Genomic DNA, 55244 nt, shown 5'->3' with positions numbered 1-55244 from the left:
TCGGCAGCATCTTCCTCAGGGTTGTCCGCAAAAATCAGGTCATCATCCGAGGTGAACCCTGGATCTGCCGGAGCATCCTGCTGTTCCGGTGCGGACGGGCCGCTCTTTGGGCTGGATATGCCTGAAGCGCCCTCGTTTATCCGGTGTTCGACGGCATTGAACACCGCCATGCAGTTGCCGCAACGCACTTTTCCGCTGGCTACGCTCAGCTGTGCGTCGGTGACCCGGAACCGGGTTTCACATTTTGGGCATCGTGTCTGCAGGCTGCTCTGGGTCATGCTTCTTTCCTGTAGGCGGCATCGCTACGAGTCACGGAGTTTAGTTGGTTCGGCAGAATTCGTCACCTGTCGTTGCGCCGTCCTGTGAGCCGTATCCACTCCTCGCGTTGTTCCGGCTCGTCCATGATGAACCAGGGCTCGTAGGCCTCCATGACCTCCCGGGCCTGGTTGGACAGTATGCCGGATAACACAATATCACCGCCTGGTTTTACCTTTGCTGCCAATCTGGGTGCCAGGCCAATCAATGGCTGGGCCAGTATGTTGGCCAGCATGATGTCCGCCATGGTATCGGGTTCATCCCCGGGCAGGAACAGGTCTAGCCGGTCTTCTTCGACCTTGTTGCGGCGAGCATTTTCCCGGCTGGCTTCCAGTGCCTGGGGGTCTGTGTCGACTCCGATAACGTGGTCAGTGCCCAGTAATAGGGCTGCAAGACCCAGTATGCCGGAGCCGCAACCATAGTCGATCACTTGCCGTGAGGTCACGTCCTGACCATCAAGCCATTCCAGGCATAGAGCCGTGGTGGGGTGGGTTCCGGTGCCAAAGGCCAGGCCGGGATCCAGCAGCAGGTTGGCGGCGTGGGGATCTGGAGCGTCGTGCCAGCTGGGCACGATCCATAGCCGGTCACCGAAGCGCAGTGGCTTGAAGTCATCCATCCATTCGCGTTCCCAGTCCTTGTCTTCCACCAGGGTAACGTCGATGTCGGGTAATGATTGTTGTGTCTGCTGGTGCCAGGCATCCTTAACGGCGGCGCAGAGCTCTTCAATATCGCGATCGGACCCGAACAGGCCGGTGACACTGGTCTGGTGCCAGAGCGGCGTTGTACCCGGGTCGGGCTCGTACAGGGGCTGGTCTGCGGCATCTTCCATGGAGACGGCTTCTGCGCCCATCTCCATGAGCAGATCCTCAAGCTGGTCCGCGTTATCCGGATCAGCTGGGATCTGTAGTTGTATCCAGGGCATGTGGGTGTCCTGTTTGGTAGACGAATCGACTGATCGGGTCAGTCCCGAATCAGTTTTTCCAGATAATGGATGGTGAAGTCTACCTGTTTAAAGCCGCCATCGCGTACCAGTTTTCTGTGCAGTGCCTGGTTCGTCTTGATGCCCTCGACCACCAGTTCATCCAGCGCATTCTTCATGCGGCGGCGGGCAATTTCCCGATCGTCTCCCCAGGTGATCAGCTTGGCGACCATGGAGTCGTAGAATGGAGGTACGGTGTAGCCGCTGTACAGGTGAGAGTCTACCCGTACACCGTTACCGCCAGGCGCATGGAAGTGCTTGACCTTGCCCGGGCTGGGTACAAAGGTTTGCGGGTCTTCGGCGTTGATACGGCATTCCAGCGCGTGGCCGGAAATCTTGATCTCGTCCTGGGTGTATTGCAGGGGCAGGCCACTGGCAATGCGCAGCTGCTCGCGAACGATATCGACACCGGTCACCATCTCTGACACCGGATGCTCCACCTGTACCCGCGTGTTCATCTCGATAAAGTAGAAGGCGCCGTCCTGGTACAGGAACTCGAACGTACCTGCACCCACGTAGCCAATCTCCTTGCAGGCGTCGACACAGGCTTTCAGGGTCTTCTCACGCGCTTCCGGATCGATATTCGGCGCTGGGGCTTCTTCGATGACTTTCTGGTGCCTGCGTTGCATGGAGCAGTCACGGTCGCCAAGGTGGATGACGTTGCCGTGGGTGTCCGCCAGTACCTGCACTTCGACGTGGCGGGGGCGTTCCAGATATTTTTCGAGATAAACCGTAGCATCCCCGAAAGAGTTCTTGGCTTCCGACTGTGTGACCTGCACGCTCTTCAGCAGGGCCGCTTCGGAATGCACCACCTGCATGCCGCGGCCACCACCGCCAGAGGCGGCTTTGATAATGACCGGATAGCCAATTCTACGGGCAACTTCCAGGGTGCGATTGTCGTCGTCCGTCAACGGGCCATCGGAGCCGGGCACGGTAGGGACGCCCGCTGCAATCATTGAGTTGATGGCGGAGACTTTGTTGCCCATCAGGCGAATGGTATCGGCTCTGGGGCCGATAAAGCGGAAGCCGCTTTTCTCAACCTGTTCAGCGAAATCCGCGTTTTCGGCGAGGAAGCCGTAACCGGGATGGATGCCGACGGAATCTGTCACTTCAGCCGCACTGATAATAGTCGGGATGTTCAGGTAACTGTCCGCAGCACTGTTGGGGCCGATACAGACCGACTCGTCCGCCAGGCGAACATGCATGAGGTCGCGGTCGATCTGGGAGTGGACAGCCACGGTTTTGATGCCCAGCTCCTTGCAGGCGCGCAGGATGCGCAGGGCAATTTCGCCGCGATTTGCGATCAGGACTTTTTCTAACATAGCCATGAGAGTATCACCGGGTTCAGGAAATGATGATCATCGGCTGGTCGAACTCGACCGGCTGACCGTTCTCCACCAGGATCTCGGCGATGGTGCCGCTCTTGTCTGCCTCGATCTGGTTCATCATCTTCATGGCTTCGACGATGCACACCACGTCGCCGGCTTTCACTGATTGCCCGACTTCCACAAACGCTTTCGCGGTGGGTGAGGGCGAGCGGTAGAAGGTGCCGACCATTGGCGACTTCACCGCATGGCCGGAAGGCTCTGCCGGCTTTGCGGGCTCGTCGGCGGCTGGCGCGGACGGCTGCGGTGAGGCGGGCTGGGGTGCTGGTGACGGATAGTGTGCCATATACTGTGGCGCAGCCAGTTGTTCACGACGCCGGGAGATGCGAACAGAATCATCACCCTCGTGAATCTCCAGCTCCTCGACGTCGGATTCCTCCAGCAGTTCGATAAGTTTCTTGATCTTGCGAATGTCCATAGTCAGTCCGATCCCGTTTTAATCAGTTCTATCGATGAATTCGTTGCAGGGCGGCTTCGAGTGCAAGGTCGTACCCCAGGCTGCCCAGCCCGCAGATAACGCCATCGGCGATATCAGAAAAGTATGAGTGATGACGGAATGCTTCCCGCGCATGCACGTTGGAAAGATGGACCTCAATAAACGGTATGCCCGAGGCCAACATGGCGTCCCGCAGTGCAACACTGGTGTGGGTGAACGCCGCCGGGTTGAAGATGATGAAATCAACCCCTTCTGATCTGGCTTCATGTATCCGCTCAATCAGTTCATATTCCGCGTTTGACTGTAAATGTAGCAGGTGATGGCCATCTTCGGCGGCTTTCCGGTGCAAACGGTCGTCAATGTCCGCCAACGACTCGTGGCCATACACCTCCGGCTCGCGGGTTCCCAGCATGTTCAGGTTGGGGCCATGAAGTACGAGTATGGTCGACATGATTTCGTCTGCCTTGCTGACTTTTTTACAGGATCGCCGAATTTAGCGACATTTTCCCACAATGGTGCGTTCTTGAAGTCTTCAGATCAACACTTTTTGACAATCGGGTGTGTGTCGAAAAGTATCTTATCTCTGTGTCGAAAAGAATCTTACCCACGCACAAGCAATCTTTGTCGTTTGCACGGTCATTGTCGTGAAGGGGGATCAGGAGTTCTATAAGACGTTGGTTTCATAGAACGGCCCCGAGAGCGGGGCGGGGCCGTTGCTGGGGAGAGCCCGCCAGTGGCGTTTGGGCTCAGTCGCCGGCGGCGGTCACGCAGTTGCGGCCCTGGGCCTTGGACCGGTAAAGAGCCTTGTCCGCCCGTTCGCAGAGAGCCTGGGAGGTATCACCCTTCCAGGCGGCAACGCCGCAACTGAAGGTGACATTAAACTCCCGGTCGCCAGCCGGTTGCAGCAGCTCCGAGAAACGCTCGCGGATTTCGTTCAGCACATTGCGGGCATCGCTCTCGCGGGTGTCCGGCAGAATAATGGCAAATTCCTCGCCACCGTATCGGCCAATGTGGTCGGTCTTGCGCAAGCGCTGTTTCAGGAACATGGACAAACTTCGCAGCACGCGGTCGCCAATGGGATGGCCAAACGTGTCATTCACCTTCTTGAAGTAGTCGATGTCGATCATTGCAAAGCACAGTTGCTGGTCTTTCTGCCGCGCCCGCACGATCTCCTGATCGAGCAGGTGCAGGGTATGAGTGTGATTGAATAGGCCGGTGAGGCTGTCGCGGATCATCAGCGCCAGCAGTGACCGGGCGCGGCGGCCCCGATTGTGTATGGTGGAGATCAGGTGTTTCGGGTCAATCGGCTTGGTCAGGAAGTCATCGCCCCCCAGGCTCATGGCATGCAGCTGTTTGGAAACGTCTTCTTCGGCGGATAGGTAGATGATAGGCACGCTATGAAAACGGTCCTGCTGGCGGATTACTCGCGCGATTTCCATGCCGGTGCAGCCAGGCATGTACATGTCCAGAATGATGATCTCCGGCGAGAACGACTCCAGCGCATGAATGATTTCCATCGGATCGGTGATGATGTGGGCATTCATGCCCGCTTTTTTCAGAACCGTTTCCATGAACTTGGCCTGAGCGCGGGAGTCATCCAGCACCAGCACTTTGTAGGGCTCAACGGTATTGCCGTGGGTGTAGGTCTCGATCTTCTCGATCAGCTGGCCGGGATCAACCGCCGGGTAGAAGAATTCCTCGCCACCGCAGCGGGACGCCCGCAGGCGGGTTTGGATGGTGCCATCTTCGTCGCTCATGAAGATGATGGGGATGGGTGTGTCGTGTCGCTCCTGAAGCCGCTCGATGGTGGCAATTCCGCTCAGCGGCTCGCCGCCGTAGTTAACGTCCATCAGGATGGTTTCGGGTTTGTGAAGTGCGCAGGCTTCGATCAGCTTGTCGGCGGTGTTGAACGCTGACGCACGGAAGCCGAAGAACTCAAGCTGGCGGATCAGGCGGCTGGCCATCTCTTCACTGGCCAGAGCAATATAGACGGGCGTGCGTCGATACTGTTGGGGAGCCTCGCTGGCTTCCTGGTCGGTCCGTCTCAACGTGCATTGGGACAGCTGCTCTATGGCGTCCTGGAGCTTGCGATCCAGGCTTTCGGGAAGCGCGGTGCCTTCCGGCCACTCGCCGATCAGGTCAAAAACCTGGCGCCCGGAATCGGCATGGCTTTCCATGTCGAAGCGCTTTGCGTAGCGAACCAGCTTGTCGGCTGCCCTGGCAAAATCGCCCCTGAAGGCGGCAGACTGGCCGGTGTCTTCGTGGATCTTTTGCCATGTATCCAGGACGACGCGCGCCTGGGTGGTGACACGGCGAGCGAAGTGCTGCCTGAGTTTGTCTTTCTGGCTATCGTCGTTCATTGTGCTCCGGCCTGTGTTTTTCTCGTTCTGAGCCGCCCGTTTCCGGTACAAGCGGATATTTTCAACATTAGTCTTTTTGCAGAGTCTATAGTGTTTAATGTTGTCGGCGTAGGTGACGCTGTGTAAATGTTTGTCAACTCTGCGGGGCAGGTCACACCAGATAGCCGACAATCGTTGTTTCAGACTAGGGGCTGCCAGTGATGGCACGGACGCAAAACGACCGACAGATCTCTCGCCAGCAAGGTGTTATTACCTTGCGCAGTCTGCTGTTGCTGTTTACCGGTGGCATGTTGCTGCTTGTGCTGGTGGCGGCGGCCAGCGTCAGTTTTGACCGGTTCCGGGACTACATGTCGGGTCAGCTCCAGGGCCATGCCCGGGATGGTGCCACGGCCATTGGCCTGTCCCTGTCCAATGCCATTGACGGTCGCGATCCAGTGGCCTCGTCTTCATTGATCGATGCCGTTTTCGACAGTGGTCGTTATCTCTCGGTGGTCTACGTCAATAATCAGGGTGAGGAGGTGGCCGGGCGGGAAACCTCCCTGCGTGAGGTGGATGTGCCGGGCTGGTTTGTGGCGCTGGCGGATCTGCCACTGCCGGTGGGTGAAGCGGAAGTGGTGCGCGGCTGGAGTCGACTGGGTAAGGTGCGGGTCGTAAGCCACCCTGGCCGGGCCTACGAAGACCTGTGGGTGGTGACGGTTAGAATCGTGGCCGGCTCTGCCCTGATTGGTGGCCTTGGGTTGATCGGCCTGTTTTGGATGATGACACGCCTGATGCGTCCGCTCAGGGCTGTTGAGAAACAGGCCAGGGCCTTGGGTAAACGGGACTTCAGGCGTCGGGTCGACATTACCTCCACGCGGGAATTGAACCAGGTCACCCACGCGATGAACCAGATGGCGGATGACCTCGGGCGACTTTTTGAAGGGCAGGCCAAACTGATCCAGCACCTGCGCAAGGTGAACAACGAAGACAGCCTGACCGGGCTTGCGAGCCGGCAGGCGTTCGAGCAACGCTTGAAGGTTGAAGTGGAATCGGAAGAGCGGTCCGCCCCCGGGGTGCTGTTCCTGATCCAGTTGGAAGAGTTCGCCCAGTATAACCAGAGTTATGGCCGCGACGAGGCCGACCGCTTGCTGGTTCGCATTGCGGGGGCGCTGAATACGTTTGTCCATGCGCACAGCGATTCGTTCGCCGGCCGCATGACGGGTGCCGGGTTTGCTGTCTTCCTGCCTGGTGTTTCACGTGCCGATGGGGTGATCTGGTGTCGCCAACTGGTCGAAGAGCTGGATGGCATCTATTCCGACCTCTCCGCTCCCATGGATGTGTCTGTTCATGCAGGCATTGCCCAGGCTGCTGAAACCCGCAAAGCGGGCGAGCTTATGTCAGCGGCCGACGAAGCGCTTCGGCAGGCACAGATGGAGGAGGGATCTGCCTGTCATGCCGCTGATCGCGACCGGCCTGAGCACCATGACAGTGAAAAGTGGCGGATCATGATTGGCGAAGCGATCACCCAGGGACAGATGTCGCTGTGGATGCAGCCCATGATCAGCAATGGCGATAACGGGGTGCTGTTCCATCAGGTCTTTTCCCGGATGAGAACGGAGGAAGGCTGGATCAAGGCTGGTATTTTCGTGCCCATGGCGGAACGCTTTGGCATGATCCCCGACATTGATCGCTGGGTCCTTGAGCGTTCCCTGGCGCTTCTGCATACGGAACCAGACACTCGCCTGGCGTTAAGCGTGGGCATGGTTTCGGTGGCCAGTGAGGCATTCCGCAAAGAACTTCTGGAGCAGCTGTCCGCTGCCGGCAAGGAGCGCTGGCGATTGCAGATTGGTATTTCCGAGCAGGCTGTTCACCACCACCGGACGGCGGTAGGACTCCTGGTGCGTGGGCTGAACCGGCTCAAGGTGCCGGTGATTGTCGACCGCTTCGGTGTAGGCGGGGTGCCCTTCAGCTACCTGAGGAATCTGAGGTTCCAGGCACTGCGTATTGATAACAGCTTCGTTCATGATATCGACAGCCACGACGACAACCGCTTCTACCTCGAATCCGTGACGACCATCGCCCACAGCCGCGGCGTGCGGGTCTACGTCACAGGTGTTGAAACAGCCGGTGAATATGCGGCACTGCAGGGTGTCGGTATCGATGGCGCAATGGGGTACCATTTGGGCCGGCCATTTGAGGTGGGACATTAGTGTGTGATCGCGGTTACAGTGCCGAAAAACGCCGCAAATTGCATAAACGTTGCCGTTGCTTCATGGTATTCGCAGTGCGCGAACGGATAGCGTCCGGGATAAAACGACAAACAGGGGAACTGAAAACCGATGCCAGGAAAAATCAGACAGTATTTCAGTGATCGCAAAGACGACGTTCAGGACTACACCGGCGGAGGGGTTGTCGGCAAATTTATACTGGCCGTTGTGGTTGTGTACCTGCTTGTTGCCCTGGTGCTAGGCATGATCTGGAGCAGCGAGCCAGACGTTTTCTCGGTACGCGAACACACACGCGCCGTGGCCAATGAGATGCAGCGTGAACCGGTGGCCGGTTTCGCAACAACGGCAACCATGATCCGGGTGGCGGAGACTCTTCTCGATAAGCCTGGCGGTTACGTTTCGAACGACATATTCCCCCCGGGGCTTTGGCTCGACAACATGCCTAACTGGGAATACGGGGTGCTCGTTCAGCTTCGCGACCTGTCCCGTGCCATGCGCAAGGACATCAGTCGTTCCCAGAGTCAGTCCGCTGAGGACCCTGACCTGACAATTGCTGAGCCTCAGTTCCACTTCGACAGCGGTAGCTGGGCCATTCCCTCCACCGAGGCGGAGTATCGTCGTGGCATCCAGGCCCTGTATAGCTACCTGGACCGCTTATCACGCCCCGATCAACCCAACGCCCAGTTTTTCGCCAGGGCTGACAACCTGGCCAACTGGCTGGCGGACCTGGAAACCCGCCTGGGCAGTCTATCCCGAACGCTTGGTGAGAGTGTTGGCAAAGCGTCGGTGTCCGACGCCGTGTCCAACGTCAATCCCGGCGACCCGCTGTCGGAAGATGTCATGGGCGAGGAGGTCAAGACCTCCTGGACGAAGATAGACGACGTGTTCTATGAGGCGCGCGGCAGTGCCTGGGCTCTGTTGCATATCTTCCGCGCCATTGAAGTGGACTTCCGCAAGGTGCTTAACGACAAGAACGCCCTGGCCAGCGCCAAACAGATCATTATCGAACTGGAAGGTGCGCAGGGTGAAATGTGGAGCCCCGTGATTCTGAACGGCAGCGGCTTCGGTGTGCTGGCCAATCACTCATTGACCATGGCGGCGTACCTGTCCCGCGCCAGCGCTGCGATCAGTGACATGCGTGACCTGCTGACCCGAGGCTGATGCCGGTACAGCATCGCCGCATAAAAAAAACCGGGCCACGCAGCCCGGTTTTTTTGTCATCGACTGAAAGCGTCGCCGATCAGCCTTTGTAGGCCTTCACGGACGCTTCGATGGCCTTCTTGGCTTCGGCGGCGTTGGCCCAGCCCTGAACCTTAACCCACTTGCCCGGCTCCAGCGTCTTGTAGTTCTCGAAGAAGTGCTGGATCTGGTCGCGGAGCAGTTGCGGAAGATCTTCCACATCTTTCACGTCGGTGTAGCTCTTGGTGAGCTTGTCGTGGGGTACGGCAACCAGTTTGGCGTCGCCACCGGCTTCGTCTTCCATGTTCAGCACGCCAACCGGGCGGCAGCGAATCACGGAACCGGCCTGAACCGGATACGGGGTCACCACCAGCACGTCAATCGGGTCACCGTCGTCAGCCAGGGTGTGGGGAATGAAGCCGTAGTTGGCCGGGTAGAACATTGGCGTAGCCATGAAGCGGTCTACCAGCAGGGCGCCCATGTCCTTATCCAGCTCATACTTCACCGGGGAGCTGTTGGACGGGATTTCGATGGCCACGTAGATGTCTTCCGGCGGGTTCTTGCCAGCAGGGATATGGTCGAAGTTCATGGTCGATCCTTTCTGAAGTGCGTTTAACTGCGTTTAAAAAGTGGGCGCAATTATACGGGACAATGGTGTGGATCGAAACTAAACGTTGGTATCGCCTTACCGCTACAACCGCATCTGCTTGGCGATCAGTTCCTTCATGATCTCATCGGTACCGCCGCCAATCGACAGGATCTTGCCATCCCGGTAAAGCCGCTCTACGACGGATTCACGCATGTACCCCATGCCGCCGTGAATCTGAACGGCCTCGCGGGTGACTTTCTCGCACACCTCCACCGCAAAGTTCTTCGCCATGGCAACCTGCTTAATCGGGTTCTTGCCCGCCTGCATCAGCGCGGCACAGCGATAGGTATACTCCCGCGCCACGTCCACTTGGGTGGCCATGTCGACCAGCTTGTGACGGGTGACCTGGAATTTGTTCACCGGCCGGCCAAAAGCCTCCCGTTGGCCGGCCCAGGCTATCGAGGCTTCAAGGGCGATTTCGGCTGTCATGTAGGCCATGATGGATAAGCTGAGGCGTTCAAACAGAAAATTGCTCATGATCGCGATAAAGCCCGCATTCTCGGCACCGATCAGGCGGTTGGCAGGCACCCGGCAGTCCTCGAAAAACAGCTCCGCCGTATCGCTGGCCCACCAGCCCATTTTCTTGAGCTTCTTGCCGGTGGAAAAGCCGGGCATATCGCGGTCAATCAACAACAGACTGATGCCACCATGGCCCTCGCCACCGGTGCGTACCGCAACGGTGTAATGATCGGCACGCATGCCGCTGGTGATAAAGGTTTTGCTGCCGTTGACGATGTAGTCATCGCCGTCCCTGACGGCCCGGGTTTTGATATTGGCAACGTCGGACCCGCCGCCGGGCTCGGTAACTGCCAGCGCGGCAATCTTCTCGCCTCGCAGCACCGGGGGCACAATCGCTGCTTTTACGTCCTGCTGCGCCCACTTCGCCACCGGAGGCAGGCCGATATCCAGCGACCCCAGCCCAGCCACCAGGCCGCCGGAGGTGGATCGCATCAGCTCTTCGGAGACGGCGACTTTCATGAAAATATCGCCTTCACCAATGCCGCCAAGACTTTCCGGAAAACCGACCCCAAGCAGCCCGGCCTCCCCAGCGGTCTTATAGAGCTCCCTGGGGAACTCGCCAGCTTCCTCCCAGTCGTCTATATAGGGCAATACATGAGTGGCAACGAACTTGCGGGCACTCTGGCGAACCTGTTCATGGGTATCGTTGAAATAATCAGACACGGAAAGCCTCCCTGTGATCAAAAATCATGGAAGCAGTCTCACTCAATTTCAGAAACCAAGCAAGCGCTTGGTTTTCAGAAGGCCCGAAAAGAGTCCAGGCCGTGGAGAGGCAGGGACATCAGGGGACGTCAAAAACAAGGATGTTTTTGTCGAGCGTACACGGACGTATTAACAGCGTGCCCCTGATGTCCCTGTCTCTTCACGGTCTCCTCCGTAGTCAGTCGTCCTGTCGAGAGAAACTCTTTACCCCGTCTTCGGTACCCAGCAACAACAAGTCCGCAGGACGCCGAGCAAACAGGCCATTGGTCACAATGCCCACAATGTTGTTCAACTGCTCTTCCACCTGAAGCGGGCGGGAAATATCCAGATTGTGGATGTCCAGGATGATATTGCCGTTGTCGGTGGTGAAACCCTCGCGATAAACCGGGTCGCCGCCGAGCTTGACGATTTCGCGGCCAACGTGGCTGCGAGCCATGGGTACCACTTCCACCGGAAGCGGAAACGCGCCCAGAATATCCACCTTCTTGGACCCATCGGCAATGCAGATAAACGTCTTGGCCACCGCCGCTACGATCTTCTCTCGGGTCAGGGCGCCGCCGCCCCCCTTGATCAACTCCAGGCGTTCATTGGTCTCATCGGCACCATCGATATAGAACTCCAGGGGGCCGGCACTGTTGAGGTCGTAAACCGGAATACCATGGCTCTTCAGGCGCTCAGCCGTGGCGTCGGAACTGGCGACGGCGCCATCGAAATCGGTGCGGATATCCGCCAGCAGATCGATGAAACAGTTGGCCGTACTGCCGGTACCCACGCCGATAACGCTCTCCTGATCCAGGTGCGGCCTGATATGGTCCAGTGCGGCCTTGGCGACGGCTTTCTTCAGTTCGTCCTGATTCATCGATCGACTCCGGTTTTGCAGGAAAGTGTGGTTAAAGCCGCCATTATAGCTCTTCTGTGGGGCGAGCTTATAGACGGAACCCCGGCAAAGTTTCTACACTGTCCGTTTTCCCAACGACAATCCAACTCCGGACGGACCCATGCCGCAACGCTACATAAAGAAAATCCTCGATGCTCGTGTTTACGACGTGGCCATCGAGACTCCGCTGACCGAGGCCCGTAGCCTCTCAAAGCGCTTTGGCAACAACATTCTGCTCAAGCGCGAAGACCTTCAGCCGGTGTTTTCTTTCAAGATTCGTGGCGCCTACAACCGGATTGCGCAGCTCTCTGAAGAGCAAAAAGCCAAGGGCGTGATTTGTGCCTCTGCTGGCAACCATGCCCAGGGCGTGGCCCTGGCTTCCAAGAACCTGGGTATCAAGGCGGTCATCGTCATGCCTCAGACCACGCCAGAGATCAAAGTGCGATCTGTGCGTGATCACGGCGCCAAAGTGGTTCTCAAGGGCGACGCTTTTGACGAGGCCGCAGCTCATGCTCAGGAGCTGATCGCGAAGCACGGCTACACCTACATCCCGCCCTATGACGACCCGGACGTCATCGCCGGGCAGGGCACTGTGGCCATGGAAATCATGTGGCAGTTCAGCAAACCCATTCATGCCATCTTTATCTGTGTTGGCGGCGGCGGACTGATTGCTGGCATGGCGGCCTACATCAAATACCTGCGCCCGGAAATCAAGGTGATCGGCGTTGAACCCGAGGACTCCAACTGCCTGCAGGCGGCCATGAAGGCTGGCAAGCGGGTGGTACTGGACGAAGTGGGCATCTTCGCGGATGGCGTGGCCGTCAAGCAGATCGGCAAATACCCCTGGGAGATCTGCAAGGATCACGTAGACGAGGTGATCACCGTCTCCACCGACGAAATCTGCGCCGCCATCAAGGATGTCTTCGAAGACACCCGCTCCATCGCCGAACCGGCTGGTGCGCTCGGCGTGGCTGGTATCAAGAAGTACATCGAGCGCGAACAGATCGAGAATGAAAACCTGGTGGCCACCCTCAGTGGGGCCAACATGAACTTCGATCGTTTGCGCTATATCTCGGAGCGCACGGAAATCGGTGAAAAGCGCGAGGCCATCCTGGCGGTGACCATCCCGGAAAAACCAGGGGCCTTCAAGACGTTCATCAACGCCCTGCACAAGCGTAGCATCACCGAGTTCAATTACCGCTACGCCGATGCCACCAATGCGACCATCTTCGTGGGCATCCAGATTGCGGCGGGCGGCCATGGCCGTGAAGATCTTATCCAGGACCTGCGGGAAACCGGGTACTCAGTGATTGACCTGACCGAGAGCGATCTGGCGAAGCAGCACATTCGCCATATGGTGGGTGGTCATGCGCCAACCATCACCAACGAGAAGGTTTTCCAGTTCGAGTTCCCGGAGCGCCCGGGCGCCTTGCTGAAGTTCCTGATGTCCTTGGGCACGCGCTGGAACATCTCCATGTTCCATTACCGCAACCACGGTGCGGCCTACAGCCGTGTTCTGCTGGGCGCCCAGGTGGAAGACGACGAAGTGAAAGACTTCGAGAAGATGCTCGACAAGGTTGGCTTCCGCTACGAAAACATGACTGACAATGAGGCTTATCAGCTGTTTTTGGGAGCCGGGAACAATAAGTCTGGGTAACGCGGATTAGGATTGGGTACGGCTGGCCTTCCAAAACTGTGCGGAGCCATGGATGGCGGAGCTCAAGCGCCACATGGATGTGCTTGAGCGTGTTTTGGAAGGCCAGCCGTACCCAATCCGGACGGTGAACTCCTGCTCTAGAAAGTCTTACAAAACTTTAATCTGTGAAAAATTGTAAAACGCAGGATAGGTGTTAGTCTTTCGTCTAATTCTTGAAAACAAGAATAGTCAACTGATTTAGATCGATTTTACTACTTAAAATACCGGAGAATCCCCTCATGGGCCGCAAGCCTGACATTATCCGGACGGTCGTGCTGATTTTCGCCGTTGGCCTTGTTATTACTGGCTTCACATCACTTCAGGCCTCTGACGATGAGCCTACGGCCTCCGATAGCGAAGCCTTTACAGTGTCCGCCGTTCGAGACTAAACCTTACCGAAAGCTCTTCGATCTCATTCGGTAACGCTCTCTGTCAGTCACCACACTGTGCAGAGGGATATCCCAGGGTTCCAGCGGTAACTCCGATACTTTTTGACAGTCATGGGCCAGCCCGATCAGCTTGGGGGCCAGTCGTGGCCGGATTCGCGTGAACGCAAAGGTGCGATCATAGAAGCCGCCACCCATGCCCAGGCGGCCACCGAAACCATCAAACCCCACCAGCGGAAACAGCACTGCATCCAGCGCCCATGGTGGCCGCTCCAGCCCCTTGTGGAAGGGTGGTTCAGGAATGCCAAAGCGGTTGGCCGTTAGCTCGGTGCCATCGGTAAAAGGGCTGAAAACCAGCCTGCCGCGGTGCACCGGATGCAGCACCGGCAAATAGAAGTGAATGCCTCGCCTGCGGGCAACATGAACGTACACCTGGGGATCAATTTCACCGTCGTTGGGCAGGTATACGGCAACGTGGCGGGCCCTGAAAAGGTCAGGATGTTTCAACAGGTTCAGCGCAAGCTGGTCAGCGGCAATCTGTTGTTCTTCCGCAGACAGCGAGCGGCGCTTCTTCCGAAGGGCCTTGCGAAGATTGCTTCGGGATTGCGAGTCAGGGTGCTCTTCAAAGGGCTGGGATGAGACAACGTTGGTCAACATAGAGCTTTTTCTACCATCGGGCTGCCCCTGTTGTACAGAAAAATGTCGCCTGTCACCGGTCTCTGGTTATGTCGGTGTGGCGAGCCGATAGGCTATCATTGGCCCTTCAAACTTTTCGTTCAACAGCAGGTCAACCCATGAACCATGATGCATTAACGAGTGTCCTCGAATCAGACGGCGAAGAACGATACGACTATTTCCTGAGCCAGGTCGGGGAGGAGCGTGAAATCTGGATTCTGGTGAATGCGGAGAATCGCTTCCTCAAGATCGTGTCTGAAGATGGCGATGTGGAGTACCTGCCGGTATGGCCCAGTGAGGCATTCGCGGTGGAATATGGTAAGGGTTCCGACGATCTCACGCCTAAGCGTATTCCGTTGCCGGATTTTTTCAGGAAATGGGTGCCGGGTCTGACGAAAGACGGTCTGGACGTCGGGGTGCTGCCTGGCCTGGATGATACCCTGTGGATAACCGAGCCGGAAGAGCTGAAACGCGACCTGCAGGATGAATTGTCGAGTTTCTGAGGATCTTGGTTGAAAGTAAAGCTTCCCGGGCTGCCGTTATCGGATGTGGCCCTTGAACCCAAAGTTCAAGGTCGGTGGCCGCTGTGACATATTAGGCTTTCCCCGTATGGGGACGTGCTCACAATGCCCTGAAGTAGCCACCTGGGTAGTGCGCATCGGCTCGAGGACGAATCCGACCAGCGAACAGCCCAGGAAGTTAATTTCATTATACGGGCATTGCCGGGGCCGATTGCAACACCTGAATCGGATTCCTGTGTAAGGACTAGTTACCGGTGCCTTCACCCAGTGCGGTATCGAGCTTTTCGTCCATGGCGTTGAGAATTGAACTGGCGGTGTCCGACATGGTGTCCCGCTCAAGCATCTCATTGGTGATGTTGAGTGCCGCCATCACGGCGATACGTTCGGTACCGAATACCTTGCCGCTGGCACGTATTTCCCGCATTTTGGTGTCCAGGTGCCTGGCGGAGCGGAGAAGGGCTTCCTGCTCTTCCTGGGGGCAGGCGACCAGGTATTCCTTGTCGAGAATCTTGACTTCGACGGTTGTCGGCTGCTGTGGCATCAGTGGTGCTCCAGGGCCCGGAGGCGGCCTATCATGGCTTCAATCTTGTTTTTGGCAAGATCATTCTTGTGCATGAGCTGCGCTCGCTCACGGTTCCAGTCGTCCTGCAGCTCGCGCAGCATCGCGTTGTCACGTTCCAGTTTGCGACAGTGTTCGATCAATCTGTCGAGTTTGTCCGCCAATGCCTGTAGTTCGGACTGTTCCATGAGTCGTCCAACGCCTGTATCAAAGAAGTGAACTAACTATAAGTGTGGACTGCAAGCTGGTCAATTTACAGGGATGTCATGGCCCGCGTTGCGTGATGTCCGTCACTCTGGGGCCACGTGTCCCAGCCCCTGTTTTCGGCTGCCCCGCCAGGCCTGGAGTGCTGGAATCAGTCCCACGAGCAACGCGGCCAGAGGGACGCTGGCGATGATCGACCATTCCGTTGCATTCAGCGGCCGCAAGCCTACCTGAACGCCCCATGTATCCAGTAGCCAGGGGCTAAGAGCCGCGATGCCGGCCGCTCCGGCCAGGATCGCGAGCCCGCAGGCCGCGATGGCCAGCAGAATGCATTCGATCACGTGCAATGCCGCGATGAGGACCGGCGAAGCCCCGGTAGCCCTGAGAATCGCCACTTCCTGCCGCCGCTGCGCTTGCAGAGTCAGCAACACGGCCACGAGCCCGACCAGGCTGGTGACCACGACAAAGCCGGTGATGCCCAGCAAGGCTTTTTCGAACTGACCCATGATTCGCCAGAGTTCGCTGAGCGCCACCCCCGGGAGAATCGCCGACAACGGTTCGAGCTGCGATTCGTTGATCTGGCGCTGAACCTGAAAAGTCAGCACCTTGCGGTCGATGCCCACGAATGCGGCGGTAATCGCGTCCGGTGTGAGGTCCCTCTGCCTGGCCTGTTCGGGCGTGACGGTTCGCCCGGGGATGGCAACACCGGATTCCCAGCCAATATGGATGGCTTCGAGGCCCTCCAGGCTGACGTAAACTGCCTGGTCCACCGGTGTGCCAGTGGGAGCGAGGATGCCAGTGACCGTAAACGGAGTGTCCTTGTGGTTGGAGAAGCTGGTCTTGCCGCCACCATGGGACAGGACAACCCTGTCGCCAGTCTGGTGAGCGTGCTTGCGGGCTACTTCGGCCCCCAACACCACGTCGAAGACATCGGCGAACCATTCTCCCTCGGCCAATGCGGGTTTCTGGTCCCGACCGTAGCGGAAATGTTCCGGGAACTGCTCGCTGGTGCCGACAACCCGGTGCCCGCGATAACTGTCACCCAGGGATATGGGCACCAGCCAGCCGATGCGCTCATCCTCCTGCAGTTTCTCGTAGGTACTCCAGCGGATGTTATTGGTGGCGTCACCGATGTGAAAGACCGTGTACAGCAGCAGGTTCAGCTGACCGCTGCGAGCGCCCACGATCAGGTCGGTGCCGGAGATGGTGCTGGTAAAGGACTGCTTCACTTCGGTGCGAAGGTACTGAACGCCCAGAAGCAGGGTGATGCTGAGCGTCAGGGTCAGGGTTACCAGCGCCAGTACCCTGCGCCGATACCAGAGGCTTGCCATGGCCAGAGACAGTGCCAGCCGCAGGTTCATGGGGTCACCTCCAGGGCCAGTTGGTGGTTAAAGCGTTGGGCCAGGCTCTTGTCGTGACTGACAAAGACAACGGATGAGTGTTTTTCCGCCGCCAGCCCCAGCAACAACTCGATAAAGCGGTCCCGGTTGTCGCTGTCCAGGGCCGAGGTGGGCTCGTCGGCGAGGATCAGTTCCGGGGCGCCGGTCAGTGCCCGGGCGGCGGCTACTCGCTGTTGTTGCCCGACGCTGAGGGTGGTAACACGCCGGTGCCAATGGCTCTGGGGGATGCCCAGGGCAGTCAGCAGGGATTTCGCTTCTGCCTCCGGCGAAGACAAGGCCCGCGCTCGGCGTTTCCGTGAAAGCTTGCAGGGCAGTGTGACGTTGTCCAGCGTGCTCAGGTAGGGCACCAGGTTGAACTGCTGGAAGATAACGCCCATGTGGTCGGCCCTGAATCGGTCGCGTTGGCCGCTGGTCAGGCCTGCCAGGTCTGTGCCCAGTAATTCCAGGCGACCGGTGTCCGGCACGATCAGGCCTCCCATCAGGCTCAGGAGTGTGCTCTTACCGCTACCGCTGGGGCCTCGCAGGAAAAGGTGTTCACCGCTGTTCAGTGTTACGTCAGGATAGCGGATGCCCGGCTGGGTCCGGTCCCAGCGAAAAGTGAGTTCGCTGATGCGGAGGGTTTGCCGTGGGGTTACGGAACTCTCTGAGGTTACGGAACTATCTTTGTGCAAGTCTGTCTTGCCGGTCATGTCAGGCATTGGTCATCCGGTGTATGATCCCTGAATCGTTACAGGAGACGTCAGTTTTATGTCAGAACCTCTGGAATCCCGCTCGCGGCAACGCTCTCTGTTCGCCACCCTGTGTATGGTGGCGCTGGTCGCGGCCTTCAGTCTTTCAACCGCCGTTAGCGCAAAAGACGCCTCGCAAGAGATCGACTGGCTGGAATTGATGCCAGAGGAGGATCTCAACCTACTCGAGAATATGCCAGAAGTCTCCCACGAGGGTGACGGCCCTGCCACATTGCCGGACGAGATCATGACAGGCCGCGTGGTGCCTGAAATGGATGGCCGGTCGGGCCGGATTCCGGGTTTCGTCGTGCCGCTGAAAACCACACAGGATATGCGCATTCTGGAGTTTTTCCTGGTGCCATACTATGGCGCCTGCATACACGTGCCGCCACCTCCTCCAAACCAGATCATCCATGTGAAGTACAAGAAGGGCTTCAAGCTGGAAGCACTCTACGATCCGGTGTGGATTGAGGGCACCCTGAAGATCGAGAAGACCGAGAACGACATTGCTTCGTCCTCCTACTCCATCGTGGCGGAGAACGTCTCACCCTACGAGGAGTAATGTCTCTGCAGGGCGTTCATAGGTCAGTTGTTGGCAGTAAATGCCCGGTTTGAGGGTGTCAGCCGGGCACTACCCTGGCCAGAGGGGCTGACCCATTCGACGGTGAGCTCCTCCATGCCCTCGAACCTCTCCATCAGTGCCGATGTAAATTCCTGATCGGCGTCGATGCGGTTGCATTCCAGTTGCTGGGATACGTCGTATTCCCGATGAGTGGCTTCCCCATGATGTTCTTCGTCATGATGTCCTTCGTCGTGATGTTCGGCCTCGTGATGATCGTGCTCGTCGTGGCCGTGATGAGTCTCCCCACCATGGTTTTCGTCTTCCCCGCCGAGTTCCACGGCTGCGGCCGTCACGCGGCAGTCGGCCGCTGCGGTGTTGACCAGCGGCGTGGTTTCCAGCCAGCGGGTAATGTCCGCCAACCGGCTTTTTTCCGCCTCTGTGCGGGCGCCATGCTCGAACCCGGCGAGGTTGTAGGCCGGGGAATTGAGCATCAGGTCAATACGGTTTTCTTCCACCGCCATCTGCAATCGGGCATGGCCGTGCTCGTGGGCGCCGGGATTGTCGGCGGCCAGCGCCATCGGTGCCAGGCTGCAGGCGGCGACCATACATCCAAGTGTATGCAGCGAGCGTGGACGGTTGGGGGGTAAGCGTTTAGCGGACATGGCAGGCGGCTCTCCTTGAAATTGATATGTTATAACATAATTTACTCTTTCCCGGTCCGGAATCAAGAGGGCAAGTGTCTTAAATGCGCCTGAATGCTAGGATAGGGCCTTCACTCATTCATACAGGACCGTCCCGTTTCATGTCCGAAACCGACACCTCCAACGCCCGCGCCGTCGCCTTTGAGCGCTGGGCGAATATGTTCACCGCTCACAAGGCTTTCAGTCATCCATCAGAGCTCCATGGCGTGCTTTGTGGCCGGCTCGCTGCCGGCGCTCGTATCAATGAAGAAGAATGGCTGGCCATGGTGTGTGAGCACATGGGCCTGCCCCAGGCTGCGACCGACGAATCGGACGAACTGCGGGAATTTATGGCCTCGGCCTATAGCCAGACGCTTGAGCTGTTGAAGGCTACCGATATGAGTTTTCAGCCCTTGCTGCCGGACGATGATTACGCCATCGAACAGCGACTGGAAGCGCTCACCTCCTGGGTGCGTGGTTTCCTGGAGGGCATGGCGCTGTCCGCTGGTCAGGCACTGGGTGAGGCGCCGGATGAGATTCGCGAACTCATTGAAGATCTGGTGGCGATCAGTCAGGTGGCCGATGATGACGAGCCGGACGATGAAAGCGAACAACAATTGATGGAAATCGTCGAATATGTACGGCTGGGGGCGCTAGCGGTGTTTACTGAGTTCAATCCGCCGGAAAAGCCGTCACCCAATACCCCGACTTTGCACTGAACAACGCTGATACCCGTGGGAGACTTCATGGCTTCACTGATACCCGTCAAGGAATTCAACGATCGCCGGCACCGGCTGATGGAAAGAATGGCGCCGGATAGCATTGCCATACTGCCAGCCGCCCCTGAACGGGTGCGCAACCGGGATGTCCTGCATCCGTTTCGCCAGGACAGTGACTTCCATTACCTGACGGGGTTTGGTGAGCCGGAAGCGGTCCTGGTTCTGATTCCCGGCCGGGAGCATGGAGAGTCCGTACTTTTCTGTAAGGAACGAAACCCGGAAAAGGAGCTTTGGGATGGCTTCCTGGCAGGCCCCGAGGGTGCCATCGAGACCTTCGGCCTGGACGATGCCTTTCCCATTGCCGATATTGACGACATCCTGCCCGGCATGATCGAAGGTCGCAGCCGGGTGTATTACCCACTGGGCAAAGATCATAATTTTGATGCCAAGGTGATGGACTGGGTCAAACTGATCCGCAGCAAGGTGCGTTCGGGGGCCCATCCGCCCGGCGAGTTCGTAGCCTTGGAACACTTGCTCCACGACCTGCGTCTGTACAAGAGCGCGGCGGAAATCAAGGTGATGGCAAGGGCCGGCGAGATCAGTTGTGAGGCCCACAAGCGGGCGATGAAGAGGGCCGGCAAAGGGGTCTTTGAATATGCCCTGGAAGCCGAACTGATCCACACGTTTATGGAAAACGGTGCCCGCTCCACGGCCTATCCGTCGATTGTGGGGGGCGGCCAGAACGCCTGTATCCTCCACTACATTGAAAACAGCGCCCCGTTGAACGATGGCGACCTGGTGCTTATCGATGCAGGCTGTGAACTGGAATGCTATGCCTCCGATATTACCCGTACCTTCCCGGTCAGCGGAAGGTTCAGCGATGAGCAGCGGGCCCTGTATGAAGTGGTGCTGGCGGCCCAGTACGCGGCCATTGAGGAAGTTCGTCCCGGGAATCACTGGGACCATCCCCACCAGGCCGCACTGAAAGTACTTACCCAGGGCTTGATCGATCTTGGCCTGCTCAAGGATACGACGGTAGAGCAGGCCATCGAGGAACAGGCATTCAAGCCGTTCTTCATGCACCGTACCGGCCATTGGCTTGGCCTGGATGTGCATGATGTCGGGGACTACAAGGTGGGCGATGCGTGGCGCGAACTGGAGCCGGGCATGGCACTGACCGTGGAGCCCGGGCTATATGTGGCGCCGGACAACACCAGCGTGGATGCGAAATGGCGTGGTATCGGCATTCGCATCGAGGATGACGTGGTGGTGACGAAAGAGGGCTGTCGGGTACTCACCGAGGCGGTCCCCAAGACCATTCCCGAGATTGAAGCGCTGATGGCCGACTGACCGTGAACCAGCACGATACCGATATCATCATCGCCGGTGGTGGGCTGGCAGGAGCCACCCTGGCATTGGCGCTGGCGAAAACCTTGCCGCAATTGCGGGTGACCGTGGTAGAGGCGTTTCCGTTGTCTCCGGACGCCCTGCCTGACAGTTACCAGCCCAGCTACGATGCCCGCTCCACAGCGCTGGCCTGGGGCTCAAGGTTGATCTTTGAAGAACTGGGCCTGTGGCAACGGCTTTCCGAGCATGCCACGCCCATTCGCCATATTCATGTATCGGATCGTGGGCATTTCGGGGCCACGCGCCTGAACGCCGCCGAGCACCAACAGGAGGCTCTGGGCTATGTCGCGGACAACCGCTGGATGGGGCTGTGCCTGATGCGGGAACTGCTGCAGACCCATGTGGTCTGGGAAGCACCGGCGGAAGTGACAGCCATGCAGCCGCTATCGGAGGGTGTTCGCGTTACCCTGGGCGCCGACACGGGAAATCGGGAACTGACCGCGCAGTGTCTGGTGGTGGCTGACGGCGGCCGTTCCGGCCTGCGTGAAACACTGGGCTTCCGGGTCAATGAACAGGCGTATGATCAGCATGCCCTGATCGCCAATGTCTCCACCTCCCATAGTCATGAGTTTACCGCGTTTGAACGTTTCACCGATGCTGGCCCCATGGCGTTGTTGCCTCACGGCTCGCCAGCGCGCGCCGGCACAAACGCCGCCCTGGTATGGACGTTGAGTAGTAAGGCTCTTGATGAACTGCTGTCATTGGGCGATGACGATAAGTGCCAGCGACTGCAGCATCGTTTTGGCTGGCGCCTGGGGCGTTTTACCCGCATCGGGGAATGCAGCCACTACCCGCTGACCCTGAAAACCGTGGATGAGGCGGTTCGGCCTGGTGTGGTGTTGGTAGGCAATGCGGCGCACACCCTTCATCCGGTTGCCGGTCAGGGCTTCAACTTGGCCTTGAGAGGCCTGATGGCTCTGGTGGAACAGTTCCGTGTGGCCGTCGAGCAGCAGCAACCCCTCGGCAGCCTGGGCGTGCTTAACGCTTATCAGGCTCGTCATCGCCGGGACTGGCAACAAACCGTACGGTTTTCCGACTCACTGATCCAGCTTTTCGGTAATCATCTACCCCTGGTGGCCACCGCCCGCGACGCCGGTTTGATGGGGCTGGACCTGCTACCCGGCGCCAAACGCTGGTTTGCTCGTCAGGCCATGGGCCTGGGTGGGCGCCGGGCCGAGCTTCGTACTCCTGACAACGTTTTCTCGGAACGCAATGACCATGAGTGAGCAACCGCAATTCGATATCCTGGTGGTTGGCGGCGGCATGGTGGGCTCGGCCCTTGCGCTGGGTTTGTCTCGGCAGGGCTGGAACGTCGGGCTGGTGGAAGGTGCCGACCGAAAGGCCTTGATGCAGGACCCCGAAGAAGCGCTATCGGTGGAAGATTTTGACCCCCGCGTGAGCGCCATTTCGGTCGCAAGCCAGCGGCTGCTGGAACAGTTGGGGGTATGGCCGGACATAACCGCTGGTCGCCACTGTTCCTACCAGACAATGACGGTGTGGGACGGCGATGGCACCGGCCGCATCCAGTTCGAGGCGGCAGAACTCCGCGCCCCGGCGCTGGGTACGATCATTGAGAACCGTCGAATTGTGCGTGCACTGTTTGATGCCCTGGCTGACAGCGCTGTGACCCTGATTGACGGGGTCAGGGTGAGTGGCTGGTGGCAGGACGGGCATACGCGAGGCATCCACCTGGAAGACGGCCAGACCTTCGGCGCCAGGCTTGTGGTGGCGGCGGACGGTGCCCACTCCCGGTTGCGCCAATGGGTGGGGCTACCGACCCGTGAGTGGGATTACGGCCAGCAGGCCATCGTATGCACCGTTCGAACGGCCCAGAGCCACCGCTATACCGCCTGGCAACGGTTCTCGCCCACAGGACCTCTGGCTTTCCTGCCATTGTTGTCAGAGTCCGGCGATGAGCATTTTTGTTCTATTGTATGGTCACAGGATACTGAAGAGGCACGGCGTCTGATGGGGCTGGATGACCACGCCTTCAAAGCGGAACTGGAACGGGCGATAGAGCGTGAACTGGGCGCAGTGGATCTGGTCTCGCGTCGCTACGCGTTTCCTTTGCGTCAACGCCATGCCAAGGAATACATCGCCCCTGGCTTTGCGCTGGTGGGAGATGCTGCCCATACCATTCATCCCCTGGCCGGCCAGGGGGCGAATCTGGGTTATGGGGATGTTCGTGCGTTGCTGGATGAACTTGCCAGTGCCCGGAGCAAAGGCATTGATCCAGACAACGAGCTTGTTCTGGCTCGCTACCAGCGCCGTCGCAAGGGTGAGAACCTCGCGATGATGGCGGCCATGGAAGGTTTCAAGCAACTGTTTGGCCGCGATGAGTTGACCCTGCGTTGGCTCCGCAACACCGGCATGCGCTGGCTGAACCAGCTTGGGCCGATCAAGAATCGTATTGCCGCCGAGGCCATGGGGCTGGATGCCTGAGTATGGTTTGCAGGGCGCACTATAAACATCGTTGAACCAAAAGGAATTCGTTATGGCTGCCAGCAGTCTCCTCGTATTGATTGATGACATCGCCACGGTTCTGGACGATGTGGCGTTGATGACCAAGGCGGCCACCAAGAAAACCGCCGGCGTGCTGGGGGATGACCTTGCGCTTAATGCCCAACAGGTGACCGGAGTGAAACCTGCGCGGGAACTGCCGGTGGTCTGGGCGGTGGCGAAGGGCTCGATGCTCAACAAGGCCATCCTGGTTCCGGGCGCTCTCGCCATCAGCTTCTTCGTGCCATGGTTGGTGATTCCCCTGCTGATGCTGGGTGGCGCCTTTCTCTGCTTTGAGGGGTTTGAAAAAATCGCTCACCGGTTCCTCCACAGGCAGGAAGATGAACAGCACAAGGAAGAACTTCGCAACGCCCTCAAAAATCCCGAGGTCGATCTGAAAGCGGTTGAGCAAGACAAGATCAAAGGGGCGATCCGCACGGACTTTATCCTGTCGGCCGAAATCATAGCGATCACCCTGGGAACGGTCAGTAGTCAGAGCATCGGAATGCAGTTCATGGTGCTGACGGTCGTCGCCGTAATGATCACCATCGGTGTCTATGGCCTGGTGGCCGGCATTGTGAAACTGGACGATGGCGGTCTGTACCTCAGCCAGAAAGAAAGTCCATTCGCCAGGCGGGTTGGGGAAGGCATCCTCTGGTTTGCTCCCTGGATGATGAAAGCCTTGTCAGTGCTGGGCACCATCGCCATGTTCCTGGTGGGTGGCGGCATTCTCACCCATGGACTGCCACCGGTGTATGAGGCCATTCATCACTTTGTCGAAGGTTTTGGTAGTGTCGCCCAGGCCGTTATTCCGGTGCTTGCGGACGGCCTTTTCGGCGTTGTAGCGGGGGCTTTGCTGGTAGCGGTGATCACACCACTGACAAAACTCTGGAAGGCGCGTTCGGCCTGAGCTAAACGCAGGCGTCGAACAGGCGGCTGACCAGCACAGGTACGGCGGTCTCCACCCGGAGGATACGGTTGCCAAGGTGTACCGCTTCGCAGCCCGCCTCGGTCAGCTTGTCGACTTCATACGGTATGAACCCGCCTTCCGGGCCAACGCACAGGGTGGCGGGTTCGTTGATGTGTGCCGGGCAGGGCGTGCTGGTGCCGGGGTGGGCCACCAGAGCACGGGTATTTCTCAGCAGGGCCGGCAATTCATCTTCCACGAACGGCTTGAACAGCTTGCGGACGTGCAGCCGGGGCAGGTGGGTGTCCCGCGCCTGCTCCAGGCCGAGTACCATGTTTTCCCGCAGATTGTCGTCCGACAGCCACGGCGTTTGCCAGAAGCTTTTCTCCACCTTGTAGGCATTGATCAGCCAGATATCCTTGACGCCAAGGGTTGCGCAAGTCTGCAGTACACGGCGGAACATCTTTGGCCGTGGCATGGCCAGGATCAGCGTCAAGGGCAGTGGGGCTGGCGGTGGTGTGGTTAATTCCACCTGGAGTACGGCCTCGGTATCGTTAAGCCTGACCACGCGACCCGTGCCAATATCGCCGTCCACCAGGCCCACAGGTACCAGGTCGCCTTCCGCAACCTTCAGCACTGAATGCAGGTGTGCCAGCCGGCGGCCCGTGAGCACGGCTGTGTCCGTTGCCACGAAATCATCCTGAAACAGTAGCGCCAGGTTCATTCGTTGGAGGCGTCCGTTGCATCAGGGGCTTCCACCTCGCGCCTGGCGAGCCGACCAAACAGAATGCCGAGTTCAAACAACAGCCACATGGGCACCGCCAGCAGGGTCTGGGAGATGATGTCCGGTGGGGTCAGCAACATGCCGATTACGAAGCAGCCCACCACGATGTACGGGCGCTTCGCAGCGAGGTCTTCGGGCGTGGTGGCGCCAGTGAGAATCAGCAGTATGGTGGCGATGGGAATTTCGAAGGCAACCCCGAAAGCGAAGAACATCTTCAGTACGAAATTGAGGTAGCTGCTGATATCCGGCAACTCAACAATGCCTTCCGGGCCGATGGCGGTGAAGAATCCGAACACCAGCGGGAACACCACGTAATAGGCAAAGGCCGCCCCCAGATAAAACAGGACGACCGACGTAAACAGTAAGGGGAACGCCAGTTTCTTCTCATGGGCATACAGGCCCGGCGCAATAAAACTCCAGAGCTGGTAGAGGATCACCGGAATGGCCACGAACACGGCTAGCACCAGGGCCAGTTTCAATGGCGCGAAGAACGGCGAGGTGATGTCCGTTGCGATCATGGTCTGGCCGACTGGCAGCAGGTCCCGCAAGGGTTGCGATATCAGCAGGTAGAGTTCATTGGCAAACGGGTAGATGGCGGCAAAACAGATGATCACCGCCAACACCATTTTCAGCAGGCGGTTGCGCAGCTCCAGCAAATGCTCGATCAGTGGCATTTCCGGCTGTGCATCTTCGGGACGTTGGGCGTTTTTGCCGTCGGGCTGGGTGGTCATGAACGGTTATCCGGCGTGCTTTCCTGTTGTTTCGGGGTGCCATCGGCCGAATGGTCGTGCGTGCTGTCATCCTCTCGTGGCGGATCATCAGGGGCCAGAGAGGCATGTCCGGAACCGTTGGCTGAGGTAGGGTCTTCCTCAGGGTCCATTACGGGCTCTTCGGGTTCGGCAATCCGACGGGTCGCAGGTGCGGGCCGGTGTTTGGGCTTATCGTCGTCGGACAGAACCATGTGTTCGTATTTCTTGGCCTCGTCCAGGGCGCCGCGCACCGACTTCTGGACATCTTCCAGGCCGACGTCGCCGGCTTTGCGCAGTTCTTCGCGAAGCTCTTCCGCCTTGAGCTGACGGTCGAGTTCCGAGGAGAATTGGCTCACCATGCGGCGGGCACCACCAATCCAGCGCCCGGCTGCCCGGGCCGCTGTAGGCAGCCGTTCGGGGCCGAGAACCAGTAATGCAATGACGCCGCAGATCAGCAGCTCGACAAAGCCGATATCAAACATTCAGCCCGTCTCAGCTGTGGGACTTGTCCCGTGGCTTTTCTTCGGCGCGGGCTTCATGAGCTTTCGCGTCGGCATCGTCTGCAATGGCGTCCGGGTCATCGTCCTTCTTGTCGTCTTCGTTCATGGATTTTTTGAACCCACGAATGGCACCGCCGAGATCCCCGCCGATGTTGCGGAGCTTTTTGGTTCCGAACAACAGGATAACAATGCCAAGTACGATTAGGAGTTGCCAGATACTGATGCCCATGCCGGGACCCTCGTCTTAAGGTTTCTGTTACGGTTGATTGTACGCCACTTCGGGGGGCTTCCGGAAACCCTCTTCAGGGTTGCCCGGATCACTGTTCCCGGGAGGCTTTTTCTTCAAGGCCAGACAGGTCAAATCGGCTGGCGAGCTCGTCGATGACGTCCTTGGGGCCAAGGCCAAGCCGGGACAGCATCACCATGCTGTGAAACCAGAGGTCGGCGGTTTCATAAACCACGTCCCGGGTTTCACCGGAGTGCTCCGCGTCCTTGGCGGCCAACAACGTCTCGGTGCACTCTTCCCCTACCTTTTCCAGGATCTTGTTGAGCCCCTTCTGGTGCAGGCTGGCGACATAGGAGGTTTCCGGATCGGCCTCCTTGCGGGCTTCCAGCACCTGGGCCAATTGCTCAAGAATGTCACTCATGGTTGCTACCTCCCTGTTTGTCACCGTAAATAGCGCCGGGATCCCGCAGAACCGGATCCACGCTCGTCCATTGCCCGCCTTCAAATTTGCGATAGAAGCAGCTTCGTCGCCCGGTGTGGCAGGCGATACCGCCTTTCTGCTCAACCTTCAGAAGAATCACGTCTTCATCGCAGTCCAGCCGGATTTCCGAGATCACCTGTTGGTGCCCGGAGGTTTCCCCTTTGCGCCACAATTTGCCGCGGGAACGGGACCAATATACGGCCTGGCCTTCTTCAGCGGTCAACTGGAGCGACTCTGCGTTCATCCAGGCCATCATCAGGATGTCGCCGGTAGCGGCGTCCTGGGCAATGGCAGGTACCAGCCCATCCGCATTCCAGCGGATTTCCTCTAACCAGTCAGGCGTCCCGACTCTAGCGTTTGAATCTTGCATTTAGATGACTTCCGTCAGTTTTTCCGTTCATGGCCTACAACCAGCCAGGCCGCCACGGCCAGTAAAGCCCAACCATGAACGGGCATGGTCTGTGCGAGGGTGGCAAGGTCGTGGTCGAGGCTCAGCCAGGCCACCCCCGCCAGGGCTGCAGCGGCCAGCCCCCGTCGCCAGCGCCGGTCGGCCCGGGCCCGGTTTTCACGAATAAGTTCCAGTGTAGCGCGACTGGGGTGGTCGTTGGAGCCCGTGTTGCGTAACTGCACCAGCGCGTCGTGTACCAGCTGTGGCATTTCCGGCGACTGCTCCAGCCAGGCGGGCAAATGGGACTGCAGGGATTTGATCAGGCCGGACGGGCCGATGCGTTTGCGCATCCAGGCTTCCAGGAAGGGTTGAGCAGTGCTCCAGAGGTCCAGATCCGGATAAAGCTGACGCCCCAGGCCTTCCACATTCAGCAGGGTTTTCTGCAGCAGTACCAGTTGCGGTTGCACTTCCATGTTGAAGCGCCGCGCCGTCTGGAACAGCCGTAGCAGGAAGTGGCCAAAGGAGATGTCTTTCAGTGGCTTCTCGAAAATCGGCTCGCAAACGGTGCGGATAGCGGCCTCGAATTCGTTGACCCGGGTGTCCGGTGGCACCCAGCCGGACTGGATATGCAACTCGGCGACCTGGCGGTAATCGCGGCGGAAAAACGCCAGCAAATTGCGGGCAAGATAGCTTTGGTCATCCGGTGCAAGAGTGCCAACGATGCCGAAATCGATGGCAATGTACTTCGGGTCCTCGGGGTTGCTGACATCCACGAAAATATTGCCGGGGTGCATGTCGGCGTGAAAGAAGCTGTCCCGGAAGACCTGGGTGAAGAAGATCTCCACCCCTTTCTCTGCCAGTACTTTCAGATTGACGCCGGCTTCACGAAGCGCCGGAACGTCGGCAATGGGGATGCCGTGGATGCGCTCCATGACCAGAACGGACTTGCGTGTGTAGTCCCAGTCGATGGAGGGGATATAAATCAGCGATGAGTTCTCGAAATTACGGCGCAGCTGACTGGCGTTGGCGGCTTCGCGTTGCTGGTCGAGTTCGTCATGGATGGTGGAATCGTAGTCCGCCACCACTTCCACCGGGTGCAGCCGACGGCCTTCGGACCAGTAGCGTTCCAGCAGACCGGCCATCATGTACATCAATGCCAGGTCCTGGCGGATGACCCGTTCAATGTCGGGGCGGATGACCTTGACCACGACTTCCCGGCCGTCGAGAAGTGTGGCGGCATGCACCTGGGCGACGGAGGCAGAGGCCATGGGCTCACGGGAAAACTCCGCAAACAGTTCCGACACCGGCGCACCGAGGGATTTTTCGATAATGCCCTGGGCGACGTCGCCGGGAAAAGGCGGTACCCGGTCCTGCAGGTTTTTGAGGGAAAGCGCCATGTCGTCGGGTAGCAAGTCCCGTCGCGTCGACAGGATCTGGCCGAATTTGACGAATACCGGCCCCAGCTCTTCAAACGCGAGGCGTAGGCGGTCCCCCCGGTCCAGCTTGGGTTTCGGAAACAGGTGCCAGGGGGCCAACAGGAAAAACACTTTCAGGGGGACAGGCAGTTCCGCCAGCGGTAGAAAGGTGTCCAGCCGGTAGCGGCAGAAGACCCAGGCAATGCGGAACAGGCGTTGCAGGCGCGTCACGGCGTCTCCGTTTGGTCTTGTTGTCTGGGATGCTCCAGCCGCGTGACCCTGGCTTCCAGGCGTTCGGTCTGCAGGTTCAGCCGGTCGATATCGGTAAACGTGGCTTCCAGCTCCCGGCGCCCGGGCAGGCTTCGGCTTTCTTCATGAATATATTCTTCAACATTGGCGTTCAGGGACGCAAACGCCTGTCGGCTCCAACGAACAGCCCCGCGAACGCGCTGGCCGATAAAATGCGCCGGCACATCACCAATATAGCCGGCCATGGCAGCTTCCCAGTCGGGGTCGAGTTGGTCGATGGCGCGCTGGAACTGGTGCGCCAGGGCGGTATCGCCAGTCACGTGAATGCGGCCTTCGCTGAAAACTCCGTCATCGCCGGTGGCCAGGGCGGCGAACGCCATGGGGCGGCCGGACAGGATCAAAGCAGGAGCTTCCGAGGGCTGGCTGGCAACCTGAATGCGATCTCCCGCCTGTTGCAGCGTCAGCGTGAGGCCGAGCCCGTCCAGCGAAAACTGTACCGGCCCCGTGAGCGCTGACATCAGCGCCTGCTTGCCAGCGGGGTCCAGCGCCAGCGCTCGGTTGAGCGCGCTCTCAATGATAGAGGTGGCGGCAGACAGCAGGGTTGGGCCGGGAAACATCAGGGCTTGATTCCCACATGCAGGGCGACCACGCCACCGGTCATATTGTAGTACTTGCAATTCACCAGGCCGGCCTCTTCCATCATCGCCTTGAGCGTATCCTGATCCGGATGCATGCGGATGGACTCGGCCAGGTATTGATAGCTGTTGGAATCGCCGGCAATCAACTGGCCCATCAGCGGCAGCGCGTTGAATGAATACACGTCATAGGCTTTGCTGAGCAGCGGATTCTTCGGTTTGGAAAACTCCAGTACCATTACCTTGCCACCAGGTTTCAGCACCCGCGTCATGTCCCGCAGGGCCTGGTCCTTGTCGGTGACGTTGCGTAGGCCAAAGGCAATGCTCACAGCGTTGAAGCTGTTGTCCGGGAAGGGGAGGTGTTCGGCATCCGCCTGCACGTATTCGATGTTGCCGGCGTAGCCTCGGTCCATCAGCCGGCCCCGGCCAACCTGAAGCATGGACGCATTGATGTCGGCCAGCACAACCTTGCCGGTTGGGCCGACCAGGTCCGAGAACTTCATGGTCAGGTCGCCGGTACCCCCGGCAATATCCAACACCTGGTGCCCCTTGCGGACGCCGGAAAGCTCAATGGTAAAACGCTTCCAGAGGCGGTGGATTCCCATGGACATGAGGTCGTTCATCAGGTCGTACTTGCCGGCCACGGAATGGAACACGTCAGCGACCTGACCCGCTTTCTGGCTTTTCGGCACGTTGCGAAAGCCAAAATGGGTAACGTCGTCTTTAGGTGTTTCCGCCTGCGGCTGGTCGGTAGACGGTTGTTGCTCGCTCATGGGCATGTCCTGTCAGAATCTGAACCCCGTATTCTAACGCTTGCGGGGGTGGCTACAAGTTTAATGCCGCCTTACACTATAAATCGCGCCCGAAATCCTGGAGATATCCGTTTCATGTCAACAATTGATGTACGCCGCACTCATTCCCTCGACAAAGAGCACGCCCGCCAGGCGGCGGAAACCCTGGCTGAGGATCTGTCAAAGCAGTTTGATGTGAACTATCAGTGGGAAGGGGATCATCTCAAGTTCAAACGCAGCGGCGTGAAAGGCCAGTTGGAAATCACCGATAGCAATCTCCATGTTCACCTGGAACTGGGCATGATGCTGCGGCCGTTCAAATCGCGTATTGAGCAGGAAATCCACTCCCAGCTTGATCAGATTCTGAAGGCCTGAGTTCCCCCTATTTCGTTAAAGGTCACTCGGTAGCTCAAACGGTTTCGGGTGGCCGTCCAGGATGTTCTTCATGACCCGTTTCTCTCGCGTGACCAGACGGTCAATCAGTAGGTCTACATTGTCCATTTTACGGAACGCGGAATAGCCCCGGTGCAGGAAACTGTGCAGATCGCTGAGGCCCGCCATCTCGGCCGGTGCCCGGCTCATTGAAAGCAGCCAGCCAAGGGTGCGGTTGCGGACATAGCGGTCGAGCTGGTGCCCCACCTCAGCCACCAGGGTAATCTGCCGTTCCCGTTGTTCCAGTTGCTGGCTGCTGCGAAAGATCTGGCAGTAGGCGTCGCTGGAAAGTTCGCTGGGAGAAAGGCCGCTTGAATGGCAGAGTTCGGCCAGCTCCAGGTCCAGCCGTTGGGTAATCAGGTTCAACTCCACCAGCCCGGCGAAGGTGTCCAGCAGGTTGTCCGGGAGCCACTTCACCATCTTCGGGAATACGCGGTCGATGTTGTCGTCGCGTTGGGTCATGCCGGCGGGGGCGTAGAGGTCCGTCAGCAGGAATTCCAGGCCGGTGTGGTACCCGGGGTGTTGGTAGAGGTCCGCGTGGGTGGCCTTCAGGCGCTCCGCCTGCCAGTCCGCTATCCGGAAGGTGTGTTCCAGCAGGGAGTGGGTGGCTTTGTACTGGCGGAAGTCGTGGTAGTCCAGCAGCAATTGCTGCAACCGTCGCGCGCTGTCGGAATGGGTTGGGGTAGCGACTAGGCGCTCACGATACATGGGTGTGTGGCTCCACTGGACCTGCAACAGAAACGCGCCAGTTTAGCGGAGCCGGGGCTCGAGTGCAGCTGTGCTAACCCTGGGCCGTCGCCGGCAGGCTCTCAAATCCCGGCACCCATTCCTTGCTGTCGAGTGTAATAAAGTGGCTGGGAGCCTCGGTTTCGACAATCCGCATGGTGGTCGGGCTTTGGCGTGCACTGGCCAACATGGCCTGTCGGTCCAGTATTCGGTCCACAGCCGGTATCAGGAAGGTGCCGTAACGAACCTTGCTGTACACGCTGGTGTCTGTTCTCTCCATCCAGGCCATCAGGTTCTCTATGTTGCGAACAATGGTCAGGTGGTCCTTGGTGGCGGAAAACAGTTTGCCCAGCAGCTGCTTCTTGCGTGGGTTCATTTTGCCGAAGAAGGTTTGACCATAGGCGGATGAGGGAGCGCTGTTTATCAGGCGAATCAGCCAGGGCCACATGCCATGGCTCACCGGCTCCAGTACCGCCGTTACCAGGGCAGAAAGACGCCCCTGGGGCAGAACGGGTGCTTCCAGCACCAATTCCACGTTTTCATACAGTTCCGGCCATTGATTGATGGCCTCAAGGATGACGGCGCCGCCGCGAGAATGGCCATGTACGCGGATGTTGTCGGTGCTGGGCAGGTTCGCCAGGGCCTGGTTGAGAATACAGGCGTCGTACTCGATAGTGCCGTCGAGGTGTTTGATAGGCACTTCCCAGTCCGGTGCTTCGGGCGTTACGCCGTTTACGGGAATGTGATAGTTGCTGCAGGTCAGCAGGATCAGTTCGGTGGTTGGTGCTTCGTAGGCCTGGGTGAAGTAGCAGTGATTTTCCAGAAAACCGTGGACGCCAATAACGGTCTGTTCGGCCTTGCCGCTGTGATTGCGGACGGAAACGGCGCCTGTGCCGACGCGGAAGACTCGCCCTGAGAACATCTCCGAGTAAGCGCTATCGATCGGTTTTATCAGTTTTCGTACATGGCTCGCTTTCATGACTGCTCTCCTTCAGCACCTGATGCCTGCCTTTTATTGGTCTTTATGGGCGCTGGTACATTCAGTTGTACCGATTTCTGCCACCGCAGGTATTGGCACTGATTACTGTTTTACGCTCAGTCAGGGCCAATAGACGTTTGGCGAACAGTGCGTAAAGGCACGTGTAGTGCCTAATAACCATTTCATCAAGCCTTATTCCCAGTATAGGGGTGAAAGGTTACTTCCGTGTAACTTTTTGTAACTACGTGACGCCGACAGCCTTATGGAGCCTTCAGGGCTTGTCTGGCACAATGCGGGGTCAACTTTCCATTTCTTGCAGCATTTATCCGGGGACAGACAGGTTTGAGTCAAAAGGAATCGCATCTGCTGTTGCCTGTGGACTCGGCCTGGCTGGCTCTTGAGCGGCCCGAAAACCCCATGACGATTACCGTTATGTTGCGGGTGGAAGGGCTCACGGAAGCCCGGTTGCTGGAATTCCTGCGTATTTACTGGCTTGCCTGGGAGCGTTTTCGCTATATGCCGGTTCGCCGCGCCCCTGGCTGGTGGTGGGAAGAGGACCCGGTATTTTCGCTCCACCACCACCTGCAGGTGGTCGGCGGCGAGCTGGACCGGCAGGCCTTGCAGGACTGGGTGTCAGCCCGGTTGAACCAGCCATTGCCCACGTACCGTCCGCTCTGGAAATTCTGGTTGCTTCCCGATGCCGAGGGCGGCGCCGTACTCCTTTTGCGCATGCACCACTGCTACGCCGACGGGCTCTCCCTGCAGGGCATATTTGACCGGTTGTGCCCGCCGTCGCCGCAACAGGCGCCGGTGCTTTACGGCGCGGCGGAACAGGCGGACATGAGGCGTTGGGGAAGAGCCGCCAATGCCTGGCTGCGTGAGCTGACGGACAGCGAGTGGCCGCGGGAAGAGGCGGGTCCGGAGGACGATATTCCCCGCAACGGTGGCACCGCCGGTCGCAATGCCCTGGAGCGGGCGACCTGGAAAAGTGTCAAGCTGGTCAATGAGCTCAGCCAGTTCCTGGTAGAGCCGGAAGATACGGACTCCTCCCTTAAGCGGTCGCTATTGGGACGTCGCCAGTGCCGCTGGTCGCAGCCCGTGGCGCTTGAACGTTTTCGCCGGATTGCCACGCTTACCAGCGTTACCATCAACGATGTGTTACTCAGTTGCGTGGCGTCTGCAGTCCGCAATCGGCTTGTCGCGGACGATACCGATATGGATGAGGCAGTGCTTCACGCGGCGGTGCCAGTGGATATCCGTAACCGCCTGCCGGAAGGGGTAAAGCCGGAGCCCGGGACTCTGGGTAACTATTTCGGGACGGTGTTCGTGCCGTTGCCGGTGGACGGTGAAAGTTCCCTGGAGCGGCTGTTCCGCATCAAGCATGAAACCCGCAAGCTCAAGAAAAGTTGGCAGCCCGGCCTGTCCTGGGCGCTGACAGGCAGCGCACCGCTGATTCCCGAAGCCTGGCGTCAACCTGTGGCGGATCTGTTCTACCGCAAGGCCAGTGCGGTGGTGTCGAACGTGCCTGGTACCCGTGATGAACGGTATCTGGCCGGTTGCCGCATTCTGGAGCAGATGTTCTGGGTACCCCAGGCCGGGGATATCGGGCTCGGCGTCAGCATTGTCAGTTACGCCGGCCAGGTCCAGTTCGGTGTGGTGGCCGATGAGGCGGTCATGGCCGATCCCGAGTGCTTCCTGGATGACTGCCTGCAAGAGTTGGAATGCTTTCCCCTCTGACGGGTAGTAGTCCCAAAGTTCTGTTTTCATAGCCTCCTAAAAGATCAGAAAACCTGCCCCCTTGGCGCATTTTCCACCCCCGCTGCTTCGCCGACCATTGAATTCAGGCGAAAGAATGCGCCTGAGACACGGGTAACCACCCGCTGCTCAACACCCAGATTCAATAAAAACCGGGGGAGTTTATGAACAACAACAATTTCCGAAAGTCAGGGCTGGCCATCGCGATGGTTGGTGCGATGTCGGTCAGTGCCGGCGCAAACGCGGCAATCGAAGTGTACAACGAAGACGGAACCAGCTTTTCCGTGGACGGCTATTTCAACGCCTTCTACGTTAACCGTGACGACAAGCTGAACGACACTCGCAATTCCGACGTGAAAATGGGGTTCCTGCCCAATACGATCGGTTTCAACTTCAGTAAGGAAATGGGCGACCTGACTCTGGGTGGCCGGTCTTCGTTCTGGTCCACCATCAACGACAGCCTGCAGTCACCGACGGATACCGCTATCGATGTGCGCCAGCTGTACGCCACGGTAGACGGTTCTTTCGGTCAGGTGCTGATTGGTAAGGACTTTGGTCTTTACGCCCGCTCTAACATCTTCCTGGACGAAATCCTGATGGGCTTCGGTTCTCCGGGTGCGGCAACCGGCGTTTCTTTTGGCAATATCCGCACTGGGTACCCTTACCCTAATCCATCGGCACAGATTACCTATCGGACCCCGGATATGGGCGGCTTGAAGGTGGCTGCTGGTATTTTTGAGCCTGCCAATACCACACCGGGTGCGGAGTCAGAACAGTCCGCGCCGCGTTTCGAAGCAGAGGTTACCTACAGTGCGGACCTGAACGGCCTGGCGTTGACAGGCTGGGTTAATGGTCGCCATCAGAGTTCCGAGAATGCAACCACCGAAGTGGACAGCCAAGGCCTTGGTTACGGTCTTAAAGCGTCCGTTGCAGGGCTGTCGCTCACGGCCTCCGGCTTCACCTCTGAGGGCGACGTTCCTGTATTGCTGACCGATGCGGCCCTGACTTCGGAAGAGGACGCCGACGGCTACCTGCTCCAGGGATCCTATACCCTTGGCGCCAATCGCCTGGTGTTGTCCTACGGTGAAACAGACTCTGACCAGGGTGATTTCGAAACAGAGAACACCTCGGTCGCGGTCTTCCATGATGTAAACAGCAACTTCAAGCTGGTTGCCGAATACAACATGTTTGAGCAGACCACGAAGTCCACCGGCGCGGATGCAGCAGAGTTCGACACCCTGGCGCTGGGTGCTGTGATCACGTTCTGAGTGTTTGAAGAGTGCCCCAGCACCGGCAAGGATTCCCGGCGCCGGGGCCTCGAACTTAAGACTAAAGTGCCGGTTTGCTTTCCCGCAAATCGGCAGCGCCAGCAGGCATTGATTCAGGAGGGTTTTTAATCAATGGCTTACGATCATTTTGGCGCGCCAATTAAAAGCACTGAAGTCGCATTGGCTCCGTTTGCGGATTCCGTAGAATCGAGTGAAAGCCACTCGGTTTCGGAGCGCGTATCCATGAAACCCGTTACCACGCTGCCTGCCGTTCGGGTAGCCAGCTCCCATGTTCGTGATCCGATGCTGGCCGCCACCAACCTTGCCAGCGAGCTCAGTCATGAACACCTCGGCTGTGTCCTGTTTTTCTGTTCCGCTGAATACGATCTTGGTCGTTTGGGCATTGCCCTTGAACATGTCTTTGATGGCGTGCGGGTCAGTGGTTGTACGTCTGCGGGGGAAATTACACCGGAAGGTTACGGCCGGGGCTGTATCACCGCTATTGGTTTCGACCGGCGTTACTTTTCTATTGAATGCGCCCTGATCAGTGAGCTTGAGCATTTCACCCTTCACGACGCCCAGGGGGTCATTGATGGTCTGTTGTCCACCTGTCGTGATGCCGGCCTGGCATCGGTCAAGGGCAACACCTTTGCCATCACTTTGCTGGATGGGCTGTCGAGCCGGGAAGAGCTTGTGCTGGCGACACTGAATGCCGCGCTCGGCACTATCCCACAGTTTGGCGGATCCGCGGGCGACGACGAGCGCCTGGCCAATACCCACGTGTTTTTTGAGGGCCGGTTTCACACCGGGGCCGCTACTGTGATGCTGGTTAATACGCCGTTGGACTTCCGTGTGTTTTCCACGCACCACATGCAAGCCCGCGAAGAAAAACTGGTGGTTACTTACGCAGATGCTAAGAGCCGGACCGTCTATGAGTTGAACGCGGAACCGGCAGCGGAAGCCTACGCCCGCGCAGTGGGCGTAGCGGTGGAAGAGCTTGACCGCAAGGTGTTTGCGCTGCGACCGATGGGCGTGCGGATCGGGGGGCACTATTTCGTGCGCTCGGTACAACGGGTGAACGCCGACGGGAGCCTGACGTTCTACTGCGCGGTGGAAACCGGCATTGTCATGACCGCCATGGAGCCTGGCTCACTTCTTGAGAGCGTGCGCACGCAAATTGAAGCCTCCGAACGGGTCGTGGGGCCACCACTGGTGACCATAGGCTGCGACTGCTTTCTTCGTCGTCTGGAAGCGGAGTTCACTGGCGTTGTAGATGAAGTGTCAGATTTCCTTCGTCATCATAAGGTCATTGGCTTCAATACCTATGGTGAGCAGTTCGACGGTATGCATATCAATCAGACGTTTACGGGGGTGGTGATTGGTCAGCCCGATGCCGGTTACGGTCACAACTGAGGCTGATCCCGACGACCGCAGGGATCAGCGGATTGCCGAGCTGGAGGCGGAGAACGAACGCCTCCGAAAGATAAGGGACGCTCTTATTGTTCGGGTGGAATCCGGCTCGGCTCACAAACCCGAACCCTATGCGGCGTTTGAACACTCGGTGGTTCTGGCGGAGCAGGTGCGGGAACGTACGGAAGCGCTCAACCAAACCATGGATGAGCTCAAGCACAGCAACAAGGCCCTGAACAGGGCCCGCGAAGAGGCTGAAACCACGCGCCAGCGTCTGGCAGACGCTATCGAAAGCATTGCTGATGGCTTTGTGCTTTTTGATCACCAGCACCGCCTTATTCAATGTAACAGCCGGTTCCGCAGTTACTGGGCCGATGCCCGGTTGGATGTTCCTCCCCCCGGCACTTCTATCGCCGATCTGAAGGCCATGGCGATCAATTCCGGGCTGGTGGTTGAAGAGCATGTGAATGAGTCCTCAGAAGGGGCGGTGTTCCTGCTGTCCAACAGCCGTTGGGTGCAGATGACGGAAAGGAGCACCCGTGAGGGTGGGCTGGTTGTTCTTTACTCGGACATTACTGACGTCAAGAACAGTGAAATGGCTCGCCGAATCAAGGCGCTTGAAGAGAGCGAGCGCTGGATCCGCGTGGTGACGGACCATGTGCCCGCACTGATCGCCTACGTGGGCGCGAACATGACCGTGCAGTTCTGCAACAAGGTTTATGAAGCCTGGTATGGGCGCAATGGCGAGTCGCCGCTTGGTAAACACCTGGAGAACATTCACCAGCCTGAGCTTTACCAGAGGCTAATGCCTCATATGCAGGCTGTGCTCAGGGGTAATAGCGTCAACTTCGAATTCGAGGAAACCAACGACACCGGAGAGACCCGCTACATGCTCCGCGCCTACGTACCAAACGTGGACGACCACGAGGAGGTTATCGGGTTCTTCGTGCTGATCCGGGACATTACCGACCGCCGCAAGACCGCGCTGGCACTGGAGCAGGCGTACGATAATCTGGAACGGCGGGTGAAAGAACGTACCGCAGCTCTTACCGGCCTCAACAGTCAGTTGCGACAGGAAATCAGTGAGCGGGCGGCGGTGGAAGCGCGACTGCGTGACGCCAAGATGGACGCCGAGCGCGCCAACTTGTCGAAAACCAAATTTCTGGCGGCGGTCAGCCATGATCTGCTGCAGCCACTGAATGCAGCTCGCCTGTTCACCAGTTCTTTGTTGGAGCACTCCTTCGGGCCCAAGGCCGAGGGACTGGTGCGATCGGTAAGCACCTCCCTGGACGATGTGGAAAACCTTCTGGGCACCCTGGTGGACATTTCCAAGCTGGATGCCGGCGTGATCAAGCCGGACATCATGGCCTTCGACTTGCGGGACCTGCTCAACAACATCGCCCGTGAGTTTCGTCAGATGGCACTGGCGGAGGGGCTGACGCTGGACTTCGTGCCATCCTCGGCAATCGTGGAGTCCGACTCCCAGCTACTGGCGAGGATTCTTCGCAACTTCCTCACCAATGCCATTCGTTATACCGGCACCGGGCGCATTCTGCTGGGGTGCCGCCGGCATCGGGAGCATGTATTGCTGCAGGTGTGGGACACCGGCCCTGGTATTCCGGAGGACAAGCTGACCGAGATTTTCCAGGAGTTCAAGCGCATTCGCCCCGCTGGCTCGCAGCCGGACAAGGGCCTTGGGCTGGGGTTGGCGATCGTCGACAAGATTTCCCGCATGCTGGGTCACGAGGTGACGGTATCCTCGATACAGGGCAAAGGCTCGGTATTCAGTGTAAAAGTGCCGGTCGGGCAGTTGTTGCCCAAACGGCCGACAGCAGATGATGACCGCGCGGTGTCAAACCATGGGGGACTGGGTGGCGCCAGGATCTGGGTGATCGATAACGACCACGCTATCTGCCAGGGCATGCAGACGTTGCTGGAAGGCTGGGATTGCCAGGTGGTTTCCGCGGTTTCTCTGGAAGATCTTGAGCGGCAGGTGGATCCGGCCAAGTGCCCCGTGGACCTTATTCTGGCGGATTATCATCTGGACAACGACGAGAATGGAGTAGATGTGGTGGCCGAGATCAATGGCCGCCGCCAGCGCCCGGCTCCGGTGGTCATGATTACCGCCAATTACACCAACGAGTTGAAGCAGCACATCCGCGAGCTGGGGCACGTGTTAATGAACAAGCCTGTGAAGCCGTTGAAGTTGCGCAGTGCGCTGAACCACCTTTTGAGAGGGTGATCTCCTACCGTTTCAGGTACTGACTGAAATCCACGTCGCTGGCCGACAGAATCGCCTGCACCCGGTTGTGAACCCCCAGCTTGCGAAGAATCGCCGAGACATGGGCTTTAACCGTGGTCTCTGCGATGTTCAGGTTGTACGCGATCTGCTTGTTGGATTCCCCCTTGGACATGCGCTCCAGTACCAACAACTGGCGGCGGGTCAGGGAGTTCAGCAGCTCTGGTGAAATCGGGTTGTCCTCATGCCGGCTGCGGCGATGGGTGTTTTCCTTGCCGGTTCGGATGATGTCTGAAGGCAGGTAGACATTGCCGTTGAGGATCTGCTGGATGGCCTCCGTCATCTGGGCGCGGGGAGAGGACTTGGTGATGAAACCGCAGGCACCGTAGGTAATGGCCTGCAACACCACCTGTTTGTCTTCCTCCGCCGATACAATGACTACCGGGATGGTTGGCGCTTCGTTCCGCAAGGTAATCAGACCGTTCAAGCCGTGCATTCCCGGCATATTCAGATCCAGCAGAATCAGATCCAGATCATCGTTTTCGCGGGTAATGTCCAGGGCGCTGTCCAGGTCGGCGGTTTCAATGATCTGACTACCGCTAAAACCGGTCGATATCACGCTGCTGATGGCCTCACGAAACAGCGGGTGGTCGTCGGCAATCAATATTTTGTAGGTTGGCTCCATGGGTGGATCCACCGGTTTGTTGTCATTATCAGGGATGGTTTCCGAAACATCATAGCGCTTTTCGGGAGAGAGTGCGGCATCGGGCTCATTCAGCATGGCGGCCTCCTGGGACAGGGGATCTCCCAAGTGGGGTGTGATCCTCTGTTTATTATTGTGATGATTGCATTACACGCTATCCGCGCCCCGGGTTGAATGCGACCATCGCACCAAAAAACAGGCACCAAAGTACTATTCTTGCCGGCCGGCGGGCTTCGTATCGTGGAGGGATGAGTCAACAAACCATAACAATGCCTGATCCTGTGTTTCCCGGTGCTGCTGTCCGCGCTGCCTGGATGGCTATGGTCATCCTGTGGTTGGTTTTTGCGCAACCCGGGGCGGCTCATGCCCGCGATAATCAACCGTTGCCCGTGTTGTCCGTCAGTGTGTTGCAGTTCGGCACCGCTCACTGGGAGTTGGACCACATAGTCCACCAGGGGCTGGATCGGAAGAACGGCTACCAATTGGATCTCACGCTGGTGGCCAACCTGCCCGCGTCCCGACTGGCGGTAACCAGTGGTTCCGTCAACGGGGCTGTAGCCGACCTGCATTGGGCTCAAGCCCGTTTTGAGGACGGGGCGCCCTATCTTTACGTACCGTTTTCATCCCAGATTGGCGATATCGTGGTGGCTGAACACTCCGATATACGCGCCGTGGCCGATCTGGCCGGCAAGCGTATCGGCGTTGCAGGCGGGCCGGACGGCAAGGGCTGGATACTGTTGCAAAAGGTTGCGGAACAGCGAGGGATCAATCTTGCGGCATCCGCCGATGTGCAGTTTGCCGCTCCACCGCTGCTGAGTCAGGCCCTGAGGCGGGGCCAGGTGGATGCCATCGTCACCTACTGGCATTTTGCCGCACGCCTGAGAGGTGAGGGCGGCTGGCGTTCGGCGTTCAGAATGTCGGATCTTCTTGTCGCCATTAATCTCGACCGGAACTTGCCGGTTTTGGGGTATGTTTTTCCGGCTGATTGGGCGGAAGACCATCGCGCGTTGATGAACCGTTTTGCCAGATCGTTGCAGCAGGCCAAGAACGAGCTCTCGGATAGCGAAAGGTTCTGGCAACGCCTGCGGCCACTGATGGGTGAGCCTGACGACGCTGTATTTCAATCGCTGCGGAAAGGGTTTGTGGCAGGCGTACCATTACCGCTAACGGACCAGCGCATTGCGGGCCTGCATCGTCTGCTGGCGCTCACCGGTGCCAATCCTGACAATCGTATGCCCACCGACCTGTTCCACCGGGGCCAGCCGTGAGAGCCTTCTCTGGCCGCCCTCCGGCCTGGAGTTACTGGGTGGTGTTGCCGTCTCTTGTCTTTTTCTGGGCGGCGGTTGCCTGGGTGATCAAGTCCCCCTTGCTGCCGTCTCCCCTCGACGTTTTAGATTCCCTGATGCAGGAATCCGAATCCGGAGCCCTATGGCACCACCTTGGTGCCACACTAGCGCGTGTGGTGGTGGCCTTTGCATTGGCCATGCTGCTTGGTACCGGGATTGGCATTGTGATGGGGCGCTCCCAAACCACCAATGCGCTGTTCGATCCTTTGCTGGTCCTGCTTCTTAATCTGCCCGCGCTGGTAACCATCATCCTGATGTATGTCTGGTTTGGCCTGGTAGAAGTGGCCGCGGTGATGGCGGTGGTGATCAACAAGGTCCCCAATGTGGCGGTGACGGTTCGGGAAGGCGCGCGGAGCCTGGATTACCGGCTCGAGGACATGGCTACCGTCTACGAGTTCACCCGCTGGCAACGGTTTCGTGAGGTCTGGGTACCACAACTGTTTCCCTATCTGATGGCGGCTACGCGTGGTGGCTTGGCTCTAATCTGGAAAATCGTGCTGGTGGTCGAACTGTTGGGGCGTTCCAGTGGTATCGGATTCCAGTTACACATGGCCTTTCAGGTGTTCGATGTGGCTGCCATCCTCGCTTACAGCCTGGCCTTTATAGCCGTTGTACAACTCATCGAGCTGGCCATCCTGCAGCCCCTTGAACGCCGGTCCAGCCGCTGGCGTCAGCCGGAGGTGGCCCATGCTTGAACTACGAATAGCCGGCCGCAGTTTTGGCAAACCCGTGTTGGGCGAGGTTTTCGCCACCATTGAGCGGGGCGATCGTATCTGCCTGTTAGGGCCATCCGGTATTGGCAAAACCACCCTGTTGAATGCTATCGCCGGGCTCGATAAGGCACTCCCGTCGGATGCCATTGTTGGCTGTGACACGCTGCGGATTGGCTATCTGTTCCAGGAGCATCGATTGCTGCCCTGGCGAACCCTGAACGCCAACCTCAAGCTTGTCGGTGCCAGTGATGAGGAGGCTGAGAGTGCCCTGGGCCAGGTTGGTCTCGCTGGATATGGGCATTACCTGCCAGATCAGCTCTCCCTTGGCATGGCGCGGCGGGCCGCCCTCGCACGTTGCCTGGCGGTTGAACCGGACCTGTTGCTATTGGATGAACCCTTCGCATCTCTTGATCCGGTAATGGCGAGTGAACTGAAAACACTGATTGCCGGAATCCTGGACGCCAACGCCAGCATGGCCATGATTTGCGTAACCCATGATGGGCGCGATGCTGAGATCCTGGCGAACCGGCTATGGTATCTGGATGGTAGTCCGGCGCAGCTGCAATGGGACGATGCCATTGGCGAGCCCAGTTTGATCAGCGATCTTCTTGGGAAGTTGCGAGACTCGGAGGGCGTGGACCTGGTTTAGTGAAAAAACGTGACACTCGAATTGTTGCCTTCGTGAAACATCGGCTAACATGGCCAGCTTGTCTTTTACCGTCAACAAGGAGTGCTGACGATGGGCTTTATGGACCTGGTCCCGGTATGGGACCTGAAGGCCTACCACCTTCCCCGCATTGAATCCCCCTTTATCGCGACCAATAGGGCTAGGCGTCTTATCCAGGACGATGGCAGTGTCCGCGCTCGCATGGAATCGGCGTTCGGGCCCCAAACCCGCAGCGGCCATCATCTGACCGAAACCGTCTGCCGGGCAGTCAGCGATAATAGGCTGATGCTTGTCTATACCGGGTCCGGACGGCCCCTTTCTCCTGTCGTGAGCTGGCTGCCAGACGACAGCCTGCCCGCGGGAGGACGCTGGCGGTTACGCAGTGGCGGAATGAATTTACCTTATGCCATTCAAAAAGGCGTAGCAGAGCTGAATGCCTGCGACATTACTCCTAAACAGCTGCGCCAGTATCACCCCCAGGGCATTGGTGGGCTGGGCGTTGGGTTGTTCTCGGCGAATTATCGTCAATGGCGGAGATCTGAGCGTGAGTCGCAAGACGGGGCGGAAGATCATCGATTGAGCCTGCCGCTGGGAGCAGCCGCTTTGGTGGCACCGCTGAATGTTTCGGCGGCAAAGGCGGCCGAGGACGCCAAAGCCGATCCGCCCAAAGTACATCTGGAAGTTGGGATATTTACCGACGGCACCATGAACAACGCTGCCAATGCCCGCTCGTTTGCCCAGCAGCTGGAGCGGGATTGTCTGATTCCCTATGAAAACGATGAGATCAGTCGGGAGGAGTGTGAGTGGCGGCTGTCGATGTTGATGGGTGGCAGTTATGGCAATGCGGTTACCAATGTAGCGAAGCTGTGGGACTCCTATCCGGAAAATGAAGTTGAGTCAGAGGGTTTCATTACCTACCGACGTTCTGTTTATGCACCCGGGGCCGGCACGAAGACAGGTGACAGTGATGTGCTGTATGGGGCAGCCACAGGTATGGGTGAGGCGGGTGTTATCCGGCAGGTAAGCGAGGCTTTCTCACAACTGGCGTTGCGATTGAGGGAAACCTTACAAGGCAGGGCGATCGACAAGTTAACCTTGGATCTGTTTGGCTTCAGCCGAGGTGCGGCGGCGGCCCGTCATGCCGCCCACGAAATCAATTTGGGGAGGAGTGGCCGACTCGCGCAGGTTCTGGAGGATAGCGGTATCCTTTGGCCAGAGCATGTCCAGATCCGTTTTGTCGGGATATTCGACTCCGTGGCAGCAATCGTTAACCCGTTAGCAGGCGACCTGTTGGCTCACAATGACCGCAACTATCCGGTTAAGCTTTATCTCGATCCTGGCAAGGTGGGAAAAGCTGTGCACCTGACCGCTGCCCATGAGCATCGTAAGAATTTTGCCCTAAACAGTCTTAGGAATAGCAGTGGAAGCCTCCCTGAGAACTTCAAAGAGATCACGCTCCCGGGCGTCCACTCTGATATTGGCGGCGGTTATAGCGACAGTCAGAGAGAAGAAGTGTTACTCAGTCCTATGCTGCAGGTGCCCCAAAACCGGATACGCTGGCCGGAGAAGACCGCACAGTGGGACAATCTTGAAGCCCTGCGTCGGGAGGTGGTCGCGGAAGGTTGGATCGGCCCCTATTGCTTGCCTGTACAGCAGGCAGATCCGACAAAAAGTTTTGGTTCTGATGGGCTTGCAGGCCTGGAGATTGCCACCCGTCATCATGACCATCCGGCACCGAACGGCCGTGCGGAGCTGGGGCTGAGAATGTTGCGACAGATTCGGGGAGAGTATTCGCGCATACCCTTGAGATTGATGCATCGTCTGGCTGTGGAGAAGGGAGTACCGCTAGATGAAATTGATCCCACGGAGGAAACTGTATCGGTGCCGGCAGAGCTGGAGCCTATCCTGCAAGAAGTTCTGGAGCAGGTTAGCCGGGGGTTGGATTCACCTTCTCTTGACAGGGAACAGCAAGAACTACTGCTCCAACGCTATATCCATTATTCAGCGCACTTTAACAGTATCGAGACTTTAATCGCGGGTGTGCCATCAAAATTTGAGGGTATATACCCTCATGCTCCATCGCTGTCCCGTGAACGTACTGTATACCCACAGATGAAAAGCAAATGATGATTAGCAAGATTTTAGTCACAGGTATAACTATTCTTACCATTCTGTTCAGCGGTTGTGCAGCATCCGTTAAAGAGGGTGTGCCCTGGAGCATCAGAGTAGCCGCGCCAAAGCATTATGAAGTGTGGGTGGAGCAGATGTTCCTGGAAAAGACCGGTGAGCGTAGTTGGCGCCAGCCGATTGGGTCAGTAGGTTGTTGCTGGCGAGGTGCACGAGGGCCTTCTGGTAAAGGGGCCAGTGTTGAACCGTTCCCTGAGCTTATCTTTCTGAAATGGTTCTCCTTTGCCGAGCAGAAATATTACGTCAAGCTAATTGAAGTGCCACAGGCGCTTCAGGAACGCATGCTGGAACCTGCCTCTTACAAGACCCAAATTGACGAGCGCACTGGCCCGAGGCATTCCATGGTTATCGGTCTGGCTCCCGGAGGCACCGTAGTGGTCTGGATCATGAACCAGATTGGCAACGAGATCGAGGTGATGCGAATGCAGGCGTCAGAAGGACCAGGAGATCCTTCCGACTTCACGGAACGCACGAAAGGCTATCTAAAACGGCACGGCGACTACCTCCAAGAACACGGCATACCAACGGAAGGTTGGTAAGCCGGCACCCTGCCTGCCGAACGCCTCTCGGTCAGGCAGGCTTTGTCCCCAGTATCTTGGTCCTCTGTGGCCGAAACCCCGCCGTTGCCAAAAGCGCCAGCACGACCGTTACACCGGCGGTAATGCCGAAGGCGGCGGGGTTCCACTCCAGATACAGCGAAAACCGGATCGCTTCCACCGCGTGGGTGAACGGATTGAACTGGCAAACCCAGTACAGCCAGGGGCTGGCTTCGTTCATTTTCCACAGTGGGTACAGCGCCGAGGACATGAAGAACATCGGGAAAATGACAAAGTTCATCACCCCCGCAAAGTTTTCCAGCTGCTTGATCCAGGTGGCAATCAGCAAGCCCAGTGCTCCCAGCATCAGGCTGGTTAGTATCAAGGCTGGCAAGACGGCCAGATAACCCCACAATGGTGGCTCCACATCCACCAGCAGGGCCAGAAGCAGAAAAACATACACCTGCCCGACCGACACTACGCCCATCGACAGCAACTTGGTTACCAGCAGGAACGGCCGGGGCAAAGGGCTCATCAATAACACCCGCATACTGCCCAGTTCCCTGTCATACACCATGGAAAGAGCACCCTGCATGCTATTGAACAGGATGATCATCCCGCACAGCCCGGGGGCGATGTAGGTCTCGTAGGTGATGTAGGTCTGGTAGGGCGGAATAATGGAGATGCCCAGCACGGCCCGGAAGCCGGCGGCAAACACCACAAGCCACAGAAGCGGCCGGACCAGGGCACTGGCGAAGCGAGTGCGTTGTTGCCAGAATCGCAACCACTCCCGCGTCTGGATGCCGACAAAACAGTGCCAGTAATGGGCCGCTTTCATGATTATCCTGCCCCCGTCAGCGAGTGAAACGTTTCCGCCAGGTTCCGGGCGCCCTCGGCTTCGCAAATGTCCTGGCCGGAGCCATCGGCCAGCAGTTGTCCCTGGTGCAGGATCAACACCCGGTCATCCTGTTGCACCTCCTCGATCAGGTGCGTCGCCCACAGCACGGTCAGGCCGGCCTCGTCGCACAGAATGCGAACATGTTCGTTGAGCGCTCTGCGACTTGCCACATCCAGGCCGACAGTGGGCTCATCAAGCAGCAACAGAGAGGGCTCATGAAGCAAGGCCCGGGCAATTTCCACACGCCGACGGTGGCCGCCATTGAGCTTGCGCACGGGTTCGTTGGCGCGCTCGAGCAGTTCAAAACGAGCCAGCTCGCGATCACCCCGCGTTCGGGCTTCTTTGCGAGATAAGCCGTGCAGCGCGGCGTGATACTGGAGGTTCTGGCGCACGGTCAAATCAAGATCCAGAGCGTTCTGCTGGAACACCACACCAATCTGGCGCATGGCCTCGGATGGCTGTTTTTTCAACGATTGACCGGCCAGCAGGAGTTCGCCTTGTTGGAGCGCCAGAAGCCGGGTTAACAAACCAAACAGTGTGGACTTGCCGGCGCCATTGGGGCCCAGAAGAGCGTGGAAACGGCCAGAGGTCAGCGCGAAGCTGACCTCTTTGAGCACGGGCTTGTCGCCGTAGCGAAAGCAGATGTGGCTGGCTTCAATGGTCATGCTGGTGTTATGAGGACGGATCAATGACCACACCCCAGGGGTAGCGGCCGACCTTGATGGATTTGATCACCTTCAGGTCTTCGACATCGATCACCGAAACGTCTCCTGAAACGCCGTTGGTGGTATAGAGATGTTTCTCATCCTTATCGAGATCCAGTTGCCATACCCGACTGCCCACCAGTAGATAATCCAACACTTCATAAGTCTGGGCATCGACGACTGCAACATGATTTGATGGGCCGAGCGCTACGAAGGCGTATTTGCCATCGGAGGTCAGCTCGATACCGACGGGCTGAACGCGGTCCTGATTCACGCCAGGAACCTTGAACGACATCTCATGGATCTGCTCCAGATTGTCCACATCGATGATGTGCACGGTGCCGCCGATTTCCGCCGAAGCCCAGGCAATCTTGCTGTCTTTGCTGAATTCCACGTGGCGGGGGCGTTGTCCGACAACGATGTTCTTTTCAATCTCAAAAGTCTCGGTGTTGATCCAGTGCAGCATGCTGGTGGTTTCACTGGTGTTTACCGCCCACTTGCCGTCCGGGCTGACGGCCATGCCTTCCGGCTCGATGCCGACGTCAATCTGGGCCAGGACGTCTTTGGTGTCCACATCCACCACTGTGACGATGGCGTCGTCCTCGTTGGCGATGTACAGATGCTTGTTGTTCGGGTGAAGTGAGAACTGTTCGGGATCTTCACCGGAGGGTAGGGTGTCGACGATCTTGCGGGTCGCCAGATCCAGCACCTGCACAGTGTCGTCGTCACTGGCGCAGATATAAAGCTTGGTGTGGTCCTTGGACAACAGGATGCCCCGTGGCCGCTGGCCCACATCAATGGTCTCAACAACTTCCCGGGTCTCGGTGTCGATGATGGAAAGGGTGTTGTCTTTTTCGTTGGACACGTAGGCAAGGCTGGCCATGGCCGGTGTCGACAGGCCGACTATAGCGGCTAGAGCGGTGTGCTTGAGCAGAGACTTCATGATGTAACTCCTTTTTGTTTTAGAAAGCTTCCGCCAGAGCGGTCAGCCGTTAATGCGACAGTTGCTCTCGGGTTTGTCGAAACCGAGCGTGTCCATGTTCGTGTTGGGATGCAGAAACCCTTCGAACGGTGCCCTGGCAACCAGTCCCCGTGGATGAACCAGGGGAATTGGTTGTCGAAGTTGGCCGTTCCAATCGCGATAAGTCAGCTTGCGGCCCTTGAAGGCGGCAAGCTGGAATTTGTCGCTGAACAGAAAATGTCGGATTGCGTTGGGGCTTGCGTCACCCAAGTCAGTGACGGCTGTACCGATGGAGCGAATGGCTGCCCAAGTGGCATAGTCCTCGCCGTTCATGTCGCGGCCAGCCAGATCACGGAAGCGGTTTTGCAGTTGAGCGGCGCCCCAGCTTTCCACTACCCGGTGCCAAGTAACGGGGGACATCCCCTGAGTGCCGACGACAGGGCGCGGCAGCCAGGTGTTGAACGGCACGTACTCGCCAAAATCGCCGCGAACATCGGCCACCACAACGGCATCGTAGTCGCTGGCCTGGGTAAACAACGGCAGTTCCCTGGAGGCGGTGCGGCGAAGGTCGGCGTCAAAGGTCCATGGTTTGTCTTCAATAACTTCCAAACCGAAGCGCTTGGCAGATCTGCGAAAGGCATTGGCCCAGCCTTTGTCGTCGTCAGTGGGCCCGGTAATCAAGAGAATCTCGTTCCAGCGCCGTTGGTTCAGCCACTGTGCCAGTGCGTCCGTCAGCATGGCGTAGCTGGGCATGGTATGGAGCAGGTTGGCGTTGCATTCGATGGTTCGAAGCTCGTCCGCTTTTGAACCGGCGTTGAACAGAAGTGTGTCCGCGCCCGACGTTGCGGTCATTCTCTTCAATGTCTGTGCCGGAGCGTTCACCACGACGAGTTCGATACCGGACTCACGGAGTTGGTCGAAGGCGGCCATCGCCTCGGCTTCCGAGTCGGCAACCCTGCTTTCCAGGGTGTAGGTCTGCCCGAGAAACTTCCCGGTGGTGCTGTTGTCCTGCATGCCCAGCTCCGCGCCTTTCAGGCCGGCGTCTTCCGGTTCGGGAAGGACATTGGACAAGACCGGGCCCTGGTCCGGATGCCATTGCACATACCCTACACGTACCTCAAGAGAATCTGCTTTCAGCGGGGCGGTGCTGAGGATGGCTGCCAGTATTGCGGTTGCAGTCCTGAACAAAAGAGACATGAAGTTCTCCGGTTTATTGTTGTGCTTCCAGCTTAGAGAAGGGAAAAAGTCCCGGAAATATTCAGAAAGTAGGAAAGTGCCGGTACTAAAGAACTATTCCGGTCAGAAATAGGGCGTTTAGCATGATTGGTATAGGTGCCAAAGCCTTTGACTGGACAAAAATAATGACGGCTTACCGGAAAGTTTCCCTGACCATGCTGGCGGTATTTGTTGTCGTGTATCTGCTGGGTGCAGCGTTGTACATTGGGCAGGCGCAGCACGACGTTCAGCGTGAGCTCACTGGCGTGTCAGGTCTGGCGAAAAGTTTGGGCGATCCTCAAGGTCTGCCGGCTAATGTGGTTGAGAATATGCGGCACATAAAGCCAGTGGCCGGCAAGACAGGCGATCATGGGCATGTGCCTTCCTGGTTTTCGTCCATGGTGTCGGGACAGATGTCTTTTCCTTCGGTCAATGGCTGGAGTATTGACCCCGCTGATGAGGTAGAGGAAATCTGGGAAGGGTTCCTGTTGGTTTCCTTTTCCTACGCAGTGGGTATGGTTTTGTGCTTCATGGCACTCTACGGAATGGTCAGGCAGGGGCTTCGGCCCCTGGTTTCATTGGCAAGCGCTCTGGAGGCTGTGGCCGGGGGGGAGCTGACGTCCAGGCTGCCAAGGCAGAGTATCCGAGAACTGGATACCCTGGCCGGTCGGTTCAATGCAATGGCCACCGCGCTGGAAAAGGAACAGAAAACCGTCAGCCACCTGCTGAACGAACTGCTGCAGTTACAGGACCGGGAGCGATCACATATTGCCCGTGTCTTGCACGATGATCTTGGCCAGTATCTCACCGGTATTCGTGCGCAGGCGCGAAGCTGGGTGTACGACCCCGAATTGAACGAACGACAGAAGCAACAGGCAAAAGATCTAGCGGGACACTGTGAAACCGTGCAACAGCATTTCCGTCATTTGTTGCAGGATCTGCACCCATTGGTGATGGAGCAACTTGGCCTGGACAGCGCCATTCGACACCTGGCGGAACAGTGGCAGCAGTTGAGCGGGCTGGACTGTCGGCTTGATATGGATACGCAACTGCCGCAACTTACCGATGAGCAGCAGACACATCTCTATCGTTTCCTTCAGGAGGCGCTGAACAACATATCCCGACACGCCAGAGCCCGTTGCGCAATACTGGCGGTTGCTCAACATTCCGATGGACTGCGGATTGACATTCGGGACGACGGCGCCGGTGCAGAGAACTTTCCCGCGAAGGCGGGCCTGGGCATTCGCTCCATGTGTGAGCGGGCGCGATGCCTCGGCGGAGAGGTGCAGTTTTCCAGCAAGGTGGGTGAAGGCACCCGAATACGCCTTGCGGTGCCTTTGTCTGAATCCATTACAGCGCCAGGAGGTGCCGTGTGAAACTGATGATCGTTGATGACCATCAGGTTGTGCGTCAGGGGATTGCCAACCTGCTGAGGTCGATGATACCCGCTGTCGCCATTGTCGAAGTGGAAACAGGACAGGATGCGGTTGCCCGTTACGCGGACCACCAGCCGAATGTCGTGCTGCTGGATATGGGGTTGCCGGATATCTCTGGCCTGGAAGTGGGGCGCCGACTTCGTCAGCGCTGGCGCAGCGCCGCCATTCTGTTCTTTACCATGCACGATGAACTGCCAATGGTGCGCCAGGCCCTGGATGTTGGTGGGCTGGGATTTGTATCCAAGAGTTGCGCCCCCGAAGAATTGGCGGAAGCGGTCAAACGGGTAGCGGCGGGCCAACCCTACATCGAGCACCCGATTGCGACCCGGCTGGCTATGAATCAGGAAAGGCCAGTGGATCACCGTCTGCGCGATATAACACAGCGGGAGATGGAAGTTTTGCTGATGTATGCCCGGGGTGAGAGCGTTCCGGGGATTGCCGGGCGCCTGTGTGTTAGCAATAAAACGGTATCCAACCACCTGGCGGTATTGAAAAGCAAACTGCAGGTGGCTTCGTCAGTGGAGTTGATTCACTTGGCTGTGGATGCTGGTCTGATTCGGTACGGTCAATTGGGAGAAGGCCAGCGGGTGTGAGCCCGCCCACCATTACCAATCGAAAGGGCAGGCCGTGCAGCCTTCCATGTAGGTACCTTCGAACGTTGCGTAATGTATCCGGGTTCCGGTGAGATTGGCGTCAGACAGATTGGCCAGTCCGAGCTTGGCCTCCTGGAGGTTGGCTCCCCGCAGATTGGCACCCTTCAGGTCAGCTTTTGGCAGCCAGGAAATTTCGAAACTGCTGAAGGCGAGATTGGTGTTCTGCAATGAAGCGCCTGAGAATCTCGAAAAATCGAAATTGGCCCCCGTTAGATTCGAGCCGCTAAAGTCAGCCCCCTGGGCAAAAAGGTATTGCCCCTGCATGCCCTGAAGATCTGCATTTTTCAGCGATGCTCCCCGCATGCTTGCGCGGTAGGCCTGCAAGCGATAGCCAATGGCGTTGTCCAGACTTGCTCCATCCAGATTGGCACCTCTGAGGCTGGTATGGCTCAGGTTGGCTCCTGACAGGTTGGCGCCTTTGAAGTCTGCGGATCGTAGATCCATGTTGGACAGATCGGCGTCCTGAAGATCCGCTCCAGGGCACTGGGCCTGCCGCTCAAGAACGCAGCCGTTGATCGTGGGGGCCTGGTTCTGGCCCGCCAAGTAGTCATCGGCAATTGCCTGTGAGCACAACGCAATCATGGACACCGTAATAGCGAGTTTCATGGTAGTCACTCCCGAACAGATGCTGGAAAAAGGGGCCTGGCGTGAAGCCAGGCCCAGGTCGGAGGTTGGTTAGCGGGAAGCCTGTGCCCAGGAGGGCATCTTGAAGACCCAGAATGACCCGCCTTGAGAAATGGGCTTGGTCAGCTCAGCCATGTCGCCGCCCCACAGTGGGACTGCACCGCCGTAGCCAGAGGCAACGCCGATATACTGCTCACCGTCCATCTCCCAGGTGATCGGAGACGAAATGATTCCGGAGCCGGTCTGGAACCTCCAGAGTTCTTCGCCGGTTTCGGCGTCAAAGGCCTTGAGGAACCCGTCTCCCGTGCCTGTGAATACCAGGCCGCCCTTAGTGGCAAGAACACCTGCCCACAGGGGCATATTTTCCTTGTGCTCCCATTCAATGTCGCCGGTGATGGGGTTCATGGCACGGAGGATACCCACATGGTCGTCGTACATACGTTTGATGCGGAATCCCTGACCCAGGTAGGCCGCGCCTTTTTTGTAAGTGACCTCCTCGGTCCAGTAATCCTCTTTCCAGTGGTTGGCTGGCACGTAGAACAGACCTGTATCCTGGCTATAGGCCATAGGATTCCAGTTTTTGCCGCCCAGGAAGGGCGGGGAGACCTCTACGGCCTTACCTCGGGTTTCGCCCTCGGCTACGGGTGGCGGGCGCTGTCCCTCGGCTTCGATCGGACGACCGTCCTCGCCAATCCCTTTAGCCCAGGTAATATTGTCTACGAACGGGAAACCTTTTTTGAAATCGCCGTTGGTGCGGTCAACAACATAGAAGAACCCATTGCGATCAGCGTGCGCTGTCGCTTTTACGGTCTCCCCGTCCTCATCGTATTCAAAAAGTACCAGCTCGTTGTTGCCGGAGAAGTCCCAGGCATCGTTGGGTGTGTGCTGGTAGAACCATTTTACTTCGCCAGTGGACGGGTCTACACCCACCTGCCCGGACGTGTAGAGGTTGTCGTAGTCGGCGGGGTCGCCACCGGGTGACGTGCGCTTCCAGGTATTCCAGGGCGCTGGGTTGCCGGCACCAATGATGATGGTATTAGTGGCGGCATCGAAACTGGCACTTTGCCAGGGGGCGCCGCCACCGTGGCTCCAGGCTTCGACTTTTCCGGTTTCGGTGTTGGGATCGTCGGGCCAGCTCGGTGCACGAGGGTCACCGGTCGGTGTGCTTTTCTCGCCGTCCAGGCGGCCATAGTGTCCTTCTACGAACGGGCGCATCCAGATTTCTTCACCGGTATCGGGGTCACGCGCAAACAGTTTGCCCACAACGCCGAACTCATCCCCGGACGACCCGTGAATCAGCAGTACCTTGCCGGACTTTTGGTCTTTTACCAGGGTTGGAGCCCCGGTCATGGTGTAGCCTGCTTCGTGGTCGGCAAACTTTTCACGCCAGGCTACCTTGCCTGTGTCTTTATTCAGGGCAACGATGCCGGCGTCAAGGGTGCCAAAGAAGACTTTGTCACCGAAGATGGCTGCGCCCCGGTTCACAACGTCGCAGCACGGGCGGATGCCCTCGGGCAGGCGGTGATTGTATTCCCAGAGTTTGTCTCCGGTTTTGGCGTCCAGGGCGTAGATCCTGGAATAGGAACCGGTGATATAGATGACGCCGTCGTGAATTAGCGCCTGGGATTCCTGCCCCCGCTGCTTCTCGTCGCCGAATGAGAAAGACCAGGCCGGAACCAGGCGCTCAACGTTCTCGCGATTAATAGTGGTCATCGGGCTGTAACGTTGTGCCTTGGGGCCGATGCCGTAGCCAAGTACGTTTTCCGTGGTTTGTGCATCGTTGGCGATGTCGTCCCACGTCACGTCTTTGGCGTGCACCTGAAGTGACAGAGCGGCTGATGAACCCAGCATCAGTGCCAGGCTGATCCCGCGTATAAGCGGATGCTTTTCTTTGGTGGTTTTCATACATGTTCCCCTTGGTTTTTGTTGTGACTAACGCCCTGCTTCGACGTCGACGCACTGAGTATTAGCTGCGTAGCCAACGCCAGGCGACGGAAATGCCCATGCTGGATCCGGGAAAAAACCAGAAAAACCCGGGAAAATATCCCGATAAGTGCGCTTGTAGCTGAGAAACGGGCAGTTTTCAGACATTGCCTTTCCATCTCATGCTTTGGCCTTCGCTCTCTGCGTCTACTACCAAGGAACTACGCCAAAACCTCCAAAGTGGCATTCGGATTGAGCGGTGCGATTCCTAGACTGGGAGCAAGCACATTGGCGTCTGACAAAACCAACAGCCAATGGATGAGGAATCAAATAGCAGAGGTAGCAACAATGACCACGTCTTTTTCACTTCACACGCTGCTGGCAGCCGCTCTTTTGGGAGCTGCTGGTCTGGTATTGGCTCACGGCAACGTGACTCCACAGGAGGTGGACACTGGTGACCTGCCTGAACTCGGTGACGAAGTGCGATCGCAGAACCCGTTTCGGGAAGGCAATGAGTATGGCAATCACAATGCCCAGGCCGTGACCGTCGGAGAGAGCGCCTACGCCGGCAACTGCGCTGGCTGCCATGGTATCCGCGCTATGTCCGGCGGCCTGACGCCCGACTTGCGTGAGCTGACCGAGTGGGATGACGAGTATTACGTTACCCGAGTGCTCAACGGTACTGACCGGGGCATGCCTGCTTGGAAAAAGACACTGGACCAAAACGCCATATGGGCCATTCGGACTTATGTGGAGTCTCTGCCGAAGCCGGAATGATCGCCTCACGGATTCTCACACAAAGCCTGTACTCAGGCCGGCCCTGTGCCGGCCTGACGTCGTTGGGGAGAAAACAATGAAAACACTGTCCCGTATTATTGTACTGATGCTGTTTTTCCAGGTGGTCCCGGCGCAGGAAGTGGACGATGGCGATCCGTTACTGAACAGGCCTGCGGAGCGAACCTACGACATCATTCTCGAATCCGGTTATCTGAAAGTTGGTGTTTATGAAAACTTCCCGCCGTACTCCTACGAGGTGAACGGAGAACCCCGTGGCATTGACGTGGAAGTGGGCAAACAGATTGCCGAAGCCATGGGCGTTG

At 58.1% G+C, this 55244-nt stretch carries 58 protein-coding genes and 1 other RNA gene (2 of these 59 only partly in view); 25 read left to right on the top strand and 34 right to left on the bottom strand.

The genetic code is table 11. From position 1 onward, the window contains the following. The 6 genes from AAGD24_RS17470 to AAGD24_RS17445 all read right to left on the bottom strand — a co-directional run. Window positions 1-278 carry the beginning of a DUF3426 domain-containing protein gene (locus AAGD24_RS17470; RefSeq protein WP_228210081.1) on the bottom strand. 979 nt of this gene lie to the left of the window's left edge, so the window shows 278 of its 1257 coding nt (coding positions 1-278); its start codon is at window positions 276-278; its stop codon lies off the left edge, out of view. 62 nt (window positions 279-340) lie between these two features. Further along, window positions 341-1237, bottom strand: coding sequence for a 50S ribosomal protein L11 methyltransferase (prmA, locus tag AAGD24_RS17465; RefSeq protein ID WP_228210082.1), 897 nt, complete (start codon window positions 1235-1237; stop codon window positions 341-343). 38 nt (window positions 1238-1275) lie between these two features. Further along, window positions 1276-2622 carry an acetyl-CoA carboxylase biotin carboxylase subunit gene (gene accC / locus AAGD24_RS17460; RefSeq protein ID WP_036210545.1) on the bottom strand — a complete coding sequence of 449 codons (1347 nt, stop codon included), beginning with the start codon at window positions 2620-2622 and terminating at the stop codon, window positions 1276-1278. Between the two features lie 16 nt (window positions 2623-2638). Further along, window positions 2639-3097 carry an acetyl-CoA carboxylase biotin carboxyl carrier protein gene (gene accB / locus AAGD24_RS17455; protein WP_228210083.1) on the bottom strand — a complete coding sequence of 153 codons (459 nt, stop codon included), beginning with the start codon at window positions 3095-3097 and terminating at the stop codon, window positions 2639-2641. A gap of 28 nt (window positions 3098-3125) precedes the next feature. Then, window positions 3126-3566 (bottom strand): type II 3-dehydroquinate dehydratase, encoded by a 441-nt coding sequence (aroQ, locus tag AAGD24_RS17450; RefSeq protein ID WP_036210542.1) that lies wholly within the window; start codon window positions 3564-3566, stop codon window positions 3126-3128. Window positions 3567-3861: 295 nt separating this feature from the next. Continuing rightward, a complete protein-coding gene (locus AAGD24_RS17445) occupies window positions 3862-5475 on the bottom strand; it encodes a diguanylate cyclase (RefSeq protein WP_036210539.1) in 1614 nt (537 codons plus the stop codon). A 200-nt stretch (window positions 5476-5675) separates the two neighbouring features. Between AAGD24_RS17445 and AAGD24_RS17440 the strand changes: the two genes are divergently transcribed. Both AAGD24_RS17440 and AAGD24_RS17435 read left to right on the top strand, forming a co-directional pair. Next, window positions 5676-7664 (top strand): EAL domain-containing protein, encoded by a 1989-nt coding sequence (locus AAGD24_RS17440; protein WP_379865771.1) that lies wholly within the window; start codon window positions 5676-5678, stop codon window positions 7662-7664. Between the two features lie 129 nt (window positions 7665-7793). After that, window positions 7794-8843, top strand: coding sequence for a DUF2333 family protein (locus AAGD24_RS17435; RefSeq protein WP_036210533.1), 1050 nt, complete (start codon window positions 7794-7796; stop codon window positions 8841-8843). Window positions 8844-8922: 79 nt separating this feature from the next. Here AAGD24_RS17435 and ppa read toward each other — a convergent pair whose 3' ends face one another. From ppa to rpiA, 3 genes are all read right to left on the bottom strand, one after another. Beyond that, window positions 8923-9450 carry an inorganic diphosphatase gene (ppa, locus tag AAGD24_RS17430; protein ID WP_036210530.1) on the bottom strand — a complete coding sequence of 176 codons (528 nt, stop codon included), beginning with the start codon at window positions 9448-9450 and terminating at the stop codon, window positions 8923-8925. 102 nt (window positions 9451-9552) lie between these two features. After that, complete coding sequence (locus AAGD24_RS17425; protein WP_041332550.1) at window positions 9553-10692, bottom strand: acyl-CoA dehydrogenase family protein; 1140 nt, start codon at window positions 10690-10692, stop codon at window positions 9553-9555. A gap of 217 nt (window positions 10693-10909) precedes the next feature. Next, window positions 10910-11590: a ribose-5-phosphate isomerase RpiA gene (gene rpiA, locus AAGD24_RS17420; RefSeq protein ID WP_075194261.1), complete on the bottom strand. Its 681-nt coding sequence runs from the start codon at window positions 11588-11590 to the stop codon at window positions 10910-10912. Between the two features lie 139 nt (window positions 11591-11729). On the opposite strand from rpiA, the gene ilvA reads away from it, so the two are divergent. Both ilvA and AAGD24_RS17410 read left to right on the top strand, forming a co-directional pair. Further along, window positions 11730-13265, top strand: a complete 1536-nt coding sequence (gene ilvA / locus AAGD24_RS17415; protein ID WP_091642731.1) for a threonine ammonia-lyase, biosynthetic — start codon at window positions 11730-11732, stop codon at window positions 13263-13265. Between the two features lie 278 nt (window positions 13266-13543). Continuing rightward, complete coding sequence (locus tag AAGD24_RS17410) at window positions 13544-13693, top strand: hypothetical protein (protein WP_164732102.1); 150 nt, start codon at window positions 13544-13546, stop codon at window positions 13691-13693. A 3-nt stretch (window positions 13694-13696) separates the two neighbouring features. On the opposite strand, the gene AAGD24_RS17405 is transcribed toward AAGD24_RS17410, so the two are convergent. Beyond that, on the bottom strand, window positions 13697-14347 hold the full coding sequence (locus AAGD24_RS17405; RefSeq protein ID WP_085678884.1) for a 5-formyltetrahydrofolate cyclo-ligase: 651 nt from the start codon (window positions 14345-14347) through the stop codon (window positions 13697-13699). Between the two features lie 137 nt (window positions 14348-14484). Here AAGD24_RS17405 and AAGD24_RS17400 point away from each other — a divergent pair, with 137 nt between their 5' ends. Continuing rightward, complete coding sequence (locus tag AAGD24_RS17400) at window positions 14485-14868, top strand: DUF2750 domain-containing protein (protein ID WP_085678887.1); 384 nt, start codon at window positions 14485-14487, stop codon at window positions 14866-14868. 18 nt (window positions 14869-14886) lie between these two features. Here the strand turns inward: AAGD24_RS17400 and ssrS are convergent. The 5 genes from ssrS to AAGD24_RS17375 all read right to left on the bottom strand — a co-directional run bounded on the left by ssrS (window position 14887) and on the right by AAGD24_RS17375 (window position 17747). Then, a non-coding RNA gene (gene ssrS, locus AAGD24_RS17395) (6S RNA) lies at window positions 14887-15066 on the bottom strand. Between the two features lie 64 nt (window positions 15067-15130). Continuing rightward, the gene (locus tag AAGD24_RS17390) at window positions 15131-15427 is read right to left on the bottom strand and encodes a cell division protein ZapA (protein ID WP_007153201.1); all 297 of its coding nucleotides are present in this window, start codon (window positions 15425-15427) and stop codon (window positions 15131-15133) included. Then, window positions 15427-15633, bottom strand: a complete 207-nt coding sequence (locus AAGD24_RS17385) for a TIGR02449 family protein (protein WP_007153200.1) — start codon at window positions 15631-15633, stop codon at window positions 15427-15429. The genes AAGD24_RS17390 and AAGD24_RS17385 overlap by 1 nt, the downstream gene beginning before the upstream one ends. 102 nt (window positions 15634-15735) lie before the next feature. Then, a complete protein-coding gene (locus AAGD24_RS17380; RefSeq protein ID WP_228210084.1) occupies window positions 15736-17010 on the bottom strand; it encodes an ABC transporter permease in 1275 nt (424 codons plus the stop codon). Beyond that, window positions 17007-17747: an ABC transporter ATP-binding protein gene (locus AAGD24_RS17375; RefSeq protein WP_081899319.1), complete on the bottom strand. Its 741-nt coding sequence runs from the start codon at window positions 17745-17747 to the stop codon at window positions 17007-17009. The genes AAGD24_RS17380 and AAGD24_RS17375 overlap by 4 nt, the downstream gene beginning before the upstream one ends. Before the next feature lie 49 nt (window positions 17748-17796). On the opposite strand from AAGD24_RS17375, the gene AAGD24_RS17370 reads away from it, so the two are divergent. Next, entirely contained in the window at window positions 17797-18339 is a 543-nt protein-coding gene (locus AAGD24_RS17370) for a DUF3299 domain-containing protein (protein WP_126811468.1), read from the top strand. A gap of 23 nt (window positions 18340-18362) precedes the next feature. Here AAGD24_RS17370 and AAGD24_RS17365 read toward each other — a convergent pair whose 3' ends face one another. Next, window positions 18363-19001, bottom strand: coding sequence for a DUF2796 domain-containing protein (locus AAGD24_RS17365; RefSeq protein ID WP_226909977.1), 639 nt, complete (start codon window positions 18999-19001; stop codon window positions 18363-18365). Window positions 19002-19141: 140 nt separating this feature from the next. Here AAGD24_RS17365 and AAGD24_RS17360 point away from each other — a divergent pair, with 140 nt between their 5' ends. Genes AAGD24_RS17360 through AAGD24_RS17340 form a run of 5 tightly spaced genes read left to right on the top strand, consistent with a single transcriptional unit; the run spans window position 19142 to window position 24554 of the window. Further along, on the top strand, window positions 19142-19738 hold the full coding sequence (locus tag AAGD24_RS17360) for a UPF0149 family protein (RefSeq protein ID WP_036210508.1): 597 nt from the start codon (window positions 19142-19144) through the stop codon (window positions 19736-19738). Window positions 19739-19765: 27 nt separating this feature from the next. Beyond that, on the top strand, window positions 19766-21088 hold the full coding sequence (pepP, locus tag AAGD24_RS17355; protein ID WP_036210505.1) for a Xaa-Pro aminopeptidase: 1323 nt from the start codon (window positions 19766-19768) through the stop codon (window positions 21086-21088). A 2-nt stretch (window positions 21089-21090) separates the two neighbouring features. After that, on the top strand, window positions 21091-22371 hold the full coding sequence (gene ubiH / locus AAGD24_RS17350) for a 2-octaprenyl-6-methoxyphenyl hydroxylase (protein WP_228210086.1): 1281 nt from the start codon (window positions 21091-21093) through the stop codon (window positions 22369-22371). Then, the gene (locus tag AAGD24_RS17345; protein WP_228210087.1) at window positions 22364-23587 is read left to right on the top strand and encodes a UbiH/UbiF/VisC/COQ6 family ubiquinone biosynthesis hydroxylase; all 1224 of its coding nucleotides are present in this window, start codon (window positions 22364-22366) and stop codon (window positions 23585-23587) included. The genes ubiH and AAGD24_RS17345 overlap by 8 nt, the downstream gene beginning before the upstream one ends. A gap of 52 nt (window positions 23588-23639) precedes the next feature. Further along, complete coding sequence (locus AAGD24_RS17340; protein ID WP_228210088.1) at window positions 23640-24554, top strand: DUF808 domain-containing protein; 915 nt, start codon at window positions 23640-23642, stop codon at window positions 24552-24554. Window position 24555: 1 nt separating this feature from the next. On the opposite strand, the gene AAGD24_RS17335 is transcribed toward AAGD24_RS17340, so the two are convergent. From AAGD24_RS17335 to ubiE, 9 genes are all read right to left on the bottom strand, one after another. Next, window positions 24556-25275, bottom strand: a complete 720-nt coding sequence (locus tag AAGD24_RS17335; RefSeq protein ID WP_036210496.1) for a 16S rRNA (uracil(1498)-N(3))-methyltransferase — start codon at window positions 25273-25275, stop codon at window positions 24556-24558. Next, complete coding sequence (tatC, locus tag AAGD24_RS17330; protein WP_036210493.1) at window positions 25272-26066, bottom strand: twin-arginine translocase subunit TatC; 795 nt, start codon at window positions 26064-26066, stop codon at window positions 25272-25274. The genes AAGD24_RS17335 and tatC overlap by 4 nt, the downstream gene beginning before the upstream one ends. Further along, window positions 26063-26566 carry a Sec-independent protein translocase protein TatB gene (gene tatB, locus AAGD24_RS17325; RefSeq protein WP_041332557.1) on the bottom strand — a complete coding sequence of 168 codons (504 nt, stop codon included), beginning with the start codon at window positions 26564-26566 and terminating at the stop codon, window positions 26063-26065. Before tatB ends, tatC begins: the two co-directional genes overlap by 4 nt. A 10-nt stretch (window positions 26567-26576) precedes the next feature. After that, window positions 26577-26813, bottom strand: a complete 237-nt coding sequence (gene tatA / locus AAGD24_RS17320; protein ID WP_007153187.1) for a twin-arginine translocase TatA/TatE family subunit — start codon at window positions 26811-26813, stop codon at window positions 26577-26579. Window positions 26814-26901: 88 nt separating this feature from the next. Further along, a complete protein-coding gene (locus AAGD24_RS17315) occupies window positions 26902-27231 on the bottom strand; it encodes a phosphoribosyl-ATP diphosphatase (protein ID WP_041332558.1) in 330 nt (109 codons plus the stop codon). Continuing rightward, window positions 27224-27661, bottom strand: a complete 438-nt coding sequence (hisI, locus tag AAGD24_RS17310) for a phosphoribosyl-AMP cyclohydrolase (protein ID WP_228210089.1) — start codon at window positions 27659-27661, stop codon at window positions 27224-27226. Before hisI ends, AAGD24_RS17315 begins: the two co-directional genes overlap by 8 nt. Window positions 27662-27675: 14 nt before the next feature. Next, window positions 27676-29325 (bottom strand): ubiquinone biosynthesis regulatory protein kinase UbiB, encoded by a 1650-nt coding sequence (gene ubiB / locus AAGD24_RS17305; protein WP_085678902.1) that lies wholly within the window; start codon window positions 29323-29325, stop codon window positions 27676-27678. Continuing rightward, window positions 29322-29960 (bottom strand): SCP2 domain-containing protein, encoded by a 639-nt coding sequence (locus AAGD24_RS17300; protein WP_041335193.1) that lies wholly within the window; start codon window positions 29958-29960, stop codon window positions 29322-29324. Before AAGD24_RS17300 ends, ubiB begins: the two co-directional genes overlap by 4 nt. Beyond that, window positions 29960-30751 carry a bifunctional demethylmenaquinone methyltransferase/2-methoxy-6-polyprenyl-1,4-benzoquinol methylase UbiE gene (ubiE, locus tag AAGD24_RS17295; RefSeq protein WP_041335196.1) on the bottom strand — a complete coding sequence of 264 codons (792 nt, stop codon included), beginning with the start codon at window positions 30749-30751 and terminating at the stop codon, window positions 29960-29962. Before ubiE ends, AAGD24_RS17300 begins: the two co-directional genes overlap by 1 nt. A 114-nt stretch (window positions 30752-30865) precedes the next feature. Here ubiE and AAGD24_RS17290 point away from each other — a divergent pair, with 114 nt between their 5' ends. Then, the gene (locus tag AAGD24_RS17290; RefSeq protein WP_007153181.1) at window positions 30866-31144 is read left to right on the top strand and encodes a polyhydroxyalkanoic acid system family protein; all 279 of its coding nucleotides are present in this window, start codon (window positions 30866-30868) and stop codon (window positions 31142-31144) included. Window positions 31145-31159: 15 nt separating this feature from the next. On the opposite strand, the gene AAGD24_RS17285 is transcribed toward AAGD24_RS17290, so the two are convergent. Both AAGD24_RS17285 and AAGD24_RS17280 read right to left on the bottom strand, forming a co-directional pair. Next, a complete protein-coding gene (locus tag AAGD24_RS17285; RefSeq protein ID WP_085678905.1) occupies window positions 31160-31909 on the bottom strand; it encodes a hypothetical protein in 750 nt (249 codons plus the stop codon). A 73-nt stretch (window positions 31910-31982) separates the two neighbouring features. Further along, window positions 31983-32906 (bottom strand): hypothetical protein, encoded by a 924-nt coding sequence (locus tag AAGD24_RS17280; protein ID WP_007153179.1) that lies wholly within the window; start codon window positions 32904-32906, stop codon window positions 31983-31985. A 342-nt stretch (window positions 32907-33248) separates the two neighbouring features. Here AAGD24_RS17280 and AAGD24_RS17275 point away from each other — a divergent pair, with 342 nt between their 5' ends. The 4 genes from AAGD24_RS17275 to AAGD24_RS17260 all read left to right on the top strand — a co-directional run bounded on the left by AAGD24_RS17275 (window position 33249) and on the right by AAGD24_RS17260 (window position 39581). Further along, window positions 33249-34643, top strand: coding sequence for a WS/DGAT domain-containing protein (locus AAGD24_RS17275; RefSeq protein WP_228210090.1), 1395 nt, complete (start codon window positions 33249-33251; stop codon window positions 34641-34643). Window positions 34644-34825: 182 nt separating this feature from the next. After that, on the top strand, window positions 34826-35929 hold the full coding sequence (locus AAGD24_RS17270) for a porin (protein ID WP_213479784.1): 1104 nt from the start codon (window positions 34826-34828) through the stop codon (window positions 35927-35929). A gap of 243 nt (window positions 35930-36172) precedes the next feature. Continuing rightward, window positions 36173-37342, top strand: a complete 1170-nt coding sequence (gene nosP, locus AAGD24_RS17265; RefSeq protein ID WP_379865763.1) for a nitric oxide-sensing protein NosP — start codon at window positions 36173-36175, stop codon at window positions 37340-37342. Then, entirely contained in the window at window positions 37320-39581 is a 2262-nt protein-coding gene (locus tag AAGD24_RS17260) for a NahK/ErcS family hybrid sensor histidine kinase/response regulator (RefSeq protein ID WP_228210091.1), read from the top strand. The genes nosP and AAGD24_RS17260 overlap by 23 nt, the downstream gene beginning before the upstream one ends. A gap of 4 nt (window positions 39582-39585) precedes the next feature. Here the strand turns inward: AAGD24_RS17260 and AAGD24_RS17255 are convergent, their stop codons facing one another. Beyond that, entirely contained in the window at window positions 39586-40263 is a 678-nt protein-coding gene (locus tag AAGD24_RS17255) for a response regulator transcription factor (protein ID WP_041336792.1), read from the bottom strand. Between the two features lie 266 nt (window positions 40264-40529). On the opposite strand from AAGD24_RS17255, the gene AAGD24_RS17250 reads away from it, so the two are divergent. From AAGD24_RS17250 to AAGD24_RS17230, 5 genes are all read left to right on the top strand, one after another. Further along, window positions 40530-41549: an ABC transporter substrate-binding protein gene (locus AAGD24_RS17250; protein WP_228210092.1), complete on the top strand. Its 1020-nt coding sequence runs from the start codon at window positions 40530-40532 to the stop codon at window positions 41547-41549. Beyond that, window positions 41546-42322 carry an ABC transporter permease gene (locus AAGD24_RS17245; protein WP_041335208.1) on the top strand — a complete coding sequence of 259 codons (777 nt, stop codon included), beginning with the start codon at window positions 41546-41548 and terminating at the stop codon, window positions 42320-42322. The genes AAGD24_RS17250 and AAGD24_RS17245 overlap by 4 nt, the downstream gene beginning before the upstream one ends. Then, a complete protein-coding gene (locus tag AAGD24_RS17240) occupies window positions 42315-42989 on the top strand; it encodes an ATP-binding cassette domain-containing protein (RefSeq protein WP_126811488.1) in 675 nt (224 codons plus the stop codon). The genes AAGD24_RS17245 and AAGD24_RS17240 overlap by 8 nt, the downstream gene beginning before the upstream one ends. A 303-nt stretch (window positions 42990-43292) precedes the next feature. Next, window positions 43293-45134, top strand: a complete 1842-nt coding sequence (locus AAGD24_RS17235) for a DUF2235 domain-containing protein (RefSeq protein ID WP_227665044.1) — start codon at window positions 43293-43295, stop codon at window positions 45132-45134. Then, on the top strand, window positions 45131-45733 hold the full coding sequence (locus AAGD24_RS17230; RefSeq protein WP_228210093.1) for a DUF2931 family protein: 603 nt from the start codon (window positions 45131-45133) through the stop codon (window positions 45731-45733). The genes AAGD24_RS17235 and AAGD24_RS17230 overlap by 4 nt, the downstream gene beginning before the upstream one ends. 31 nt (window positions 45734-45764) lie before the next feature. Here AAGD24_RS17230 and AAGD24_RS17225 read toward each other — a convergent pair whose 3' ends face one another. From AAGD24_RS17225 to AAGD24_RS17210, 4 genes are read right to left on the bottom strand one after another with little or no spacing between them, the layout of a single operon-like run. Next, window positions 45765-46568 carry an ABC transporter permease gene (locus AAGD24_RS17225; protein WP_091642756.1) on the bottom strand — a complete coding sequence of 268 codons (804 nt, stop codon included), beginning with the start codon at window positions 46566-46568 and terminating at the stop codon, window positions 45765-45767. Between the two features lie 2 nt (window positions 46569-46570). Then, a complete protein-coding gene (locus tag AAGD24_RS17220; protein ID WP_228210174.1) occupies window positions 46571-47293 on the bottom strand; it encodes an ABC transporter ATP-binding protein in 723 nt (240 codons plus the stop codon). A 7-nt stretch (window positions 47294-47300) separates the two neighbouring features. Further along, window positions 47301-48275: a YVTN family beta-propeller repeat protein gene (locus AAGD24_RS17215; RefSeq protein ID WP_228210094.1), complete on the bottom strand. Its 975-nt coding sequence runs from the start codon at window positions 48273-48275 to the stop codon at window positions 47301-47303. Between the two features lie 42 nt (window positions 48276-48317). Then, a complete protein-coding gene (locus tag AAGD24_RS17210; RefSeq protein ID WP_228210095.1) occupies window positions 48318-49490 on the bottom strand; it encodes an ABC transporter substrate-binding protein in 1173 nt (390 codons plus the stop codon). Window positions 49491-49654: 164 nt separating this feature from the next. Here AAGD24_RS17210 and AAGD24_RS17205 point away from each other — a divergent pair, with 164 nt between their 5' ends. Then, window positions 49655-50884 carry a sensor histidine kinase gene (locus AAGD24_RS17205; protein WP_228210096.1) on the top strand — a complete coding sequence of 410 codons (1230 nt, stop codon included), beginning with the start codon at window positions 49655-49657 and terminating at the stop codon, window positions 50882-50884. Then, window positions 50881-51537 carry a response regulator transcription factor gene (locus tag AAGD24_RS17200; RefSeq protein WP_036210434.1) on the top strand — a complete coding sequence of 219 codons (657 nt, stop codon included), beginning with the start codon at window positions 50881-50883 and terminating at the stop codon, window positions 51535-51537. The genes AAGD24_RS17205 and AAGD24_RS17200 overlap by 4 nt, the downstream gene beginning before the upstream one ends. Window positions 51538-51549: 12 nt before the next feature. Here the strand turns inward: AAGD24_RS17200 and AAGD24_RS17195 are convergent, their stop codons facing one another. Beyond that, window positions 51550-52203, bottom strand: coding sequence for a pentapeptide repeat-containing protein (locus AAGD24_RS17195; protein ID WP_126811495.1), 654 nt, complete (start codon window positions 52201-52203; stop codon window positions 51550-51552). A gap of 69 nt (window positions 52204-52272) precedes the next feature. Continuing rightward, window positions 52273-54126, bottom strand: a complete 1854-nt coding sequence (locus tag AAGD24_RS17190; RefSeq protein ID WP_228210097.1) for a methanol/ethanol family PQQ-dependent dehydrogenase — start codon at window positions 54124-54126, stop codon at window positions 52273-52275. A 366-nt stretch (window positions 54127-54492) separates the two neighbouring features. On the opposite strand from AAGD24_RS17190, the gene pedF reads away from it, so the two are divergent. Both pedF and AAGD24_RS17180 read left to right on the top strand, forming a co-directional pair. Continuing rightward, window positions 54493-54921, top strand: coding sequence for a cytochrome c-550 PedF (pedF, locus tag AAGD24_RS17185; RefSeq protein ID WP_228210098.1), 429 nt, complete (start codon window positions 54493-54495; stop codon window positions 54919-54921). Between the two features lie 76 nt (window positions 54922-54997). Then, window positions 54998-55244: the 5' portion of an ABC transporter substrate-binding protein gene (locus AAGD24_RS17180; RefSeq protein WP_228210099.1), read on the top strand. The gene runs 710 nt beyond the window's last position; only the first 247 of its 957 coding nucleotides appear in the window; it begins with the start codon at window positions 54998-55000; its stop codon lies off the right edge, out of view.

The sequence above is a fragment of the Marinobacter sp. M5B genome (genome assembly GCF_042604615.1).
Taxonomy (GTDB): domain Bacteria; phylum Pseudomonadota; class Gammaproteobacteria; order Pseudomonadales; family Oleiphilaceae; genus Marinobacter; species Marinobacter salarius.
The sequence above is the reverse complement of the archived record's forward strand: the minus strand, read 5'-3'. Positions and strand labels throughout refer to the sequence as shown.

Bases quoted from the DNA above. Each gene is read 5' to 3' on its own strand.
- AAGD24_RS17210 (WP_228210095.1), bottom strand. From the start codon at position 49,490: ATGTCTCTTTTGTTCAGGACTGCAACCGCAATACTGGCAGCCATCCTC.
- ubiE (WP_041335196.1), bottom strand. From the start codon at position 30,751: ATGAGCGAGCAACAACCGTCTACCGACCAGCCGCAGGCGGAAACACCT.
- AAGD24_RS17435 (WP_036210533.1), top strand. From the start codon at position 7,794: ATGCCAGGAAAAATCAGACAGTATTTCAGTGATCGCAAAGACGACGTT.
- AAGD24_RS17340 (WP_228210088.1), top strand. From the start codon at position 23,640: ATGGCTGCCAGCAGTCTCCTCGTATTGATTGATGACATCGCCACGGTT.
- accC (WP_036210545.1), bottom strand. From the start codon at position 2,622: ATGGCTATGTTAGAAAAAGTCCTGATCGCAAATCGCGGCGAAATTGCC.
- AAGD24_RS17250 (WP_228210092.1), top strand. From the start codon at position 40,530: ATGAGTCAACAAACCATAACAATGCCTGATCCTGTGTTTCCCGGTGCT.
- AAGD24_RS17405 (WP_085678884.1), bottom strand. From the start codon at position 14,347: ATGTTGACCAACGTTGTCTCATCCCAGCCCTTTGAAGAGCACCCTGAC.
- AAGD24_RS17205 (WP_228210096.1), top strand. From the start codon at position 49,655: ATGACGGCTTACCGGAAAGTTTCCCTGACCATGCTGGCGGTATTTGTT.
- AAGD24_RS17195 (WP_126811495.1), bottom strand. From the start codon at position 52,203: ATGAAACTCGCTATTACGGTGTCCATGATTGCGTTGTGCTCACAGGCA.
- AAGD24_RS17410 (WP_164732102.1), top strand. From the start codon at position 13,544: ATGGGCCGCAAGCCTGACATTATCCGGACGGTCGTGCTGATTTTCGCC.
- AAGD24_RS17260 (WP_228210091.1), top strand. From the start codon at position 37,320: ATGCCGGTTACGGTCACAACTGAGGCTGATCCCGACGACCGCAGGGAT.
- AAGD24_RS17290 (WP_007153181.1), top strand. From the start codon at position 30,866: ATGTCAACAATTGATGTACGCCGCACTCATTCCCTCGACAAAGAGCAC.
- AAGD24_RS17370 (WP_126811468.1), top strand. From the start codon at position 17,797: ATGTCAGAACCTCTGGAATCCCGCTCGCGGCAACGCTCTCTGTTCGCC.
- tatB (WP_041332557.1), bottom strand. From the start codon at position 26,566: ATGTTTGATATCGGCTTTGTCGAGCTGCTGATCTGCGGCGTCATTGCA.
- AAGD24_RS17300 (WP_041335193.1), bottom strand. From the start codon at position 29,960: ATGTTTCCCGGCCCAACCCTGCTGTCTGCCGCCACCTCTATCATTGAG.
- AAGD24_RS17190 (WP_228210097.1), bottom strand. From the start codon at position 54,126: ATGAAAACCACCAAAGAAAAGCATCCGCTTATACGCGGGATCAGCCTG.
- AAGD24_RS17285 (WP_085678905.1), bottom strand. From the start codon at position 31,909: ATGTATCGTGAGCGCCTAGTCGCTACCCCAACCCATTCCGACAGCGCG.
- AAGD24_RS17385 (WP_007153200.1), bottom strand. From the start codon at position 15,633: ATGGAACAGTCCGAACTACAGGCATTGGCGGACAAACTCGACAGATTG.
- AAGD24_RS17360 (WP_036210508.1), top strand. From the start codon at position 19,142: ATGTCCGAAACCGACACCTCCAACGCCCGCGCCGTCGCCTTTGAGCGC.
- AAGD24_RS17230 (WP_228210093.1), top strand. From the start codon at position 45,131: ATGATGATTAGCAAGATTTTAGTCACAGGTATAACTATTCTTACCATT.
- AAGD24_RS17440 (WP_379865771.1), top strand. From the start codon at position 5,676: ATGGCACGGACGCAAAACGACCGACAGATCTCTCGCCAGCAAGGTGTT.
- pedF (WP_228210098.1), top strand. From the start codon at position 54,493: ATGACCACGTCTTTTTCACTTCACACGCTGCTGGCAGCCGCTCTTTTG.
- AAGD24_RS17380 (WP_228210084.1), bottom strand. From the start codon at position 17,010: ATGAACCTGCGGCTGGCACTGTCTCTGGCCATGGCAAGCCTCTGGTAT.
- AAGD24_RS17335 (WP_036210496.1), bottom strand. From the start codon at position 25,275: ATGAACCTGGCGCTACTGTTTCAGGATGATTTCGTGGCAACGGACACA.
- AAGD24_RS17235 (WP_227665044.1), top strand. From the start codon at position 43,293: ATGCTTGTCTATACCGGGTCCGGACGGCCCCTTTCTCCTGTCGTGAGC.
- AAGD24_RS17375 (WP_081899319.1), bottom strand. From the start codon at position 17,747: ATGCCTGACATGACCGGCAAGACAGACTTGCACAAAGATAGTTCCGTA.
- AAGD24_RS17280 (WP_007153179.1), bottom strand. From the start codon at position 32,906: ATGAAAGCGAGCCATGTACGAAAACTGATAAAACCGATCGATAGCGCT.
- accB (WP_228210083.1), bottom strand. From the start codon at position 3,097: ATGGACATTCGCAAGATCAAGAAACTTATCGAACTGCTGGAGGAATCC.
- ilvA (WP_091642731.1), top strand. From the start codon at position 11,730: ATGCCGCAACGCTACATAAAGAAAATCCTCGATGCTCGTGTTTACGAC.
- AAGD24_RS17215 (WP_228210094.1), bottom strand. From the start codon at position 48,275: ATGAAGTCTCTGCTCAAGCACACCGCTCTAGCCGCTATAGTCGGCCTG.
- tatC (WP_036210493.1), bottom strand. From the start codon at position 26,066: ATGACCACCCAGCCCGACGGCAAAAACGCCCAACGTCCCGAAGATGCA.
- AAGD24_RS17365 (WP_226909977.1), bottom strand. From the start codon at position 19,001: ATGTCCGCTAAACGCTTACCCCCCAACCGTCCACGCTCGCTGCATACA.
- AAGD24_RS17315 (WP_041332558.1), bottom strand. From the start codon at position 27,231: ATGAGTGACATTCTTGAGCAATTGGCCCAGGTGCTGGAAGCCCGCAAG.
- AAGD24_RS17270 (WP_213479784.1), top strand. From the start codon at position 34,826: ATGAACAACAACAATTTCCGAAAGTCAGGGCTGGCCATCGCGATGGTT.
- aroQ (WP_036210542.1), bottom strand. From the start codon at position 3,566: ATGTCGACCATACTCGTACTTCATGGCCCCAACCTGAACATGCTGGGA.
- pepP (WP_036210505.1), top strand. From the start codon at position 19,766: ATGGCTTCACTGATACCCGTCAAGGAATTCAACGATCGCCGGCACCGG.
- ppa (WP_036210530.1), bottom strand. From the start codon at position 9,450: ATGAACTTCGACCATATCCCTGCTGGCAAGAACCCGCCGGAAGACATC.
- hisI (WP_228210089.1), bottom strand. From the start codon at position 27,661: ATGCAAGATTCAAACGCTAGAGTCGGGACGCCTGACTGGTTAGAGGAA.
- nosP (WP_379865763.1), top strand. From the start codon at position 36,173: ATGAAACCCGTTACCACGCTGCCTGCCGTTCGGGTAGCCAGCTCCCAT.
- AAGD24_RS17255 (WP_041336792.1), bottom strand. From the start codon at position 40,263: ATGGAGCCAACCTACAAAATATTGATTGCCGACGACCACCCGCTGTTT.
- AAGD24_RS17400 (WP_085678887.1), top strand. From the start codon at position 14,485: ATGAACCATGATGCATTAACGAGTGTCCTCGAATCAGACGGCGAAGAA.
- AAGD24_RS17225 (WP_091642756.1), bottom strand. From the start codon at position 46,568: ATGAAAGCGGCCCATTACTGGCACTGTTTTGTCGGCATCCAGACGCGG.
- AAGD24_RS17345 (WP_228210087.1), top strand. From the start codon at position 22,364: ATGAGTGAGCAACCGCAATTCGATATCCTGGTGGTTGGCGGCGGCATG.
- AAGD24_RS17240 (WP_126811488.1), top strand. From the start codon at position 42,315: ATGCTTGAACTACGAATAGCCGGCCGCAGTTTTGGCAAACCCGTGTTG.
- prmA (WP_228210082.1), bottom strand. From the start codon at position 1,237: ATGCCCTGGATACAACTACAGATCCCAGCTGATCCGGATAACGCGGAC.
- AAGD24_RS17390 (WP_007153201.1), bottom strand. From the start codon at position 15,427: ATGCCACAGCAGCCGACAACCGTCGAAGTCAAGATTCTCGACAAGGAA.
- AAGD24_RS17220 (WP_228210174.1), bottom strand. From the start codon at position 47,293: ATGACCATTGAAGCCAGCCACATCTGCTTTCGCTACGGCGACAAGCCC.
- tatA (WP_007153187.1), bottom strand. From the start codon at position 26,813: ATGGGCATCAGTATCTGGCAACTCCTAATCGTACTTGGCATTGTTATC.
- rpiA (WP_075194261.1), bottom strand. From the start codon at position 11,590: ATGAATCAGGACGAACTGAAGAAAGCCGTCGCCAAGGCCGCACTGGAC.
- AAGD24_RS17445 (WP_036210539.1), bottom strand. From the start codon at position 5,475: ATGAACGACGATAGCCAGAAAGACAAACTCAGGCAGCACTTCGCTCGC.